54 protein-coding genes and 1 pseudogene (1 of these 55 cut by a window edge) are annotated in these 56,755 nt (G+C 59.7%); 19 read left to right on the forward strand and 36 right to left on the reverse strand.

Annotation, left to right across the window (positions count from 1 at the left end):
- Positions 1-54: 54 nt before the first annotated feature.
- Complete coding sequence (locus HMPREF3153_RS08665) at positions 55-450, reverse strand: hypothetical protein (protein ID WP_070420585.1); 396 nt, start codon at positions 448-450, stop codon at positions 55-57.
- Between the two features lie 286 nt (positions 451-736).
- Here HMPREF3153_RS08665 and lexA point away from each other — a divergent pair, with 286 nt between their 5' ends.
- On the forward strand, positions 737-1,462 hold the full coding sequence (lexA, locus tag HMPREF3153_RS08670) for a transcriptional repressor LexA (RefSeq protein ID WP_046645329.1): 726 nt from the start codon (positions 737-739) through the stop codon (positions 1,460-1,462).
- Positions 1,463-1,770: 308 nt separating this feature from the next.
- Positions 1,771-2,556: a DeoR/GlpR family DNA-binding transcription regulator gene (locus tag HMPREF3153_RS08675; RefSeq protein ID WP_070420586.1), complete on the forward strand. Its 786-nt coding sequence runs from the start codon at positions 1,771-1,773 to the stop codon at positions 2,554-2,556.
- 131 nt (positions 2,557-2,687) lie between these two features.
- Here HMPREF3153_RS08675 and ptsP read toward each other — a convergent pair whose 3' ends face one another.
- The gene (ptsP, locus tag HMPREF3153_RS08680) at positions 2,688-4,379 is read right to left on the reverse strand and encodes a phosphoenolpyruvate--protein phosphotransferase (RefSeq protein ID WP_070420587.1); all 1,692 of its coding nucleotides are present in this window, start codon (positions 4,377-4,379) and stop codon (positions 2,688-2,690) included.
- Positions 4,380-4,582: 203 nt separating this feature from the next.
- Here ptsP and HMPREF3153_RS08685 point away from each other — a divergent pair, with 203 nt between their 5' ends.
- The 3 genes from HMPREF3153_RS08685 to HMPREF3153_RS08695 are packed head-to-tail and all read left to right on the forward strand — an operon-like array spanning position 4,583 to position 8,001.
- Positions 4,583-5,545, forward strand: a complete 963-nt coding sequence (locus tag HMPREF3153_RS08685; protein WP_070420588.1) for a 1-phosphofructokinase family hexose kinase — start codon at positions 4,583-4,585, stop codon at positions 5,543-5,545.
- Positions 5,546-5,580: 35 nt separating this feature from the next.
- Positions 5,581-7,680 (forward strand): PTS fructose transporter subunit IIABC, encoded by a 2,100-nt coding sequence (locus HMPREF3153_RS08690; protein WP_070420589.1) that lies wholly within the window; start codon positions 5,581-5,583, stop codon positions 7,678-7,680.
- 51 nt (positions 7,681-7,731) lie between these two features.
- On the forward strand, positions 7,732-8,001 hold the full coding sequence (locus HMPREF3153_RS08695; protein ID WP_005529038.1) for an HPr family phosphocarrier protein: 270 nt from the start codon (positions 7,732-7,734) through the stop codon (positions 7,999-8,001).
- 100 nt (positions 8,002-8,101) lie between these two features.
- Here HMPREF3153_RS08695 and HMPREF3153_RS08700 read toward each other — a convergent pair whose 3' ends face one another.
- Complete coding sequence (locus tag HMPREF3153_RS08700; RefSeq protein WP_046645324.1) at positions 8,102-9,382, reverse strand: uracil-xanthine permease family protein; 1,281 nt, start codon at positions 9,380-9,382, stop codon at positions 8,102-8,104.
- Positions 9,383-9,412: 30 nt separating this feature from the next.
- Positions 9,413-10,873, reverse strand: a complete 1,461-nt coding sequence (hflX, locus tag HMPREF3153_RS08705; RefSeq protein WP_070420590.1) for a GTPase HflX — start codon at positions 10,871-10,873, stop codon at positions 9,413-9,415.
- Between the two features lie 136 nt (positions 10,874-11,009).
- Between hflX and HMPREF3153_RS08710 the strand changes: the two genes are divergently transcribed.
- Both HMPREF3153_RS08710 and HMPREF3153_RS08715 read left to right on the forward strand, forming a co-directional pair.
- Entirely contained in the window at positions 11,010-11,801 is a 792-nt protein-coding gene (locus HMPREF3153_RS08710; protein WP_070420591.1) for a hypothetical protein, read from the forward strand.
- Between the two features lie 23 nt (positions 11,802-11,824).
- Positions 11,825-12,421, forward strand: coding sequence for a hypothetical protein (locus HMPREF3153_RS08715; protein WP_070420592.1), 597 nt, complete (start codon positions 11,825-11,827; stop codon positions 12,419-12,421).
- Positions 12,422-12,475: 54 nt separating this feature from the next.
- On the opposite strand, the gene dapF is transcribed toward HMPREF3153_RS08715, so the two are convergent.
- Genes dapF through HMPREF3153_RS08730 form a run of 3 tightly spaced genes read right to left on the reverse strand, consistent with a single transcriptional unit; the run spans position 12,476 to position 14,822 of the window.
- Complete coding sequence (gene dapF / locus HMPREF3153_RS08720; protein WP_070420593.1) at positions 12,476-13,306, reverse strand: diaminopimelate epimerase; 831 nt, start codon at positions 13,304-13,306, stop codon at positions 12,476-12,478.
- Positions 13,303-14,205 (reverse strand): tRNA (adenosine(37)-N6)-dimethylallyltransferase MiaA, encoded by a 903-nt coding sequence (gene miaA / locus HMPREF3153_RS08725; RefSeq protein ID WP_070420594.1) that lies wholly within the window; start codon positions 14,203-14,205, stop codon positions 13,303-13,305. Before miaA ends, dapF begins: the two co-directional genes overlap by 4 nt.
- Positions 14,199-14,822: a hypothetical protein gene (locus HMPREF3153_RS08730; RefSeq protein ID WP_070420595.1), complete on the reverse strand. Its 624-nt coding sequence runs from the start codon at positions 14,820-14,822 to the stop codon at positions 14,199-14,201. Before HMPREF3153_RS08730 ends, miaA begins: the two co-directional genes overlap by 7 nt.
- Before the next feature lie 97 nt (positions 14,823-14,919).
- On the opposite strand from HMPREF3153_RS08730, the gene HMPREF3153_RS08735 reads away from it, so the two are divergent.
- The gene (locus HMPREF3153_RS08735) at positions 14,920-16,227 is read left to right on the forward strand and encodes a DUF349 domain-containing protein (RefSeq protein ID WP_070420596.1); all 1,308 of its coding nucleotides are present in this window, start codon (positions 14,920-14,922) and stop codon (positions 16,225-16,227) included.
- Positions 16,228-16,289: 62 nt separating this feature from the next.
- Positions 16,290-17,327: a GNAT family N-acetyltransferase gene (locus tag HMPREF3153_RS08740; protein ID WP_246817180.1), complete on the forward strand. Its 1,038-nt coding sequence runs from the start codon at positions 16,290-16,292 to the stop codon at positions 17,325-17,327.
- Here the strand turns inward: HMPREF3153_RS08740 and HMPREF3153_RS08745 are convergent.
- The 5 genes from HMPREF3153_RS08745 to HMPREF3153_RS08765 form a co-directional block, all read right to left on the reverse strand.
- The gene (locus HMPREF3153_RS08745) at positions 17,324-17,935 is read right to left on the reverse strand and encodes an Rv2732c family membrane protein (protein ID WP_070420598.1); all 612 of its coding nucleotides are present in this window, start codon (positions 17,933-17,935) and stop codon (positions 17,324-17,326) included. The genes HMPREF3153_RS08740 and HMPREF3153_RS08745 overlap by 4 nt on opposite strands.
- 19 nt (positions 17,936-17,954) lie before the next feature.
- A complete protein-coding gene (miaB, locus tag HMPREF3153_RS08750; RefSeq protein WP_083280985.1) occupies positions 17,955-19,490 on the reverse strand; it encodes a tRNA (N6-isopentenyl adenosine(37)-C2)-methylthiotransferase MiaB in 1,536 nt (511 codons plus the stop codon).
- A gap of 47 nt (positions 19,491-19,537) precedes the next feature.
- The gene (gene recX, locus HMPREF3153_RS08755) at positions 19,538-20,137 is read right to left on the reverse strand and encodes a recombination regulator RecX (protein WP_046645316.1); all 600 of its coding nucleotides are present in this window, start codon (positions 20,135-20,137) and stop codon (positions 19,538-19,540) included.
- Positions 20,138-21,271 carry a recombinase RecA gene (gene recA / locus HMPREF3153_RS08760; protein ID WP_046645315.1) on the reverse strand — a complete coding sequence of 378 codons (1,134 nt, stop codon included), beginning with the start codon at positions 21,269-21,271 and terminating at the stop codon, positions 20,138-20,140.
- A gap of 240 nt (positions 21,272-21,511) precedes the next feature.
- The gene (locus tag HMPREF3153_RS08765) at positions 21,512-21,727 is read right to left on the reverse strand and encodes a DUF3046 domain-containing protein (RefSeq protein ID WP_046645314.1); all 216 of its coding nucleotides are present in this window, start codon (positions 21,725-21,727) and stop codon (positions 21,512-21,514) included.
- Between the two features lie 146 nt (positions 21,728-21,873).
- On the opposite strand from HMPREF3153_RS08765, the gene HMPREF3153_RS08770 reads away from it, so the two are divergent.
- From HMPREF3153_RS08770 to HMPREF3153_RS08780, 3 genes are all read left to right on the forward strand, one after another.
- Positions 21,874-22,464, forward strand: a complete 591-nt coding sequence (locus HMPREF3153_RS08770; protein ID WP_005529007.1) for a biotin transporter BioY — start codon at positions 21,874-21,876, stop codon at positions 22,462-22,464.
- Between the two features lie 5 nt (positions 22,465-22,469).
- Positions 22,470-23,162 carry an energy-coupling factor ABC transporter ATP-binding protein gene (locus HMPREF3153_RS08775; RefSeq protein WP_005529005.1) on the forward strand — a complete coding sequence of 231 codons (693 nt, stop codon included), beginning with the start codon at positions 22,470-22,472 and terminating at the stop codon, positions 23,160-23,162.
- Positions 23,163-23,237: 75 nt separating this feature from the next.
- The gene (locus HMPREF3153_RS08780) at positions 23,238-23,852 is read left to right on the forward strand and encodes an energy-coupling factor transporter transmembrane component T family protein (RefSeq protein ID WP_005529003.1); all 615 of its coding nucleotides are present in this window, start codon (positions 23,238-23,240) and stop codon (positions 23,850-23,852) included.
- Positions 23,853-24,003: 151 nt separating this feature from the next.
- Here the strand turns inward: HMPREF3153_RS08780 and HMPREF3153_RS08785 are convergent, their stop codons facing one another.
- The 4 genes from HMPREF3153_RS08785 to pgsA form a co-directional block, all read right to left on the reverse strand.
- A complete protein-coding gene (locus HMPREF3153_RS08785; RefSeq protein WP_005529001.1) occupies positions 24,004-24,864 on the reverse strand; it encodes a PspA/IM30 family protein in 861 nt (286 codons plus the stop codon).
- 141 nt (positions 24,865-25,005) lie between these two features.
- The gene (locus HMPREF3153_RS08790; RefSeq protein ID WP_034656969.1) at positions 25,006-25,377 is read right to left on the reverse strand and encodes a helix-turn-helix domain-containing protein; all 372 of its coding nucleotides are present in this window, start codon (positions 25,375-25,377) and stop codon (positions 25,006-25,008) included.
- Positions 25,378-25,421: 44 nt separating this feature from the next.
- Complete coding sequence (locus HMPREF3153_RS08795; RefSeq protein ID WP_005528999.1) at positions 25,422-25,901, reverse strand: nicotinamide-nucleotide amidohydrolase family protein; 480 nt, start codon at positions 25,899-25,901, stop codon at positions 25,422-25,424.
- Positions 25,901-26,503 carry a CDP-diacylglycerol--glycerol-3-phosphate 3-phosphatidyltransferase gene (gene pgsA / locus HMPREF3153_RS08800; RefSeq protein WP_005528998.1) on the reverse strand — a complete coding sequence of 201 codons (603 nt, stop codon included), beginning with the start codon at positions 26,501-26,503 and terminating at the stop codon, positions 25,901-25,903. The genes HMPREF3153_RS08795 and pgsA overlap by 1 nt, the downstream gene beginning before the upstream one ends.
- A 47-nt stretch (positions 26,504-26,550) precedes the next feature.
- Here pgsA and HMPREF3153_RS08805 point away from each other — a divergent pair, with 47 nt between their 5' ends.
- Positions 26,551-26,844, forward strand: a complete 294-nt coding sequence (locus tag HMPREF3153_RS08805; protein WP_034656833.1) for a YciI family protein — start codon at positions 26,551-26,553, stop codon at positions 26,842-26,844.
- A gap of 108 nt (positions 26,845-26,952) precedes the next feature.
- Here HMPREF3153_RS08805 and HMPREF3153_RS08810 read toward each other — a convergent pair whose 3' ends face one another.
- The 7 genes from HMPREF3153_RS08810 to dapB form a co-directional block, all read right to left on the reverse strand.
- On the reverse strand, positions 26,953-28,071 hold the full coding sequence (locus HMPREF3153_RS08810; RefSeq protein WP_070420599.1) for a TerC family protein: 1,119 nt from the start codon (positions 28,069-28,071) through the stop codon (positions 26,953-26,955).
- 234 nt (positions 28,072-28,305) lie between these two features.
- The gene (locus tag HMPREF3153_RS08815; protein ID WP_083280988.1) at positions 28,306-31,770 is read right to left on the reverse strand and encodes an FtsK/SpoIIIE family DNA translocase; all 3,465 of its coding nucleotides are present in this window, start codon (positions 31,768-31,770) and stop codon (positions 28,306-28,308) included.
- Positions 31,771-31,933: 163 nt separating this feature from the next.
- The gene (locus HMPREF3153_RS08820) at positions 31,934-32,572 is read right to left on the reverse strand and encodes a TIGR03085 family metal-binding protein (protein ID WP_070420600.1); all 639 of its coding nucleotides are present in this window, start codon (positions 32,570-32,572) and stop codon (positions 31,934-31,936) included.
- Positions 32,573-32,635: 63 nt separating this feature from the next.
- Entirely contained in the window at positions 32,636-34,780 is a 2,145-nt protein-coding gene (locus HMPREF3153_RS08825) for a ribonuclease J (RefSeq protein ID WP_083280990.1), read from the reverse strand.
- 2 nt (positions 34,781-34,782) lie between these two features.
- Complete coding sequence (gene dapA, locus HMPREF3153_RS08830; protein ID WP_005528992.1) at positions 34,783-35,691, reverse strand: 4-hydroxy-tetrahydrodipicolinate synthase; 909 nt, start codon at positions 35,689-35,691, stop codon at positions 34,783-34,785.
- A gap of 87 nt (positions 35,692-35,778) precedes the next feature.
- Complete coding sequence (gene thyX / locus HMPREF3153_RS08835) at positions 35,779-36,528, reverse strand: FAD-dependent thymidylate synthase (RefSeq protein ID WP_070420601.1); 750 nt, start codon at positions 36,526-36,528, stop codon at positions 35,779-35,781.
- Between the two features lie 33 nt (positions 36,529-36,561).
- Entirely contained in the window at positions 36,562-37,308 is a 747-nt protein-coding gene (dapB, locus tag HMPREF3153_RS08840) for a 4-hydroxy-tetrahydrodipicolinate reductase (protein ID WP_049063455.1), read from the reverse strand.
- A gap of 168 nt (positions 37,309-37,476) precedes the next feature.
- On the opposite strand from dapB, the pseudogene HMPREF3153_RS12495 reads away from it, so the two are divergent.
- Positions 37,477-37,862: pseudogene (locus HMPREF3153_RS12495) on the forward strand (VOC family protein).
- Between the two features lie 81 nt (positions 37,863-37,943).
- Positions 37,944-38,657 carry an AMIN-like domain-containing (lipo)protein gene (locus tag HMPREF3153_RS08850; RefSeq protein ID WP_049063457.1) on the forward strand — a complete coding sequence of 238 codons (714 nt, stop codon included), beginning with the start codon at positions 37,944-37,946 and terminating at the stop codon, positions 38,655-38,657.
- Between the two features lie 133 nt (positions 38,658-38,790).
- Here the strand turns inward: HMPREF3153_RS08850 and HMPREF3153_RS08855 are convergent, their stop codons facing one another.
- The 4 genes from HMPREF3153_RS08855 to HMPREF3153_RS08870 form a co-directional block, all read right to left on the reverse strand.
- On the reverse strand, positions 38,791-41,031 hold the full coding sequence (locus tag HMPREF3153_RS08855; RefSeq protein ID WP_070420602.1) for a polyribonucleotide nucleotidyltransferase: 2,241 nt from the start codon (positions 41,029-41,031) through the stop codon (positions 38,791-38,793).
- A gap of 265 nt (positions 41,032-41,296) precedes the next feature.
- Positions 41,297-41,566, reverse strand: a complete 270-nt coding sequence (gene rpsO / locus HMPREF3153_RS08860; RefSeq protein ID WP_005528980.1) for a 30S ribosomal protein S15 — start codon at positions 41,564-41,566, stop codon at positions 41,297-41,299.
- 166 nt (positions 41,567-41,732) lie between these two features.
- Positions 41,733-42,665: a nucleoside hydrolase gene (locus HMPREF3153_RS08865; protein ID WP_070420603.1), complete on the reverse strand. Its 933-nt coding sequence runs from the start codon at positions 42,663-42,665 to the stop codon at positions 41,733-41,735.
- Positions 42,666-43,691: a bifunctional riboflavin kinase/FAD synthetase gene (locus tag HMPREF3153_RS08870; RefSeq protein ID WP_070420604.1), complete on the reverse strand. Its 1,026-nt coding sequence runs from the start codon at positions 43,689-43,691 to the stop codon at positions 42,666-42,668.
- A 37-nt stretch (positions 43,692-43,728) separates the two neighbouring features.
- On the opposite strand from HMPREF3153_RS08870, the gene truB reads away from it, so the two are divergent.
- The gene (gene truB, locus HMPREF3153_RS08875) at positions 43,729-44,622 is read left to right on the forward strand and encodes a tRNA pseudouridine(55) synthase TruB (protein ID WP_070420605.1); all 894 of its coding nucleotides are present in this window, start codon (positions 43,729-43,731) and stop codon (positions 44,620-44,622) included.
- 30 nt (positions 44,623-44,652) lie between these two features.
- Here truB and HMPREF3153_RS08880 read toward each other — a convergent pair whose 3' ends face one another.
- From HMPREF3153_RS08880 to rimP, 9 genes are all read right to left on the reverse strand, one after another.
- Entirely contained in the window at positions 44,653-45,321 is a 669-nt protein-coding gene (locus HMPREF3153_RS08880; RefSeq protein WP_070420606.1) for a 4'-phosphopantetheinyl transferase family protein, read from the reverse strand.
- Positions 45,321-46,148: a metallophosphoesterase family protein gene (locus HMPREF3153_RS08885; protein WP_005528975.1), complete on the reverse strand. Its 828-nt coding sequence runs from the start codon at positions 46,146-46,148 to the stop codon at positions 45,321-45,323. The genes HMPREF3153_RS08880 and HMPREF3153_RS08885 overlap by 1 nt, the downstream gene beginning before the upstream one ends.
- Positions 46,149-46,178: 30 nt before the next feature.
- Positions 46,179-47,453 carry an MATE family efflux transporter gene (locus HMPREF3153_RS08890; RefSeq protein ID WP_070420607.1) on the reverse strand — a complete coding sequence of 425 codons (1,275 nt, stop codon included), beginning with the start codon at positions 47,451-47,453 and terminating at the stop codon, positions 46,179-46,181.
- Positions 47,454-47,530: 77 nt separating this feature from the next.
- The gene (locus tag HMPREF3153_RS08895) at positions 47,531-48,523 is read right to left on the reverse strand and encodes a DHH family phosphoesterase (protein ID WP_005528972.1); all 993 of its coding nucleotides are present in this window, start codon (positions 48,521-48,523) and stop codon (positions 47,531-47,533) included.
- A 1-nt stretch (position 48,524) separates the two neighbouring features.
- On the reverse strand, positions 48,525-48,968 hold the full coding sequence (gene rbfA, locus HMPREF3153_RS08900) for a 30S ribosome-binding factor RbfA (protein ID WP_034656829.1): 444 nt from the start codon (positions 48,966-48,968) through the stop codon (positions 48,525-48,527).
- A gap of 222 nt (positions 48,969-49,190) precedes the next feature.
- A complete protein-coding gene (infB, locus tag HMPREF3153_RS08905; protein ID WP_070420608.1) occupies positions 49,191-52,007 on the reverse strand; it encodes a translation initiation factor IF-2 in 2,817 nt (938 codons plus the stop codon).
- A 162-nt stretch (positions 52,008-52,169) separates the two neighbouring features.
- Positions 52,170-52,469 (reverse strand): YlxR family protein, encoded by a 300-nt coding sequence (locus tag HMPREF3153_RS12500; RefSeq protein ID WP_082254289.1) that lies wholly within the window; start codon positions 52,467-52,469, stop codon positions 52,170-52,172.
- Positions 52,470-52,573: 104 nt separating this feature from the next.
- The gene (gene nusA / locus HMPREF3153_RS08910) at positions 52,574-53,590 is read right to left on the reverse strand and encodes a transcription termination factor NusA (protein ID WP_070420609.1); all 1,017 of its coding nucleotides are present in this window, start codon (positions 53,588-53,590) and stop codon (positions 52,574-52,576) included.
- Positions 53,587-54,153, reverse strand: a complete 567-nt coding sequence (rimP, locus tag HMPREF3153_RS08915) for a ribosome maturation factor RimP (protein WP_070420610.1) — start codon at positions 54,151-54,153, stop codon at positions 53,587-53,589. Before rimP ends, nusA begins: the two co-directional genes overlap by 4 nt.
- 50 nt (positions 54,154-54,203) lie before the next feature.
- Here rimP and HMPREF3153_RS08920 point away from each other — a divergent pair, with 50 nt between their 5' ends.
- The 3 genes from HMPREF3153_RS08920 to HMPREF3153_RS08925 all read left to right on the forward strand — a co-directional run.
- Positions 54,204-55,079 (forward strand): hypothetical protein, encoded by an 876-nt coding sequence (locus tag HMPREF3153_RS08920; RefSeq protein ID WP_070420611.1) that lies wholly within the window; start codon positions 54,204-54,206, stop codon positions 55,077-55,079.
- A 70-nt stretch (positions 55,080-55,149) separates the two neighbouring features.
- Complete coding sequence (locus HMPREF3153_RS13045; RefSeq protein WP_223197503.1) at positions 55,150-55,476, forward strand: hypothetical protein; 327 nt, start codon at positions 55,150-55,152, stop codon at positions 55,474-55,476.
- Positions 55,404-56,755, forward strand: partial view of an MMPL family transporter gene (locus HMPREF3153_RS08925; RefSeq protein WP_246817181.1) — the 5' portion only. The gene runs 361 nt beyond the window's last position; the window shows 1,352 of its 1,713 coding nt (coding positions 1-1,352); its start codon is at positions 55,404-55,406; its stop codon lies beyond the right edge, outside the window. The genes HMPREF3153_RS13045 and HMPREF3153_RS08925 overlap by 73 nt, the downstream gene beginning before the upstream one ends.

The following is a 56,755-nucleotide window of genomic DNA, read 5'->3' on the forward strand; positions in this document are numbered from 1 at the left end:
ACTCCGTGACCAAAAACTCCATAGACATCACAAGCAAAGGCTTTACACGGATGGCTAGTTGTTCACGCTGGCTTGCACAACCTGCTGAGTTCCCTGTGACGCAGCGCCCCCATCAGCCGTGAGACCACCAAACACAGTTCCGATGAACACTGCCACGCCGAACACCGCACCAAGAAGATAGTTTCCGCGATTCGAGTTTTCACGCGAATTTTCCACCTCGTGCTGACCAGCATGATCGGTGCGTGGACGACGCTGAGGAACACCGCTGTATGTTCGATTGTCTACACTGAGTGTTCGAACATCACGCACATGTGGACTCCGTGTAGCGCCGTAGCGTGCAGATGCATCAGCATCCCAAACAGACGCCGCTGGCACAACGCTGGCGCGGTACGCACGGGATGAGTTGAAGTAGTTAACCTGCTTGTTGTTGGAGTTGAGCACGATTGCCATAATGTTTCCTTAAGCGTTTTAATTTGACGATTAGTTTGCGGCTACAGCCTATTCAAACGCTACGACACGTTCGAAAATTCCCATCGCCAATTCGTTCGAATTAGTTGCTATGTTCGATTTATAACAGCTTTTCGAAAGTTTGTCCATATCGAAGCGAAAATTCTCGAACATTTGCCCACAACGTGATAGAAATGAAGAGAAGCTTTTCGAAAATTCGAACAGATAGTAGCTAACCACCCCACCCGAGCAGATTCGACGCCATACCTACCCCACCCAAGGAGACCCGATGCCACGCAAACCCGCCAAGAATTCTGGGAAGCCGGACATCAATTCACTCTCTGCGCGCCAGCGCCGCATCCTGGACGTCATCCATGACGCTGTGATGCTGCGCGGCTACCCGCCTAGCATCCGTGAAATCGGCGACGCCGCCGGACTGCAATCCACCTCCTCCGTGGCCTACCAGCTCAAGCAACTCGAGGAGAAAGGCTTCCTGCGTCGCGACCCTAACAAGCCACGAGCCGTAGACGTCCGACACCTCAATAATGAGGAAGACACCAAGAAGCCGGGCCGCAAGACAGGAGCCAAGGCAGACAAACCAGAAACTGGTTCATCTTTGACGCCTGAAGAGGCTTCTGAGGTTGCTTACATTCCAGTTGTTGGCCGTATCGCTGCGGGCTCCCCCATCACGGCTGAAGAAAATATTGACACTTATTTCCCGATGCCAAACGACGTAGTGGGAACCGGTGAGCTATATATGCTGCAGGTTGTCGGGGACTCCATGCGTGATGCCGGTATCCTCAATGGAGACTGGGTCATTATCCGCTCCCAGAATGTCGCTGAAGAGGGCGAATTCGTAGCAGCGCTGCTGGACGGCGACGAGGCAACTGTCAAGGAATTCCACCGCGATTCCTCGGGCATCTGGCTCCTGCCACACAATGACGCCTACTCCCCGATCAAGGGTGACGATGCGGAGATCATGGGCAAGGTTGTTTCCGTCTTCCGCAAGCTTTAGCAGGCGATGTAACATCTTTTCTAGCGGGCATTACCCTCTAATTCCACCCCCTTAAGGGACAGAATTCCACTTCTCGGGTTTTAGCGCCCAAAATCACACATTCCAAAAGTGCAGGCAGTGACTTTAAATTTCACTGCCTGCACTTTTTCTTATATGTGTACACCTTTGGTTTATTCCGATTCGTAGGGTTTTCTGGAAAACTAGGGTTAAGTCAGTTTTATTACTGCGAAAGTACCGCCCCCAACCCCGAGGGCGGAACAGAATACCCAATGCCCCACCCCGTTACGGGCATATTGTTGGAGGACTCTATGTACGCAGAGGAACGTCGCCGCCAGATCGCATCCCTCACTGCTGTTGAGGGACGCGTTAATGTAACTGAGCTTTCCGAGCGGTTCGATGTCACCGCCGAAACCATCAGACGAGATCTCGCCGTCTTGGATAGAGAGGGCGTGGTCCATCGTGTGCATGGCGGCGCAGTGGCGTCCCAGTCTTTCCAAACCGCTGAGTTTACCTTGGACACGCGCCAGCGTTCAGCCACGGGCGCAAAAATCGCCATTGCGCGCGCCGCGATGCAATTCTTGCCTGAAGCCGGTGGCAGCATCTTCCTTGACGCGGGTACGACCACCAACGCTCTTGCCGATCTGATCGGGCAACAGAATGCGGCGGGTCAGTTCTCTATTGTGTCCAATAGCTTGCCCATCGCTTTGTCTCTGGCTAGCAACGGCGTCCCAGATGTGCAGCTTCTTGGCGGTACCGTGCGCGCTATCACCCAGGCAGTAGTGGGTGATACCGCACTGCGAACCATGGCACTCATGCGCGCGGACGTTGCCTTCATCGGCACCAACGCCCTTACATTGGATCATGGACTGTCCACGGCCGATTCCCAAGAGGCCGCCATCAAGACCGCCTTCGTGACCAACGCCCACAAGGTTGTTGTTCTCTGTGACTCTTCCAAGCTCGGGAATGATTACCTAGTTAGCTTCGCATCCATCGCCGACATTGATGTTGTGGTCACCGACGCCGCTGCCCCTGAAAGCTTCGTCGAAGCACTGCGTGAACAAGAGATCGAAGTCGTCATCGCAGCCGAAAAGTAGCTTCCTGCTTAATTACTCCATTCTCAGCTGAGTTTGATCCTCAGCTGAGTTTGTCAGCAGGAGGACAGGGCAGAATCTAAAACGAATCGAAGCCCCCAAAACCATTGGGGGCTTCCTCGTATCTCAGACTCTTAAGCCTTGAACTCTTCCATCAGAGCCAGGGCTGCGGTGCGAGCCTCAGACGGGCCTTCAGCGTTAATAGCAGCTTCAGCCAGCTTCTGACACTGCTCGAGGGTCAGCTCGGAAAGCTGAGCGCCAACGCCTGCGACAGCAGTCGATGCAGCGGAAAGCGAGTTGACACCCAAGCCGGTGAGCACGCAAGCGAGCAGCGGATCAGCTGCAGCCTCGCCACAGACGCCGACCGGAACGTTGTTGTCGCCGCCAACCACGCAGGTGTGCTGGATGAGTCGCAGAACAGCCGGCTGCCACGGATCTGTCAGGTAGGCCAGCTGTGGGGAGAGACGGTCCGCCGCCATCGTGTACTGGGTGAGGTCATTTGTACCGATGGAGACGAAGTCGAGGTGCGGCATAATGGTGTCAGCCATAAGCGCAGCTGCAGGGACCTCAATCATGGCGCCAGCAGTCAGGCCGCGTTCGCGGCACAGACCCGCAAACCACTTTGCCTCAACTGCGGTTGCCACCATTGGAGCCATGACCCACGTTGGGGCATCGTCGCCACGGTCGGCTGCAGCCTGTGCGATTGCATCCAGCTGACGAGTCAGCAAAGACTCATTGTCTCGCGCAATACGCAGGCCGCGAACGCCCAGTGCTGGGTTTTCTTCCGAAGACAAAGTTGCGTAGGAAATTGGCTTATCGGAACCAGCGTCGAGGGTGCGAACAACGACCTTCGACTCGGGGAAAGCGTTGAAGACCTTGGCGTAGATACGCGCCTGCTCGTCCACGGTTGGCTCTTCACTAGCTGAAAGGAAGGACAGCTCTGTGCGGTAGAGGCCAATACCTTCTGCCTGAGAATCGGATGCAATACGCGCTGCGTTGCCGTCAGCAACGTTAGCCAGCAGCTGCACACGGTGACCATCCTTGGTTTGGGCCGGGCCACGCCACTGAGCAACGCGAGCAGCCTTTTCGCGGTACTCCTCCACTGCCTTCAGGGATTCTGCGCGGTCAGCGCCAAGGCTGACGGTGCCGACGGAACCATCAACAAAGAGCAAAGTGCCGGACTCGATGTTGCGCAGATCCGCGCCCACAGCCACGATGCAAGGAATGTCCAGCTGACGAGCGATGATCGCGGTGTGGCTGGTTGGGCCACCGAGCTCAGTAACGAGAGCCTTGATGTGCGCAGTATCGAGCGTTGCGGTGTCTGCCGGTGCCAAATCATCGGCCAACAGGACTGCTTCGCCGCTGACCATCGGCAGACCAGGCTCCTGCTCGCCACGCAGCTGTGCGATAACGCGATCGCGAACGTCCTTCAAGTCAGTGGTGCGCTCAGCCATCACGCCACCGGCAGCCTCAAACATGGTGACAAACTTTTCAGTCGCACTGGCAGTTGCATACTCTGCTGGACGGCCACTGCGGATGCTCTTACGTACTGCCTTGTGCCAGCCGCGGTCCTTAACCATGCCTGCGGTAGCTCCCAGCACTTCAGCGGCCTGCCCCTCAGCCCCTGCTGCACGCTGCTCCAGACGACTTGCAACTACGTCGACAGCTTCGAGGAAGCGGTCGTATTCTCCGTCCCGCTTCTCCTCATCGATCAGCTCACCAGCAGTGGGCAGTTCTGGGCGCGGGCGAACCCACACAGCCTCGGCGTATGCGACACCAGCGACAACGCCGGTGCCCTTGATGGTTGATTGAGATACGTTTTCCATCACACATTTCCTTCAGAAGGGGATTTTGCTCTCATCCTAGAACATCACAAACCGGACAAAAAAGCAACGAATACCACAGTAATTTGATTGACTTTCGGACACATTCGGACAACAATCAAAAGTGAGCAGAAAACTATGCTTGGCCATTGTCCGACGTGTTTTCTCCCAATATACGCAAACTGCAAAAGGGACGAATTTCCACAATGATTCTCACACTGACCCCCAACCCCAGTATTGACGCCACGCTTGCCCTCAACGAGACCATCAATCCTGGTACAGTCCACCGCGCTTCCCAGGTTTCCCAGGTCGCAGGCGGCAAGGGTGTCAATGTCACCCACGCTGTCCATTTGGCCGGAGTAAAAAGCGTCGCCCTTCTGCCCGCGCACAAAGGTGATCATTTCCTCAGCCTGATGGAAGAAGCACACATCCCATTCGACGCCGTCGCAATGCCTGGCACCGTCCGGATCAATACGGCGGTCACCGAACCAAACGGTCGCACCACCAAAATCAATGGTCCAGGACCAGTCCTCGACGAATCCGTGCAGTCAGCACTAACCTCTTCTCTCGGCGCGCTCGCAATCGGCGCCGATTGGGTAGTACTTGCTGGCTCCTTACCTAAGGGCGTTCCTACTGAGTGGTACGCCATGCTTGTCGACGCAATCCGTACCGCAGCGCCCCAGGCCAAGGTTGCGGTGGATACCTCCGATGCCCCGATGGTCGCACTCAGCGAGCGTCTTGAGACCTCTGCGCCGAACCTCATCAAGCCCAATGGCCTGGAACTTGGTCAGCTCACAGGGACCGACGGCGAAGCATTGGAAGCGGCAGCGGAAAAGGGCGACTTCAGCGGAGTCGTGGAAGCTGCTCGAGTCGTCGTAAAACGCGGCATTGGCGAGGTACTCGTAACGCTCGGCGGCGCAGGCGCCGTGCTCGTCACTGCTGATGGTGCATGGGCTGCGACTCCCCCACCAACCAAAGTCGTGTCTACGGTGGGCGCAGGAGACTCCTCCCTTGCTGGCTACATTCTGGCTCGCCGTGCAGGCAAAGACTTCGCAGAATCACTGCGCCAATCGGTGGCTTATGGCTCCGCAGCGGCAGCGCTGCCTGGCACCCAGATTCCGACCCCCGAACAAATCAATATCGACCAAACAATCGTCTCTTCCTTGTAAAGACTGAATTTATTCATTAATCAAAGGAGTGTCTCATGGCATCCGATCTCATCACGACTGACCTAGTCGCGTTGGACGCCGATTTCGGCGATAGCACCGAATCAGTCATCACCAATCTCGCCACTTTGGTCCATGGAACCGGCCGCGCTTCCTCTATCGAGGGCTTGGCACAACCAGCCATTGACCGCGAAGCCAAGGCCGGCACCGGCGTTCCCGGCGGCGTTGCTATTCCGCACTGCCGCTCTGAGGTCGTCACAGAACCAACCCTGGCTTTCGCTCGCCTGAGCCGTGGCGTGGATTTCTCCGGCCCAGACGGCGACGCACAGCTCGTCTTCCTCATCGCCGCACCAGCTGGTGGTGGCAAGGCTCACCTGAAGATTTTGTCCAAGCTAGCTCGAGCTTTGGTCAAGAAGGACTTCTTGGAAGCCCTCCGCTCGGCTCAGAGCAAAGAGGAAATCGTCAAGCTGGTTCTCGACGTAGTCAACGCCGAGAAGCCAAAGAAGCCTGCTGCTGAGGCAGGTGCCGCCGCTGGCGCAGCGGGTGCTGCTGTGGCTTCGGCCGAGCCAGCTACGGCAAAGGCCGGAGCCACCAACATCGTGGCGGTTACCGCGTGCCCTACCGGCATTGCGCACACCTACATGGCTGCCGACGCCCTGACGCAGACAGCCGAGGGGCGCGACGACGTCAACCTCACGGTGGAAACCCAAGGCTCGTCCAACAACACCTCTGTTTCCCAGTCCATCATCGATGCGGCTGATGCCGTCATCTTCGCCACCGACGTGGGAGTTCGTGACCGCGAGCGGTTCGCGGGTAAGCCGGTCATCGAGTCCGGTGTTAAGCGCGCTATTAACGAGCCAGGCGTCATGTTTGACGAGGCAGTTGCCGCTGCCAAGAACCCGAACGCTCGTCGTGTTGCTGGCGAGACGGGCGCGGCGTCGTCAAGCACTGCTGAAGAAGGCGCCTCCCTGGGCTGGGGCAAGCGCATCCAGCAGGCCATCATGACCGGTGTTTCCTACATGGTGCCTTTCGTTGCTGCCGGTGGTTTGCTCCTCGCTTTGGGCTTCCTCTTCGGCGGCTACGACATGGCTAACGGCTGGCAGGCCATCTCTACGAACTACTCGCTGACAAACCTGCCGGGCCACGAGATTGAGGTCGACGGCGCAATGATGACCTTCGACCGCTCCGGATTCCTCCTCTACTTCGGCGCCGTGCTTTTCGCTATTGGTCAAGCCGCGATGGGATTCATCGTCGCGGCACTGTCTGGCTACATTGCCTTCGCGTTCGCTGGCCGTCCTGGTATTGCACCGGGCTTTGCGGGTGGCGCCATCGCAGTCACCCTGGGCGCTGGCTTCATCGGTGGTCTGGTTACCGGCCTCATCGCGGGTCTCGTGTCCATGTGGATTGGCAACTGGAAGGTTCCACGCTGGATCGGCTCCCTCATGCCGGTTGTCATCATCCCGCTGCTGACCTCGCTCATCACCGGCCTGCTCATGTACCTGCTGCTCGGCGCTCCGCTGGCTGCACTCATGGAAGGCCTGCAGAACTGGCTGTCCTCCATGTCCGGCTCCTCTGCAGTGCTGCTGGGTATCATCCTCGGCCTGATGATGTGCTTCGACTTGGGCGGCCCAGTCAACAAGGCTGCATACCTGTTCGCTACTGCGGGTCTTTCCACTGGTGACCAGGCTTCCATGGAAATCATGGCTGCGGTTATGGCTTCCGGTATGGTTCCGCCAATCGCGCTGTCCATCGCCACCTTCGTTCGGAAGAACCTGTTCACCCCCGCTGAGCAGGAAAACGGTAAGTCTGCATGGCTGCTGGGGCTGTCCTTCGTTTCCGAAGGCGCTATCCCGTTCGCTGCTGCTGACCCGCTGCGCGTCATCCCTGCGATGATGCTGGGTGGCGCAACCACTGGCGCTCTCTCGATGGCGATGAACGTTGGCTCCCGCGCTCCGCACGGCGGCATCTTCGTCTTCTTCGCAATCGACCCGGCCTGGGCTTACTTCCTCGCAATCGCTATTGGCGTGGTCGTCTCCGCGGCCGCCGTCATTGCGCTGAAGCAGTTCTGGCCAAACAAGACGGTCGAAGAGGCTGCCGCCAAGGCGGAAGCTGCCAAGACTGCACAGGCCGCTGCATAACGCGTACACTTGTAATCACGAAAACACTTACAGTCGAAAGGACTTATCATCATGGCATCTAAGACCGTCAAGGTTGGATCTTCCGTTGGCCTGCACGCTCGTCCGGCTTCCATCATCGCGGACGCTGCTGAAGCTTACGACGAGGACATCTTCCTGACCCTCGTGGGCAGCGATGACGATGAAGAAACCGACGCCGCTTCCTCCCTGATGATCATGGCTCTGGGCGCAGAGCAGGGTGACGAGGTCACCGTTACCTCCGAGAACGCCGAGGCAGTCGAGAAGATTGCTGGCCTCATCGAGCAGGATCTGGACGCTTCCTAAGGCTCTAGACTCTAGTCTTAAAGACTTAACTCCCGGACTCTTTCAGAAGAGCTCGGGAGTTATTTTTATGCTTAATTCCTGTGCGCCGAGGCAGCTGTACTTAGTACTTCGCTCCCTTGCCCTCACCGAAGGTTTCATAGAGCCGCTTGGCGGCTGGGTAGACCACGATGACGCCGATGGAGCCCCAAGCGATGCCCTCGAGGGAGATGGAGCCGATGTTAAGTGTCAGATTGCCGATGCCGGCGATAAGAGCCACAGCAGCGCAGGTGAGGTTAACCGGGTTGTTGAAGTTAACCTTGTTGTCCATCCAGATGCGCACGCCCAGCATGCCGATAAGGCCGTATAGAACCAGAGTGGCACCGCCCAGCACGCCTGTAGGGATGGTGAAAATCAATGCGCCAAACTTCGGAATGAAGGCCAAACAGATAGCGAAGCTTGCCGCGACCCAATAGGCTGCCGTGGAGTAAACACGAGTAGCGGCCATGACGCCGATGTTCTCAGCGTAAGTCGTGGTACCAGAACCACCGAAGCCGCCGGCGATGGCGGTGCCCAAGCCGTCGGCGATGAGGGCGTCACCAGCAAGGTCATCGAGGTCGCGTTTGGTCATCTCAGACACGGCCTTTACGTGGCCGATGTTTTCCGCAATGAGGACCACCAAGACTGGCAGCGCCACGGCAATCGCAGAGAACTTGAATTCAGGGGTGTGGAACTGCGGAAGACCAATCCATGCCGCCTGGCGAATGGTCTCGGCTGTTCCTTCAGCAAGGTTGCCAGTCACCGCCGCGAAGACCCAGCCAATCACAACGCCGATAAGGATGCCCAAGCGCGCGACCATGCCGCGACCGCCCACGGTCGCAACGATGATCGCCACGAGAGTCACCACGGCCACCAGCGGCTGCGTCTGGAAGTTGCTCGTGGCAGCAGGCGCCAGGTTAAGGCCGATGAGCGCAACAATTGCGCCAGTCACCGCCGGAGGCATCACAGCATCAAGCACGCGGCGTCCCGCAGCCTTCACTACAAAACCGATGAGCACCAGCACCAGACCGGTCACCAGAATGGAACCTGCCTGCGCACCAATGCCGTACTGCTGCGAGGCAGACAGCGGCGCGATGAACGCAAAGGAGGAGCCCAGGTACGAAGGAAGGCGGTTGCGGGTGATCAGCAAGAAGAGAATCGTGCTGATTCCGGAGAACAGCAGCGTGGTGTTGACCGGGAAGCCGGTCAGTGTCGGCACCAGCAGAGTCGCGCCAAACATGGCGACCACGTGCTGCATACCGATACTGATGGTGCGGCCCCAGCTCAGTCGTTCTTCGGGCGCGACAACCGCGCCGGGTTCAATATTTTTACCATCGCCGTGCAGGCGCCAACCAAAAGTACTCACGAGCTTTCATTATTACCCACAAGCACGATTTTAGGAAACTTCCTCCACCACGAACTCCGAAAGCTCACGTGCGATGGACGCAGGAAGGCGGACGTCGACAAGCGTGCCCTCGTTGGTGTACTCCTCGTCGCGCACCGTGCCCTCGGCATGCACGCGAGATACGACGTCGCCGCGGGTAAACGGAACCAGCAGGCGGACGTGGCTGTCGCGAGAGTTAAGGAAGAGCTCAATGCGCGAGGTCAGTTCGTCGATGCCCTCGCCGGTGTGCGCAGAAACATACACCACGTTTTCGTGGTCGAGGACGTGGCGAATCTCTGCCAACACCAGCGGGTCCGCCTGGTCAATCTTGTTGATAACAATGATTTCCGGCGGTGCCTGCTCCCCTGTCTCCTTAACAATGTCGTAGATGACCTTGTTTACGGCCTCAATCTGCTTAATGGGGAAAGGATCGGATCCATCCACCACGTGCAGCATGATGTCCGCCGCCAAGACTTCCTCGAGCGTGGACTTGAAGGCCTCAACCAGCTGCGTGGGCAGGTGGCGCACGAAACCGACGGTATCGGTGAACACCACCTGGCGGCCGTCTGCAAGCTCAGCGCGACGCGTGGTGGGGTCCAGGGTTGCGAACAACGCGTCCTCCACCAGCACGCCCGCTCCAGTCATCGCATTAATCAGCGAGGACTTGCCCGCGTTGGTGTAACCCGCGATGGCAATCTGTGGAATCGTTGAAGACTGACGCTTGGAGCGCTTGACCTCACGCGCCGTCTTCATACCGCGCAATTCCTTGCGCAGGCGAGCCATTTCGGTGCGGATGCGGCGGCGGTCCGACTCGATCTTGGTCTCACCAGGGCCGCGCAGGCCGACGCCGCCGTTGGAGCCAGCTCGGCCACCGGCCTGACGGGACAGGTTGCCGCCCCAACCACGCGTGTGGGTGTACAGGTATTCCAGCTGCGCGAGCGAAACCTGGGCTTTACCCTCTTTGGACTTCGCGTGCTGCGCGAAGATATCGAGAATCAGCATCGTACGGTCAATGACCTTGGTATTGAGCTCGCGCTCCAATGCGGAGAGCTGACCTGGCTGCAGCTCACCGTCACAAATGACGGTATCCGCACCCGTTGCCTCAACAATCTCTTTGAGTTCCTGTACCTTGCCGCGGCCAATGTAAGTACCAGGGTCCGGCTTGTCACGTTTTTGGTAGATAGCCTCAACGACCTCGGCGCCCGCGGTCTCAGCCAGCGCCGCGAGCTCAGCCATGGTGGCCTCGACCTCGGCAACCGTACCTTCGGTCCAAACTCCTACGAGAACGACCTGCTCAAGGCGGAGTTTTCGGTACTCAACCTCGTAGCCGTCGGTGGTGTCTTCGGCGCGAATTGTGGTGGAAACGCGGCGGAAAGAATTACGCTCGGCTAGGTCGAGGTCACCCGTTGTAGGGTCTTGCGGCTGATAGTCGCCAAATGCCTGTGCGAGAAGTTCTTCGTGATTTTCGTTCATGTTCCCTCCATTCTTGCACGTCGTTGGCCTAAACCCCCAATTAGCGCTGAGCAAATATAGTTGCCATCTTTTCTCCGGCTTATTCCTTTAATATTCTTCCGCGGCAGCTTTTGGCCAGCACTAACGGCGGGATACAATGGCCACCATGACCGAGAATCCCACCGCCACTAAGGCCAACGCTGAAATGGAGGCCATCGGCCTCAACTTCGAGCGCTGGCAAGATGCCGTCGAGGCAGCCATCTCCACTAATCTGCTCACAGTCACTGGTGAAATCCGCGACGGCCAGCTCATCCAATTCGCAGACCCTTCAGGCGCCCAGATCAACATCTTGGCCGTAGAGCCGTTTGCCACCTACATCGGTTTCGAGTCTGTAACCCAGGCCTTCGCCCACGTATCCATGGTCAACGACGTTCTCGCCTTCTTGGAGATCCTCGATCCATTCGGCACCGTGCTGGCACAAGCCACCGCCAACCTTGCGCAAGGCCCGCTCCTCGTTGACGAGGAAACCCAGCCCTGGCAGCAGATCGGCCTGACCGCTATGGGCCTCAAGGTCCAGCGCTACGCCACTGCGGAAGCCTACGAGGCCGAGCTCGGAGCATACCCGGCCGCCTTCGAGTCCGAGGGTGCGGAAATCGTTTCCTCCGGCTCCGGTGCCGCGGCCCCTACTCCAGGATGCCGTTTCGCAGCTCGCGTTATGGAATCCTCGTGGCGCCACAACCAACTGACCGGTGAAAAGTTCATGCACTTGGTCATGGACGGTGCTTTCCCGTTCGATCTGTGCCTGCCAGCTTCCTTTGGCGAGCTCCCTGCGAAAGATGAAGTATTAGCCGGAACTGCTATGCTAACTGCTTCAATCGAAATGCCGACCGGTGGCTGCGGCTCCGGCGGCGGTTGCTCCTGCGGCTCCGGCGGCTGCGGCGGACACTAAGTAGCAAAGCAGAAAGGCCAGGTATGGGTTCAGGCAGTCGTCATGCGCTGGCCATCGCCCTCGCGGTGGTGGCTGCCGTTGCGCTCATCGGGACGCTAAAGCTATCTGGTCTTTTTATTGCCCTTTTGGTTGGGGGCGCCATGTGGTTGCTCGCCTCGAGGCGGCCCGATGCATCCGAGCATTCCGCGCTGCGTACCTCCATCGATCTTTCCGCGGACGATATTCGTGACGTGATCGCTGAATACGACGTTTTCTGTAACTCAGAAAGCACCGAATCCATCGCAGATCGCACCATGTACCGTCCAGCGCTGTTGGATCTCGATTGCTTGGATCCCACAATCGAGGCTTTTCACTACGAGCTGGGCGGCGCCAAGCGTTTCCTGCGCCGGCTCGAAACCCGCGTCTACCGCAACGACATCGAGACAGATGAACTCGAATCGCTCCTCAAGGTCACCGATGAGCGAGCCACCGAGCTGCGCGAGACCTGGCTCGCGGCTCGGCGCGCGGCCCATTCGTTGGGCACGAAATATGACCGCCGCCCGCAGGAGAACCGCGAGCTGCGTCGCACTGAGTCCCCTAAGACCCCTGAGGACCCTGAGACTCCTGAGGACAAAGCCTAAAGCTGCGTCAGCCTAAAGCTGTGTCTGCAAAGACTGCAGCTAAACAGCCATGAGCTAGAGAACCGTGGTGCCCTCAGCCACGATGCGCGAAGGCCCAGTAAGACGTGAACCCCCGTCGAAGATCTCTACCTGCACCTGGCCGCCAGGAACATTGACGGTGACGGTTCCGGCGCCCTCGCCGGCGTCGGCAAGCGCGGCTCGTGCCGCGGCCACCGTACCGGTTCCGCAAGACCGGGTCTCCCCCACGCCGCGCTCGAAGACGCGCATGGATACCGTGCCGTCGACAAGCTGTGTCAGCACCTCAACGTTGACGCCATGCGGGAAGAACTCGTGGTCGAACTCCGGCTGCGCGAAAACCATATCCGCCAAAGACTCCGGCGTGAGGCCCGGAATCACTGCGGCCAAGTGCGGGTTGCCCATGTCAACGCCCAAGCCGGCAAAGTTTTCTCCAGCCATCGAGGCAGTGGACACGCCGGTAACCTCCGCAGGGCCCATCTCCACGCTCACCTGCGCATCATGCTCGTCGAAGGAATGCACGGTGACCTGCTTTGCCCCTGCGCGAGTACCGACGACGAAGCTCTCGCTGTCCACCAAACCGCGGGAGCGCACCCAGTGTGCGAAGACGCGCGTGCCATTGCCGCACATCTCAGCCACAGAGCCATCGGCATTGCGGTAATCCATGAACCAGTCCGCAGGGGCAATGCCCTCAGCCAGTGGCTCACCCAGTGCGCCAGCGCGCACCACGCGCAGAAGGCCGTCGCCGCCGATGCCGGCGCGGCGATCGCATAGAACGCGGACCCGCTCTGGGCTTAGTTCTAGAGTGCCCTCGTGATCCTCGATGATGACGAAGTCGTTTTGAGTACCGTGTCCCTTGGCAAATTTCATGCCTCAATAATACGCAGCGCCTGCTGGTAGGTATCACCGACTGCGTCCAGCCAGTTAATGCGCTTGTCACGGTTGAACCAGGCCCGCTGCCGGCGCACATAGCGGCGCGTTCCAGTAATCGTTCGCTCAACGGCCTCTTCCCACGTCAACTCGCCGCGTTGGGCCTGGAATACCTGCGCGTATCCAATTGCGCGGCCCGCCGTGGAATCCTCCACTAAGCCTGCGTCCTGCAGGGCCTCGACCTCTGCCACAAGCCCGCGCTCGAACATGCGCCGACTACGCAGCTCAATGCGTGGATTGAGCCATTCTGCCTCGGTGCGCAGCCCCAGCAACAACGTGTCCCAGCGCGGCGGCGCATCTTTGGGCGGCTGGCTGGCTTTGAAAGGCTTGCCGGTCAGCTCGATGACTTCCAGGGCGCGAACAGTCCGGCGCGGGTCCTTGTCCTCGATGTTCGACGCTGCGGCTGGGTCAATCTCCGCGAGCTCCGCGTGCAGCTTCTCGATGCCGATATCTTTACGCCGCGCCTCATACTTCGCGCGCACTGCCGGATCAGTGGGCGGAAACTGCCAATCATCCACGAGTGCTTGCACATAAAGCATGGAGCCCCCGACCAAGATGGGCGTCTTGCCGCGGGCCATGATGTCCTCGACGTCAGCGATGGTGTCTTGCTGGTAGCGCGCCACGGAAGCCGTCTCTGTCACCTCCCACACATCGAGTTGGTGGTGCGGGATGCCTTTCCGTTCCTCTACGGTGAGCTTGGCAGTGCCGATGTCCATGCCACGGTAGAGCTGCATTGAGTCGACGTTTACTACTTCGCCGTCTAATTCATGGGCCAACTTGACGCCCAGGTCCGATTTACCGGATCCGGTGGGCCCCACGACTGCGATGGGCCTTAGCATTGCCACCCCGCAACGTAGCGCCCTACGCCCAGCGTGGAATCGGCCGCACGCAATTCCGCTTGCGTGGGCCGCAAAGCTGCAAGCTCAGCCCACAAGCGGGTTTCCAGCATGCCCGTCTCCGCCAGCAAAGACTCGTCGCAGTCCACGTCCACGCCGGAGAGCAGGGACTCGCACCACAGGGCGGTATCTGCAGCGCCGTCGACAAGCGCAAGCGGCGCCCGCGCTGTAAGCCCCGCACTGCCATCCACGCACACCATGGTGAGGACGCCGGCACGCGGTGTACCCACGTGGTCGCGGGTGTCGGCGACGCGGTGCTTAACGACGCCGTCCAGCACATACCGCGCCATGATCTCCGGGAGATAGTTTCCCGCACCAAGCTCGACGCTGGGTGCGCCCCATGCCCGCAGTGAGCCGCTGAGGTTAGTATGCCAACGCGGATCGCGCGAACCGACGATGTCCACCTCGATTTCCGCTGCTTCCTCCCCTAATCTTGAGGCCTCCGCAAACTCCACAACCAGTTGGCGAGCAGCGGCAAGAAGGGCCCGGCTGGCGCCATCAGCAGGCGAAAGCTCAGCCGCGAGGGCGGGGGAAGAAGGCATTACCAAAAGATTTAACATTGCTTCCTCATCCTAGTGTAGGAGAAGGTACTGTAAGGGAGAACACTCTAGGCAGCCGTGACGCGCGGCGCGACTTTTCACGAAGGCGGTTTCAACCATGTCGATCCCAACCCCAGGTTCAATGCCCAAGAAGGGTGCTCGTCCAGGCCCTCGTCCTGGTGCGCAGCCGGTGAAGCAGACTCCTCACAATGATCCGGCCAAGTGGGGCCGCGTGGAAGAAGACGGTTCGGTCTACGTCAACGCCCCGGAGGGCGAGCGCAAGATTGGCGAGTGGAAGGCTGGTACCCCGGCCGAGGGCCTGGCTCACTACGGCGCACGTTACGACGATCTCTCTACCGAGATCGAGCTCCTCGAGGCTCGCCTCAAGGCACATCCTGGCGAGGCTGAGTCCATCAAGACCACCGCTGCTGAGCTGCGTGAGACCTTGCCTACCGCTGCGGTTATCGGCGACATTGCGGCACTCGATAAGCGCTTGGGCGCTGTCATCGAGCACTCCGTAACCGCCGGTGAGCAGGCACAGGCAGACAAGGCACGCCGCCGCGAGGAAGGCATCGCTGCCAAAGAGAAGCTGGCCGCCGAGGCAGAAGACATCGCAGAAAACTCCACCGACTGGAAGGCCGCGGGTGACCGTATCCGCGCCATCCTCGAAGAGTGGAAGCAGATCCGCGGCATTGACCGCAAGACTGACGACGCACTCTGGAAGCGCTACTCCCGTGCGCGCGATTCCTTCAACCGCCGCCGCGGCGCCCACTTCGCGGAGCTCGACCGCAACCGTGCCGCCGCACGCAAGCGCAAGGAGGAACTTGTTGAGCGCGCCGTAGCACTTCAGGACTCCACGGAATGGGGTCAGACCGCTCGCGCTTACCGCGACCTCATGACCGAGTGGAAGGCAGCCGGCCGCGCACCGCGCGAGGCTGATGACAAGCTCTGGGCGCAGTTCCGCGCCGCACAAGACCACTTCTTCTCTGCACGCAACGCTGTCAATGACGAGCGCGACAAAGAGTTCGCCGCCAACGCTGCGGCCAAGGACGCACTCATCGCTGAGTACGATTCCCAGATCGATCCTTCCAAGTCCATCGAGACTGCCAAGGCAAAGCTGCGTGAGCTGCAGGAAAAGTGGGAGGAGATTGGCTACGTTCCGCGTAACCAGGTCCGCGAGTACGAGGCAAAGATCGAGGTACTCGAAAAGCGCGTCGCTGAGGCCGAGGACTCCGAGTGGCGCCGCACTGATCCAGAAGCACAGGCACGCGTAGCCCAGTTCCAGTCCAAGGTTGATGACTTGACGGCTCAGGCTGCAGCAGCCGAGGCCAAGGGCAATGCCAAGAAGGCCGAGGACCTGCGCGCACAGGCTGCGCAGTGGCAGGAATTCGCCGACGCAGCTGCCGCTGCAGTCAACGACAAGTAACGGTCACCTGCAAGTAATTGCTCGTTCAGATCGTACCCGGCCGCGGGGAGCCCGCCGACTGCGTGCGCAGTTTCATCTTCGATGCGAACCTTTACGCACAGGAGGCCTCCGGCGATCCCGCGGCCTCTTCCGCGCCTTCGCGGGTGGTACAGCGCCTACAAGGTTCCACCGAATCTGTCACCTACTTGTTTGGACTGACTGAGGACACCCCGCTGGAGGTCGGTGAGCTAGGCTTTCCCACTATTCCAGCGGTAGAGCCCAGCCCGGAGCTCGACTTTGACGGCTTTATCCATATCTCCCTTCCGTTGCTCGAGGAGACCCAGAATGCCGAGATCGAATGCGTGCTCGGCGCTGATTACCTGCCCCTGCCGGGCGAAGAACTTGAGCCCGAGGCACTGGCCGTAACGCGTCAGCTCGCCGAACACGCAATGGCCTTGGCCCGCCAGTTTGGTCGCAGTGTGGCGCAAATCGGCATGCTCTACCCAGCTGAAGCGGACTACTCTTACGATCCTTTTTCCACCGCTTACACGGAGCTGGGATTCCAGCCCAAGCATTCAGAACACCAGATGTTCATTGAGTTCCCCGACTCCCCTGCCCGGCCTTTCCCGGTGGCGGGCCGCAGCTTCCACGTGTTCGCGGACTATGACATCCCAGAGCATCACCTCGACGACATCTTGGACCTTCTAACGGTCGCATCCACGGATGCGGTCTACGGGGATCTCAACACGGAGCCTATTAATTGGACACGGGAGCGCTTGGCCGAAGCCCACTCCCGCCTGCGGGCGCGCAAGTCACACACGCTTCTCATCGCAGTGGAGGAAGAAGGCCGTATCGTGGCGCTCACCGAGTTGGCGCGCCATCACGACGCAGATCCCGAGGTATGCGAGTGGACACTCACGGTCACTGCGCGCGATAGGCGACGCGCGGGACTAGCCATGTCAGCGAAGCTGCATGCACTGCACGAGGTGTCTCAGTGGTGGCCTGATACCCGGCGTGCTTATTGCTCGGTAGCCGACGCCGATCCGGCCATGATCCGCATCTACCAGCACCTTGGCGCGGAGGTCATCTCTACCTCGTCGGCGTGGGAGCTCAAGCTTTAGGACTTCTTGTAACGCTGCGCTGCTTGGCGACGTCGGTCGTCGATAAGCAGCGGGTTCTCCTCCGGCGGGAGGGTGGTTGCTGCCTCGGTTTGCAGGATTCCCACCTGGTCCAGCTTGCTGGCTTCGCGGCGGGCCTTCTCAGCAGCTGCGACCTGCTCTGGGCTGCGCTTGAACGCCACTTGGCAGTATGCAAGAAAGGCGATGAGGCTCGCGAGGGTTCCTACCCACATGCCGATGGAAGGGCTATCAGCGGTGGAACCGCGGAACCAGAAGCTCCACAGGTTAATGAAGAAGGAAATGGTCACCATCATCCACGCGGCGAGCGCAAAGTTGGTGCGACGTGTGGCCACAGTCAGGGTGGTCAGCACGCCAATGCCCGCGAGGGAGAACCATGCAGAGACAGTTTCCATGATGGAGATCCGCACGCCGTCATCCGTGGTGCCCAGTTGCAGCGCTTCCCAGCCATGCGCCGGGCCGGCATAGGGCAGAACCAAGTACGCAACCCACACCACGATAGCGATGATGAGAGTGACCTTGTGGTTTCCCAGTTCCATCTTCTTGGCAGCCGCGCGTTCGGCGGCGTGGGCTTGTTCGTACTGATTACTCATGGTGGTCTAGCGTACTCCTCTAGCAGCCGCAGGCGTCATCTTGCTGGCGCGCAGGCTTGCCAATCCGCGGCAGTCCCAGGCCCACACCAATCGGCGCGGTGGTGGGTGTCTGACCGGCTGCGGACATATCGCCCGCCTTGGTGCGGCGGTGCGAGGTTACGCCGGAGTCAGCCACGAGGAAGAAGGAACCAGCATCGGTCACGGTGGTGTGAACAACGTCGCCAGGGCGGATGTCCGCGGTGATGTCGGTGCGGGTGCCAGCGGCGTCGACAAGCACGGGCGCAAAGTGCACCAGGCGCCCATCGCGGGAGCGGCCCGTCAGGCGGTGGGTCTCCCCTGCCTTGCGGCCTCCCTCGGCCTGGACCAGCAGCTCAGCGTCGGTGCCGATGAGCTTGGCGTTTTCTTCAGCCTGAATGGAATCCTGCAGGGCAACCAGACGCTCGAAGCGCTCTTGCACGATGTGCTTGGGTACCTGCTGCTCCATCTCGGCAGCCGGAGTGCCCGGGCGCGGCGAGTACTGGAAAGTGAAGGCGGAGGCGAAACGCGCGCGCTTGACGACGTCCATGGTGGCCTCGAAGTCCTCTTCGGTCTCGCCCGGGAAGCCGACGATGATGTCGGTGGTGATCGCCGCGTGTGGCATTTTTTCGCGCACTTCGTCGAGGATGGCCAAGAACTTCTTAGAACGGTAGGAACGGCGCATCTCTTTCAGGATGCGATCGGAGCCAGACTGCAAAGGCATGTGCAGCTGCGGACACACGGCCGGGGTCTCAGCCATGGCGTCGATGACGTCAGAGGTGAACTCAGCTGGGTGCGGCGAGGTAAAGCGCAGGCGCTCGAGGCCCTCAATCTTGCCTACCTCGCGCAGCAGCTTGGAAAAGGCGAACTTGTCACGCGGCAGATCTGGGTCAGCGAAGTTCACTCCATAGGCATTGACGTTCTGTCCAAGGAGCGTGACCTCGGAAACACCCTGGTCAACCAGGGCTTGAACCTCAGCGAGGATGTCACCTGGGCGGCGATCCTCTTCTTTACCGCGGAGGGAAGGAACGATGCAGAAGGTACAAGTGTTGTTGCAGCCCACGGACACGGATACCCAGCCGGCGTAGGCGGACTCGCGCTTGGCCGGGAGCACGGACGGGAAGGCCTCTAGGGAATCGACGATTTCCACCTGCGCCTCGTCGTTGTGACGAGCGCGCTCGAGCAGCGTGGGAAGTGCTGCCATGTTGTGGGTACCGAAGACTGCATCGACCCACGGTGCGTTGTCGAGGACGGTATCTTTGTCTTTCTGTGCCAAACAACCGCCCACGGCGATCTGCATGCCAGGGTGGTTTTCCTTGGTCTTCTTCAACGCGCCCAACGTGCCGTACAGGCGCTTATCGGCGTTCTCACGCACCGCGCAGGTATTGAAGACGATGAGGTCTGGTTCAGCCTCGCCAGCCGCGGTGTAGCCGGCCTCCTCCAGCAAGCCGGAGATGCGCTCGGAGTCGTGCACGTTCATCTGGCAGCCAAAAGTGCGCACTTCGTAGGTGCGTGGCGCCTCGGTCTGGGTATTGCTCACGTCGGGTCATTGTATCGGCCGAAGCAGCCAACTCATAAAACCCGGTTTTATTCTTGTTCTAGCTCTTCGATGCGCGCGTCAAGGGCAGCAATGGCAATGCTCATAGACATTCCTTGATTAAATCCGCGGCGCGCCAGCACACCGACGATGCGGCGCAGATACTTGTCACGCTCACCGCGGTCTGCTGGTACGGACTTGATCGAGCGGGCTTTCTTTTCCGCCAAGGCTTGAGCGATGGACTCCTCTGAGTCCTGCGTGACCTGTTTCAAGGCTTCCGCGCGCTCGGCCTGGGACACTCCTTTTTCTTGGAGCTCGCGGTCTAGAGCTCGCGCTGATTTTCCACGGCGCTCATGGCGCTGGCGCACCCATTCCTTGGCGAAGGCTGAGTCATTAACCAGCCCAACGTTGGTTAAATCATCGAGGACCATCTCCACGACCTCTTGGTCGAACTCCAACCCAATGAGACGATCGGAGAGTTCCTTTCGCGAACGCGCACGCTGATCGAGCAGCAGCAGCGCGCGCGAGCGCACCTTGGCTTTGGCTTCTTCTTCCTGGACATCAAAAAGCCCGCCTCCAGTGGCGCCGGATTCATAATCTTCCAGCGCCCGGCGTAGCTTCTCGAGCTTCTCTGGGGCGGGCTTGTTCATTTATTCGTCGTCAAAGTCGACGTTTGGCACCAAGTCCACTGCCTCATCAGTTAGCGGATCATCCGCACCTGGCACGTCCATTGGAATGTCTTCGTCGGTAGCTGCACCAGAGCCGATCCCCAACTTGTTGAAGATCTTTTTCTCGATCTCGTCAGCGAGGTCCTTGTTTTCCTTCAAGAAGTTACGAGCCTTCTCCTTACCCTGACCGAGCTGGTCACCTTCATAGGTAAACCAGGAACCGGACTTCTTGATGAAGCCATGTTCCACGCCCAAATCGATAATGGAGGACTCCCTAGAAATGCCCTCGCCGTACATGATGTCGAACTCGGCAATCTTGAATGGTGGGGAGACTTTGTTCTTCACGATCTTGATCTTGGTGCGGTTACCAATTGCATCCTGGCCGTCCTTCAGGGTCTGAATGCGGCGGATGTCGCAACGGACAGACGCGTAGAACTTCAGTGCCTTACCACCGGTGGTGGTCTCCGGCGAACCGAACATGACACCAATCTTCTCGCGCAGCTGGTTAATGAAGATTGCGGTAGTGCCGGAGTTATAAAGCGCACCGGTCATCTTGCGCAAAGCCTGGGACATGAGACGAGCTTGGAGACCCACATGGGAGTCACCCATCTCGCCCTCAATTTCTGCCTTCGGGGTCAGCGCTGCCACGGAGTCAATAACGATGATGTCAATAGCGCCGGAACGAACAAGCATGTCCGCGATTTCCAGCGCCTGCTCACCAGTATCCGGCTGGGAGACCAAGAGGTTGTCGGTGTCTACGCCCAGCAGACGGGCGTATTCCGGATCCAATGCGTGCTCCGCATCGATAAAGGCGGCAATGCCGCCGTCCTTCTGTGCAGAAGCAATGGCGTGCAACGCAACAGTTGTCTTACCGGAAGACTCAGGACCGTAAATCTCAACGATACGGCCGCGCGGGAAACCACCGATACCCAGAGCAATATCGATCGCGGTATTACCGGAGGAGATCGCCTGGATTGGCGGGCGTTCGTCATCACCCAGACGCATGACTGCGCCTTTACCAAAATCCTTCTCAATCATCGCCATTGCGGCGTCAAGAGCCTTTTGGCGGTCATCACCTTTAGCTGCCGCGGCAGTGGACTTCTTCTTGGTTGCCATTTATTTCCCTAACTTTGATTATTAACGCAGAATGATTCACGCGCCGATGAGCGCGAGTTCTTCTTTTTAGACTGTTATTGCGCAACATTGGTTCCGCCGACAGACAAAAGCTATCGAATCAGCCTGACATCCCCCACAACAATACACACACAGATGTTCGAATTTCCACCCAAAATCAGCGTGTCTGTTCTATTTTCAGGCCATAAAGGTTTCAACGCGTTCGAAAGGCCGAGCTAACGATTACAAGGTTGGATAGTCGACCCCAAGGCGCCTTCCTTCGGGAACGTCAAAGTCATCGCACAATCCGTCCCACACGTCGCCCGGGTCAACTCCTCGCTCGATTAGCTCGTCAGCGGTCTCACCATATTTTGCTAGTACGTGGGAATGGCTAATCCACTTCCCCTCGGACTCGCCGAACTCGTCGACAACCAGTTGGTGATATTCCGTCAATCGCATGCCAGCCATCCTACAGGGCGGCCTTGCACACCCTCCCTAGGACAAGTCCCCCATCTAGGGCATAGAGCGCCGCCGAAACCCCACGTTGAACGCTGTTCAAAACTGCCGGTTTCCTGCTTCGTTGGCAAACGTGTAATCTCCCCACCATGAAAAAGAACTCTGTCGCGACTGACATCGCATACGTTGCAGTCTTTACCGCTCTCATCATCGTTTTTGCGTTCGTTTCCATTCCAAGTCCTGTCTCCGGTGTTCCCATCGTTATCCAGAACGCCGTCATCACCCTGGCGGGTCTAGTTCTTGGCGGTCGCCGCGGATTCTTCGTGGGCCTGCTGTTTATCCTTCTCGGCCTCGTAGGCCTTCCGGTCCTTGCTGGCGGACGTAGCGTCATCAGCGCCCTGCCTGGCCCAACCGTTGGCTACATCGTGGGCTACCTCATCTCCCCTGCCATCGGCGGCGCTGTGGCTTACCGTGCACCGCGCAACAAGACAGGCCTTGCCATCATGATTACCGTCGCCGGCTTTGTCAGCTTGCTCGTTCAGTACGCTTGCGGCACCGTCGGCCTGGCGCTGCGCGCGGGCATGGGCTGGGGAGAAGCTGCCCTGGCACAGATCCCATTCCTCGGCCCAGATGCGCTCAAGCTGGTGATCATGATCATCATCGCCATCGGTGTGCACTCAGCTTTCCCTGATCTCATGGGCCGCAAGCCTGTGACAAAGAAGGCTGAATCCGCGGCTTAAGCACTATGCCAACAATCGAATTTCAAGGGGTCTGCGTCTCTTTCGAGGACAAGGAGATCCTTTCTGATATCAACCTGACCCTCAGTGAGCAGCGCATTGGAATCATCGGTGCCAACGGTGGGGGCAAGTCCACGCTGACGCGTCTCATCAATGGTTTGGGTGAGCCAACTACGGGCACAGTGCTTGTCGACTCCGTCGATGTAGCGAAGAGCGGCAAAGAAGTCCGCCGCAAAGTGGGTTTCGTATTCTCCGATGCAGAGAACCAAATCGTGATGCCAAATGTGCGTGACGACGTCGCCTTTTCCTTGCGTCGCATGAAACTAGCTAAGGAAGAAAAGAAGGCGCGTGTCGACGCCGCCCTCGAGAGATTCGGGCTCTCACATCTAGCGGAGCAATCACCACACACGCTGTCAGGTGGTCAGAAACAATTGCTTGCGCTGGCGGCTGTACTAGTCATGGACCCGTCGCTCATCATCGCCGACGAGCCGACAACCTTGCTCGACCTACGCAACCGTGACCGCATCCGGCGTGAGTTCGCGGCACTTGAGCAACAGCTCATCGTGGTCACCCACGACCTCGAATTCATCAATGACTTCGACCGCGTCATCTGCATCAATGACCACAAGATCGCTGCCGACGGCGCACCCGAGGAGGTCATTACCTTCTACCGCAAACTCATGGCCTCACGGCCGCGCTAAAGAAGTCAGCTTAAAAGAACCGACCCACTCAGCAATCGCCCCAACCAAAACTCTTTGTGAAGTAGGAAGCCAGCCGTGCCGAAAAACATCCCCCTTGGCTATTACGTTGATGCCGACACCATCATCCACCGGTGTCCGACGTGGGTGAAGTTTGTGGTTCTCATTACATTCATTGTGGTCACCACACTGTGGGCTAAATCCATTCCCACCGCGATCGGCGCCGCCGCGATAGCAGTGGCTTACTACCCCATTGCACGTATCCCTATCAGTGTGGCATGGGGCCAACTTTTGCCGCCTCTTTATCTCTTGCTGGCCCTAGCCGCGTTTCAGTGGTGGCAAAAGGACTTTGTCACCGCAGTGGTGATGTTTTTTAGTGTCTATGCCTCAATCATCGCGGCCGTTTTGCTGACCTTGACTACCAAGGTTTCAGACATGATGGAGTCTTTCGAGCGGGCACTACAGCCTTTCGCGAAACTCGGACTGCCGGTAGAAAACCTCAGCCTTGCCATGTCGCTGACAATCCGTCTGTTGCCGCTAATGCTCGGCACAGTCAATGAAGTCCTCGACGCCCGCAAAGCACGCGGCGCCGGCACGTCACTGCTCGCCTTCGGTACACCGGTGGTCATCCGCTCTATCCGCCGCGCCCAGGCCATGGGTGAGGCCCTGCAAGCCCGCGGCGTCGGCGATTAGCGCTAGCAAGAGTAGCTCCATGAATTTGGAACCCGAGTTTCAGTCCCCAGAAACTCACTACATGCAGGAAGGGCCTCACCCGGCGGATGCCAAGGGTGAGGCCCTTCCTATGCTCGAGGCTATCGGCTACTTTCGTAGCGTCAATTAAGGCTTACTCGCCGCGCAACTCGCGGAGACGAGCCTGGACAGCATCATCAGCTGCAGCATTTGGCTGAGCTGCCTTGTCAGCAGCGGAACCAGCAGTGCGGTTGCCCTCGATTGCCTGCTGGGGGTTGCCCTCCACAGCCTTGGTGGTGTTCATTTCAGCACGAATCTGCTCGAGACGGGAGTGGCCTGCGAGCTGAACGCCAGCCTGCTCAATCTCGTGCATGCGATTAGAAACGGAGTTCTCGGCGAGCTCAGCCTGGCCCAATGCCTTGGTGTAGCGGCGCTCAATCTTGTCACGCACAGAATCCAGCGAAGGGGAGTTGCCGTTCGCGGTCAGCTCGTTCATGGAGTTAAGCGACTCGGAGACCTTCTCCTGCATCTTGGCCTGCTCAAGCTGAGACAGCAGCTTGGAGCGCTCGTTGACCTTCTCACGCAGAGCCATGCCGTTGCGCTCGACAGCCTTCTTAGCCTGCTCAGCCTGCTGAAGTGCCTGATCGTGAAGCTTCTTGGTGTCCTCTACAGACTGCTCAGCAGTAACGAGCTGTGCAGCGAAAGCCTCCGCAGCGTTCTCGTACTCGGTGGCCTTGGTTGCGTCACCTGCAGCACGAGCTTTATCAGCGAGCTCTAGAGCCTGGCGGGTATTGCCCTGCAGCTTCTCAATTTCGCTCAGGCGACGGTTAAGCTGCATCTCCAGCTGACGCTGGTTACCAATGACAGCAGCTGCCTGCTGCGAAAGCTCCTGGTGCTGACGCTGTGCTTCCTCGATAGCCTGCTCGATCTGAACCTTCGGATCAGCATTTTCTTCGATCTTGGAATCGAAGAGTGCCATCAAGTACTTCCATGCCTTTACGAATGGATTCGCCATTGTATTCTGGGGCCTTCCTAATTAGCTTTCAGAATTTTCTGAAAAAGTATTTCTCCGGTTCTCTATACTAGCGAAGCCCGCGCCTCACTGCGTTGCCTAGGGCATAAAGTTCGCTGTGGAGCGCGGGCTATTAAAAGCTAGTTAGAGCTCAGATGCTGCAGGGGCAGTCGACGCCAGTTCCTCATCCATCGACGGCAGTGCCATGTAGCCCGCTGCCTCAATGAGAACGTCAGCAACGCTTACCTCGAGTGCATGGCAGACAGATGCCAGAAGCTCTGAAGATACTTCCTTGCGTCCACGCTCTAGCTCGGAGAGGTAACCCGGGGATACACGGGCCACGCCGGCGAGCTCGCGGAGAGTCACGCCCTTGTCAGCGCGGAAGGCGCGGAGCGTGAGCCCCAAAGCCTCACGAAGGAGCGGTTCCGGAGCGCGTTTAGGGGTTTCGACGGCACCCGGTACCCGCGCCTGGGTGGCGTTTAAAGGCTTTTCAAGAAGTGCTGTTGTAGTGTTCATCATCCTGTATAACGTGCTAAGTCAGCACTTTGTTCCCGACAGTGCTAATTTTCTTCCAAAGTTGATAGAAGCAGGCTCAATGCTGCGGCTACAGCACCCGTTCGAATCTCGTCGCGCGAGCCAGAAAGGTGCTCCGTCTGAATCGCCGTTGGTTCAACGCTGGGACCCACAATCCCTACGAATACCGTGCCCGCGGGTTTGCCCTCCTGAGTATCAGGGCCTGCGACACCAGTTAGCGAGACCGCCCAATCCGCGCCAGTCTCACGGGCGGCAGCCACGGCCATCTCCTGCGCCGTCGACGCGGAAACCACGCCCCGTTCCTCCAGCTGCTCCAGAGGAACGTGCAAGAAATGGGACTTTACCTCGGTTGCGTAGGTAACCAATCCCCCGCGCAACACTGCAGAGGCGCCGGGCACGGTGGCCACGGTGGCCGCGGCTAGGCCAGCAGTCAGAGACTCGCAAAACGCCACGGTTTCCCGGCGCCGCTTGAGCGTTTCAACTACTTGGCTAGCCAGAGAATCCATTAGCAATTCTGCTTCCTACCGTCAATGAGGTACTGCACACCGGTGACCACGGTGACCACAACTGCCGCCAGCATGACCACAAAGGTAGGGATATCCATCCAGCTCGGTAGCGGGCACAGGTACATGGCAACGGCGATGGTTTGGAGAACAGTCTTTAGCTTGCCACCCTTAGATGCCGGGACCACCTTGCCCTGGCGCAGCAAAGCCATGCGCCACAAGGTAATGCCGAACTCGCGCACCAGGATAACCACCGTCACCCACACAGGCAGCACACCGATGATATTGAGACAGACGAATGCAGCCGTCATCAGTGCTTTATCTGCGATGGGGTCAGCAATCTTGCCAAAGTTTGTAATCAGACCGCGGGAACGAGCAATGTCGCCGTCCAGCTTGTCCGTGATCATCAAAGCCACAAATAGGCCAAACGCCCACCACTCATGGTCCGCCAGGACAAGCCATGCAAAGACTGGGATAAAAAGAATTCGCAAGCTGGTCAAGACGTTGGGCAGATTCCAGTTGGAAACGTTGGGATTTACATCCGACGCCGCTGCTGCCTTTTGCTGAGCTTGAGAATCATTCACGGGACTAATCCTACCTGCCATGTTGAAGCTCCTGCGGCTGACTCCCCCAACTCCCTAAGATGAGGGGCATGAAGTACATTGCAACACTCTACGAATATGACCCTGAAAATCCGGCCATCGCTGATAACCGTCCGGCGCACCGCGAATTCATCAACGGCCTCAATGCCGAAGGCAAGATTCTTGGCTCAGGACCATTCCCAGATGCCAAGGGCGGCGCGTTGATTATCCTCCAGTTCACGGATGAGACGGCCACCATCGAAGACGCTGCCGCAACCATGGACAACGATCCTTTCTTTACATCCGGCGCAGTCACCGCCCGCGACTTCCGCGAGTGGAATCCAGTCATCAACTCGTTTAGCTAGTAGCTAGTAAGCGCCCAACCTCGATAAATGCTAAGACCCGGAGAGGAATGCACAGTGTTTCTCTCCGGGCCTTTATGATGCGGCGTAAACGCCTCTTAAACTTGTGGTTTAAGGCAATTCTGACTGCGGTAGGTCCGCAGCTTTGCCTACAAACTCGCCGCTCTTGGTGCGAACTATCTTGTTACCCTCTTCGTCCCAATCATAGTGGTTGTGAGATATCGAGATACCACCCTGGGCCTCATCGCGCTTGCTCTTCAAAACAGAGGCGGCAACGGTCACCGCGAGGACGCCCACGATAACCAGCAGGGACATCAAGGTCGGGATCTCTGGAATGCCACTGACGTTTTCGCCGCCATTCACGAACGGCAGGTTGTTTTCGTGCAGCGCGTGGAAGAGGAGTTTCACGCCGATGAAGCCCAAGATGATGCCCAGGCCATAAGGCAGGTAGACCAGACGCTCCAAGAGGCCATCAATCAGGAAGAACATCTGGCGCAGGCCCATCAAGGCAAACGCGTTAGTAGTAAAGACCAGGAACGGTTCTGAAGTAATGCCGTAGATAGCCGGGATGGAGTCAAACGCGAACATAACGTCGATGAGGCCAATAGCGGTCAATGCCACGAACAGTGGCGTCAGAGCCAGCTTGCCCTTCTTCGGGCCGGATTCCTCGCGGTGGGTGAGCTTGTCACCGTGGTAGCGCGGCGTCACGTGGATGACCTTGCGCAGCCACTTGATGACGAGCATGTCGTTGGGGTCCGTCTCCTCAGCGTCGCGGATCTCATCGATGATGAGTTTGACTGCGGTGTAGATAAGGAAGATTGCGAACAGATAGAACACGTCGGACCACGCCTGGATGATCGCAGCACCGAGCATGATGAAGATGAGGCGGAATAGCAGCGCCAACACGATGCCGATCAACAGCACCTTCTGCTGGAAGCGGCGAGGAATCTTGAACGAGCCCATAATCAGTGCGAACACGAAGAGGTTGTCCACGCTCAAGGCCTGCTCAGTCACCCAGCCTGTGTAGAACTGAATGGCGTGCTCGTGATCCCACAGCACCCAGACGATTCCACCGAAGATGACGGCGAGGCCCATATAAAACAGGGTCCAGGAGCCGGATTCCTTGATGGAAGGCTCGTGCGGGGATCGCACGTGGCTGTAGAAATCAAAGATGAAAAATCCGAGAATGACGACGATGGTGATCGCCCAGATCCACAATGGGACATGCATATATAAATATCCTCCGGTCGGGTTACGAAATTGACCGGAGGTCTCCCCCACCCGCTCGACGCGGGCCAGCGAGACCGGGAACCCTGGTATAAATCCGAGCTGCCGTGTTGACGATCATCGCTGTGGAGCGGGGTACTCCCCTCCAAGACTCGTCCTATATTACACAAAAGAAAATGCCCTACCGCATTTAAATCGGTAGGGCATTAAAGCACCAGCACAACTGGAGTCCAGTTCTTAGAACGCCCCAGAAGATGGGTTGTAGGTGGCCTGCACGGTGCGTGTGTCGTCGGAGGACGCGGCGTCGTCAAGCGCTGCGTCGCCACCGTCAGCAGACTGCGCCATCTCATCCTGGATTTCCTTCGGGGCTTCAGCCGGATCCGCGCCCTTAATCATCCAGATTATGGTGTCGAGTTCTTCCGGCTTGACCAGAACCTCACGTGCCTTCGAGCCCTCGGAAGGACCCACGACGCCGCGGGATTCCATCAAGTCCATCAGGCGACCAGCCTTAGCAAAGCCGATACGGAGCTTGCGCTGGAGCATCGACGTCGAACCCAACTGGGAGGTAACCACAAGTTCGACGGCCTCAAGCAGATCATCCAGGTCTTTTCCGATGTCCTCGTCGATTTCCTTCTTCGCCTCGGACTTCTTTTCTTCCGTGACGCCTTCAGTGTAGTTCGGCTGGCCTTGTGCCTTCGCGGCATCGACGACAGCCTGAACCTCTTCGTCAGAAACGAACGCGCCCTGCATACGCACCGGGCGTCCGCCTTGCGGGATGAACAGACCGTCGCCCATACCGATGAGCTTCTCAGCGCCACCCTGGTCCAAAATGACGCGGGAGTCAGTCAGCGACGAGGTAGCAAAGGCGAGGCGGGATGGAACGTTGGTCTTGATCAGACCGGTCACGACGTCCACGGAAGGGCGCTGGGTTGCCAGGACCAGGTGGATACCCGCCGCACGTGCCTTCTGAGTAATGCGGACGATGGACTCCTCGATTTCCTTCGGGGCGGTCATCATGAGGTCGGCCAACTCGTCCACCACGCACACGATGTATGGGTACGGGCGCATCTCACGCTGGGAGCCGGCAGGTGCCTGGTGCTCGCCGGAGATGACCTTGCGGTTGTAATCCTCAATCTTGCGCACGCGGGCGGACTGCATGTCCATGTAGCGCTGCTCCATCTCCTCGACCAGCCACTGGAGGGCGGCTGCCGCCTTCTTCGGCTGTGTGATGATCGGGGTGATGAGGTGCGGAATGCCTTCGTACGGAGTGAGCTCCACCATCTTCGGGTCGACGAGGATGAGGCGCACCTCCTCCGGGGTCGCGCGGGTGAGCAACGAGACGAGCATGGAGTTCACGAATGCGGACTTACCGGAACCGGTAGCACCCGCCACCAAAAGGTGTGGCATCTTCTTCACGGAGAAGGACGAGTATTCACCCTCAATGTCCTTGCCCAAGCCGATGAGCATTGGATCGTCGGAACCAACGATGGCCGGGGAATCAAGCACGTCGCGCAGACGCACCATCTCTCGGTCTGCGTTCGGCACCTCGATGCCCACTGCGGACTTGCCCGGGATCGGGGTCAGCAGACGCAGGTTGTCCGTGGCCACGGCGTAGGCCAGGTTGGACTGCAGGTTCGTAATCTTGGAGACCTTGACGCCTGGTCCAAGCTCGATTTCGTAGCGAGTAACTGTTGGGCCACGGCTAAAGCCGGTGACCTGGGCGTCGACCTTGAACTCCTCGAAGACATCAGTGATGGCCTCGATGATGCGGTCGTTGGCCTCGGTACGCGCCTTGGCAGGCTTGCCCGGGGTCAGCAGGTCAGTGGTCGGCACGTCGTAGTCGGATTCGCTAGCCACACCAGGGGCAGGTGCCGGGGCCGGTGCAGCAGAAGCCGCCTGTGCGGGTTGCGCCTGTGGTGCGGACTGCTGGGACTGCGTTGCTGGCTCTACGACGGACTTGCCGGTCGTGGCATCGCGCCCGGATCGCTGTTGGAACAGGCGCACTGCCTCAGCGTGTGCCGAGGAGACCACGTCTGCTGCGGAGTCGAGAGCAGCGCTTGGCGACGCCGCTCCTGCCGCAGCACCCGCAGCCGCGCCAGCGGCAGCACCGGCGGCACCGCCGATTGCGGCACCGGCTGCGTCGGCAGATTCCTGGGAGGTACGGCGCGGGGTTGCCGAGCGCGGAGACGCTGGGAGCACGGTGGTTGACTCCTCGTCGCGGACTACTGGAATCTCATCGGTGTCGTCGACGCTGCGCGGGATAGTTGAATTGAATTCTGGGCGGCCATGCTGCACTGGGTGCGCCGGCGTGGCCGGTTGTGAGATAACCTCGGTCGGCTGCCCCGCATCATCGAGCAGCGCGGACTGCTCGGCGCGCGCTGCAGTAGCTGCGGCGTCCTCATCAGCGTCCTGCATCGGCGCTTGAGCGGAGTCGAAGGAGACCGTTGCGTTTGCGTCTGCCGGGTAGTTATCCATCGGCGTCGACAGGCGGCGTGGGCGCTGGCGGCGTGCGCGGCGCGGCTGCTGCGCCTGGCGTTCCTCACGCGGTGCGCGTTCACGCCCCTCGGCGATGTCCTCGATATCGTCATTGACGTGACCATAGGCGTCGTCGTGGAGCTCCTCGTCGTAGTCCTCGTAGCGTCCGTCCTTGCGTTCGCGCAAGCCGGCCATGAGGTCGTTGAAGACCGCCGAGATGTAGTCGAAGGCCTCGCGCAGGGTGATACCCGTGATGTTCAGGGCACCGTAAATGATCAACAGGAACAGCAATGGAACCGCAACATAAGCAGAGAACGCCGCCTCGAGCAGCTGGCCCACGACAAAACCGATGGCGCCGCCGGCGTCACCTGCAGCATTGTTTGACCACGACAGAGCAGGCAGTCCAGCAAAGATGTGGATGAGGCCCAGCATGCACACGATGATGAGGGTGGTACCGCCCACGACGCGTGGCTTGAGGTGACCGGCCACGCCGGATACCCCCATCATGAGCGCCATGGCGAGGGCCACCAGCGCCACTGGTAGCACGTACGCACCTGCGCCGATGACGTAGCGCACCGCATTGGTGAGGTAGGCACCGATGACGCCCACGATGTCGAACCACACCGCACACGCGAGGACAATCGCGATGCCAATCAGGGTCAGCGCAACCGCATCCGGATTGGAAATCTGGATGGTGCGTTCCTGCCGGGCGACGCGGCCCTCAGGATCGACAGAGCGATCCAGCGCAGTCTCAGGATTATTCGCGACGTCCTCGCCCCGACCTTTGCCATTGTCCTTGGCGCGGGTTACCTTGCTCTTCTTGGTTTTGCCCCGAGTAGAAATTTCCTCCGGCTCCCTTACATCATCGTAATCTTCAGTGTCATAGTCGCCGTAGATATCGCGATCATCCGCACCGCCGTCACTCGGTCGCAGGTTGTTCATTCCACGGCCGACGCCGCGTGCCATATCGCCCATGCCTCGCGCTGTGGCGCCAAAAACCGCGCTTAGCCCACGACCGACAGCACGAAATGCGCTGCCGGTCCTCTCGGAAGAGGTCTCAGCAGCGCGGTTTGCGGAAGTCAGCGTGAGATGCTCGGAGTTTCTCCGGCTCGAGGACTTACCTGTACCGGTACGGCCAGACGGCCGCGATCGGTTCGCAGGGCGGGCGCTTCCCTTTGAGGAGCGGCCACGGTGCGAGGCGCGTGACGGTGCGTTTTTGACAGACATATCCGCCACTCTAGTAGCCCTTGCACCACTATTCACATACGCCACACTAGTTTCGGGTGGATATTTTCCTTAGTGAATAAGGCTTCTACACGCTTTTGCATCCTCAATGGGCAGCAAATCGCTATTTGCTGCGCTTATTCTAGTCTAAGGGCTTGACGCAAAGTTAGAGGCCGGATCGGACGATAGCATTGTTATCGCCCTCAATCTTGACGTCACTGGCGTCACGGCCGTAGGTCCACAGAACCAGTTCGGAGACTGGGCCCAGGACGCGGACGACGTCGTCCCCGCGCTCAGCCACCTTCTTACTATCGCCCACGACGATGCGAGCAAGGCCCTCCGGGTACAAGACAACCGGCTTCGCGGACTTGCTCAACATGCGGGGAGCCAACATTTTCAACCCCTTGTGGAGTTCCTTCTCCACTGCCTTTGAAAAGCCGCGCGGCTCGGTCATACCGTTGGCACGGCGAATGTCCTCATGGTGGATGAAGTGCTCAGTGAAGTTTGCCAGTGAATCAACGTAGCGCATTGGGTTCGTCTTCTTCGCTCCCCTCCCCCAAGCATCAACCAGCTCATCGAAGTCACGCGCTGCTGCTTTCTGCATCGCCGACTCAAGGCGCTTTTGCAGCTGCGGGATGAACATCCCAGCGGCCGCGTCAGGGCGGTTTTCCCTTACCCACAAGTGCGCGGCAAGGTCGCGAGTGGTCCAGCCTTCGCACAGCGTAGGGGCATCCGGACCGAGTTTATGGAACAGCGCCACCATCTTGACGCGCTCAGCAGAAGAAAACGACATGTGCCCCAGCATAGACTGCCGGGGCACATGTCGTTTGAGAGGTTTAGCCTAAAGCTCCTAAAGCTACTGCCTCATTTAAAGAGACTCGCGGGAAGCCTCTACCTCTTCGTCATCAGCCAAGAGCGGACCAGAGTTTGTCGGGATGATGGTCGGCAAGATGACTGGCTCGCGCTTGTACTTGGAATCCATGAGCTTGGATACCTTGCGGCGCAGCTTCTGCACCATGCGGTAGGTATCGTTCTCGCCCTCAGCGGCGAGATCGTTCATCGTGGACTCAACCAACTTGGCAACCTCCGGCACGATGCCGCGGTCATCGTCAGAGAAACCAGTGGTGGATACAGCCGGATGCTCAAGCAGCCGGGACGTGCGGTTATCAATCACACAGGTGATGGAAACGACGCCGCCAGAGCCGAGGTTGGTGCGGTCTGCCAGGGTATCTGCGTCGACGTCACCCATGGAGACGCCATCGACGTAGAGGTTACCCACGGTAATCTGGCCAACAACCTCTGCACGGCCGTTGCGCAGATCAACGACAACGCCGTTCTGTGCCAGAACCACGCGGTCGCGGTCAACGCCAGTGGAGACTGCCAGTTCCTTGTTTGCACGCAGGTGACGCCACTCGCCGTGGACCGGCATAACGTTCTTCGGACGCGCAGCGTTGTACAGGAAGAGCAGCTCGCCGCCGTAGCCGTGGCCGGAGGCGTGAACCTTGGCTTCCTTGTTGGTGATAACTTCAGCACCAATCTGGGAGAGCATGTTCATGACACCGTAAACGGCCTCTTCGTTGCCCGGAATCAGGGACGAGGAGAAGATGATGAGGTCGCCGTCGCGGACGGTGATCTGACGGTGCTCACGGCGTGCCATGCGTGACAACGCAGCCATTGGCTCGCCCTGGGTACCGGTGGTGATGAGCAAGACCTTGTGCGGTGCCATCTTGGCAGCCTCGTCGATCGGGATGATGGTTCCGCGCGGAACCTTCAGGAAGCCCATCTTCTCGGCGATTTCCATGTTGCGCATCATCGAGCGGCCGTTGAAGGCAACCTTGCGGCCAGCATAAACGGCGGCGTCGATAGCTGCCTGTACACGGTACACGTTGGACGCGAAGGTTGCGATGATGACGCGCTGCTTAGCATTGGACACCAGGCGGCGGAAGGTAGCCGGGATATCTCCCTCGGATGCGGAAACGCCCGGGATGTTCGCGTTGGTGGATTCGCAGAGCATCAGGTCGACGCCCTCATCACCGTAGCGAGATAGCGCCGGAAGGTCGGTCGGACGGTTATCCAGCGGGGTCTGGTCCAGCTTGATGTCACCGGTGTGGATGATATTGCCAGCCGGGGTGCCCAGCATGATGCCCAGTGCATCCGGAACGGAGTGGTTAACTGCCCAAAAACGGCAGCGGAACGAACCGTAGTTCACATCCGACTTCTCGTTGACCTCAACGAACTTCGGCTTCTGGCGGTGCTCCTTACACTTCGCCGCAATCAGCGCGATGGTAAAGCGCGATGCCACGATTGGAATATCCGGGCGCAGCTTCAGCAGCCACGGGATAGCACCAATGTGGTCCTCGTGAGCGTGGGTGACAACGAGTGCCTTGACCTTGTGAATCTTCTTCTCGATCGGGCCAAAGTCCGGCAGGATCAGGTCGACGCCCGGCTCGCCAGAGGACGGGAAGAGCACGCCGCAGTCGATGATGAGCAGCTCATCCTGGTACTCGAAGACGGTCATGTTACGGCCAATTTCGGAGATACCGCCCAGAGCGTAGATGCGCAGGGCATCCTTCGGCTGCTTTGGTGGTTCCGGCAGACGCTTAGTCAGATCCGCGCCCTGCATCGACTTCGGCACGTTGCGGCGACCGCGGTTGTTGTTACGGTGGCCGCGGCCACCGTTGTTGCCGTTGCCATTGTTCTCATTACCGCCATTGTTTCCGTTGCCGCCGCGACCGCGACCACGGCCGCCACGGGAGCCACGGGAACGGGAGCGACGGTTGTTGCCGCCCTCGTTGTTGCCCGATTTATCGGAATTGTTGCTACCGTTGTTGCCGTTGCCAGAGGACTGGCCATCGGAGGTGTTCTTGGAATTGTTCTCACCGGATTCCGTGCGCGCCGAATTGGTCGGTGCCTGAAAAACCGGCGAAGCCGCCTCGTTCGAGGCGGTCTCAGTTTCCGCTGGTGGGCCCGCCTTGCGGGTAACCTTGCGGGAACGGTTACGGGGTTCAGTCATTCTTAAAGGACTCCAGCCTTTTCCATATCACGGCGAAGCTCCTCGATCTCCTGCGCGGAGGCCGCGACAACTGGGAGACGAGGGTCGCCGACTTCGATGCCCTGCAGACGCAGGGCAGCCTTTGCGAGTGTTGCTCCTCCCAGACGCGCTTGCGCCTGGATGAGCGGGGTCAAAGTTTGTGCATTGATCTCCCTTGCGCGTGCAAGGTCGCCTTCTTCGAAGGCAACAAGGAGATCCGCGAGAGCACGCGGAGCTGCGTGGCCGACGACCGAAATGACGCCGGAGGCGCCCAAGGTCAGCCAAGGCAGGTTCAGCGGATCATCGCCGGAGTACCAAGCCAAGCCGGTCTCCTGAATAAGCGGTGCGGCCGCGCCAAGGTCGCCTTTAGCGTCCTTGACAGCCTTGATGTTCGGCAATTCCGCAAGGCGGCGGATGGTCTCCGTCGCAATTGGAATGCCCGAGCGGCCAGGAATGTCATAGAGGCAGATCGGAAGATCGGTTGCCTCGGCAATTGCTGCGAAGTGGGCGTACACACCTTCTTGAGAAGGCTTGGAGTAGTAAGGAGCCACAACGAGCAGGCTGTCTGCACCCGCTTCTGCGGAAGCCTTGGCCAACTCGATGGACACTGCGGTGTTGTTGGTACCTGCACCTGCGCAGAGCTTTGCGCGGTCCCCTACTTCTTCCTTGACGGCCTTGAGCAGCTCTAGCTTCTCATCCAGCGTTGTCGTCGGCGATTCACCCGTGGTACCAGCCAGGATGAGGGAATCTACGCCGTTGTCAACGAGGTGAGCTGCTAGACGACGCCCCGCGGCTACATCGAGTTTGCCATCGCGGTCAAACGGGGTGACCATGGCTACTCCGACGCGGCCGAAGGTTTCTACGCCTGTCTTTGCTGTCATACCTGTGCTCATAGCCGTCAAGATTACCCGCTTCCCGCGAAAATTTGTTCATCGGGGTCGCGTGGCGGAACAAGCTATGGCCACCGCCACGGACTTGAACTAGGCGTATGGGCTCGATGCCATTTCGGTGCCGTCGGCAAGCTGGGTGATGTGGAAGTCATCGAATACCACCGGCGACTGCTCGCGCAACAGCTTGAGGCAGGCAATCGCTAGCTCACGCATCTCGGTGTCCGCTTGCTCGGTGGCACGCGCGCCGATGAAATGGCGCCAAGCCCGGTAGTTTCCGGTAACCACGATGCGGCTTTCCGTCAGGTTGGGCAGCACGGCGCGCGCCGCTTGCCGCGCCTGCTTCTTGCGCAGTAGTGCGTTGGGCTCATCTTCCAGCTTGCCCTCCAGCGCGCTGAGCAGCTCGTTATAGACAAAACGCGTCTCATCCACTGCCTGCATGGTAAGCCGCGTCAGCTGCTCGTCTTCAGCAATGAGCTTGGGCAGTACCACCTGTGTTTCCTCCGGATGCACGTAGCGTTGCGAAAGCTGCGAGAAGGAGAAATGGCGGTGGCGCACCAACTCGTGGCTGGCAGAGCGCGACAGGCCGCGGATATACAGCGTGGCCGTGGCGTGCTCCAGCAATGCGTCGTGGCCGACCTCCAGAATATGCCGTAGATAGGCCGAGTTCTCCGCGGTGCGCGGATTCGGCTTATCGAAGGACTCGTAGCAAGCCCGGCCGGCAAATTCGACGAGAGCCTCGCCATCGGAGGCTGCCTGTTCCCTCTCCCACTCGATGCCCCGCGGCGGGTGGAACTGCGTTGCCGCGATGAGCTGGACGTCCAGTTCGCTAATGCGTGCCATATTTAGTGCCTTATGTCTCCCCGATAGTCCGACTTATAGGCCCAAGTACTTCTCAAGACCCACGGTCAGCCCTGGGTGCTCTGCAATCTGGCGAACGCCAACCAGCACGCCCGGGGTGAAGGAAGAACGATCATAGGAATCCTGGCGGATGGTCAAGGACTGCCCCTGGGCGCCGAAGATGACTTCCTCGTGGGCAACCATGCCGCGGGTACGCACGGCATGGACTGGGACACCGTCGACGTCGGCGCCGCGTGCGCCTTCGAGAGACTGCTCGGTAGCGTCCGGCATCTCCCCTAGTCCTGCTTCCTTGCGGGCTGCCGCAATGCCCTGCGCGGTGTGGATGGCGGTGCCAGAAGGCGCATCCAGCTTGGTTGGGTGGTGGTACTCCACGACCTCGGCGGTCTCGAAGTACTTCGCAGCCTGTGCTGCGAAAACCATGGTCAGCACGGCGGAGATAGCAAAGTTTGGTGCAATCAGGACGTTGCCGGCGCCATCTTGCTTGGTCCACTCCTCGACCTGTGCCAGGCGGTCTGCGTCGAAACCGGTGGTGCCCACGACGCAGTGAATGCCGTTGCCAATGCAGAACTCGAGGTTTGCCATCACCGAAGACGGCTGGGTGAAGTCAACGATAACCTCGGCGTGGTTATCCACCAGCACCTGCAGGTCAGTATCGCGGTCAACCTCAGCGACCAGCTCGAGGTCATCTGCCGCATCAACGCCTTCTACAATCGCCTGGCCCACGCGGCCCTTCGCACCCAAGACGCCAACTTTGATAGCCATAAATGCTCCTTTGCCCTGTTCAATGTTCGATGTTCGATCTTCGATATTCAATCTAAATTTACATACGTATAAGCACGCTACATCTAGCGCAGGCCTTATTGCCTGCCCCAACGCCGACCAGTCTAACGCGCCAGTTGGCAACGCAGACTTTGTGCCATGCGCATCTAGATTGCTTCCGTGCTTGTCGACGACGTCGCTCGCGCCCACGATTTCTACGTCAACACCTTGGGATTCAAGGTTAAAGACGATGTCACCCACGGCGACTTCCGTTGGCTCACTGTCACCAACGCCTCCGGTCCAGCCGAAGACAGCGGCATCGAACTCCTGCTAGAGCCCAAGGGCCATCCAGCAGCAGCTCCTTTTACTGAGGAACTCAAAAAGACGGTATTCCGTTTACCCAGTTCCTGTCTGAGGACGTGCAGGCCGAGTACGAAAAGCTCAGCGCAAAGGGCGTTGACTTCACCATGGAACCAACCGACGTCGGCCCTTCTATCATCGCCATTTTCGATGACACCGTGGGCAACCTCATCCAAATGGTGCAACTCAAGCTTTAGCGTCGATGCATCTGGCGGGCAGTGCAGGAATGATTTAAAGATTGTGCACAAGCGTGAGCCCGTTTTCTTAGACTGGTCAGCATGATGCCTCTCAAACTCTCTGCGCCTTCCTATTCGCTTTCTCATCGCCGCCGCCTGTACGTTGTGGCCGCCACCTTAACCACGGCCACGCTTACGCTTTCCGCCTGCACCGGCAGTGCCTCCAACGACAACAGCCACAGCGCGCCGCTATCTACCGTGGCGCCTTCTGAGACTACGCCGCCGACGAGCAGTCAAACGTTAGAGGAAACCACAAACCCGCAGCCGACAAGCACCGAACAGAAATCAGATGGGCTTCCAGAGGGCTTCTTAGGCACTCCAGATACGGCAGACATCGACTTCGACGGAACCTCTGAAGGCGAACTAATCCCAACCACTATGCGTGCTGGTAGCCATCAAGGCTACGACCGCGTTGTCATAGAGTTCGCGGGCGCCGGCATTCCGCGGTGGTGGGCACACTACACCGAGTCCACAAGCGCACCAGGGTCGGGGTTCCCCGTGCCCTACTCCGGCAATATCGCTCTCGAAATAGGCCTCGAAAGCACACCGTGGCCCGTTAGCCAAGAGCTCCGAGACGCAATGCTCAAGCCCCATGCCCAAACGCCTGGCGCGGGTGTCGTGCGCAGCGTGGAATTTGTCAGCGCATTCGAGGCCCAGTCTCACTTCGTTATTGGGCTCGATAAGAAAGTGCCCTATTCCATCACGTACTTGGACGGTCCACCTCGCATTGTCATTGACTTCCTCAACAACTCTTAAGGCTTGTCCCTAGCCACCGATGACGCTAGAGACAAGGAAAGGCGCCCTCGCTAGCAGCCGGCATAGTTGCGACCGCCAAGCGAGGGCGCCGTTGTGAGACAGCCGCATCACACGGCTAGTCGGGAGGGTGCGACTAGTCTTCCTCGACTGGAACCAAGGAGATCTTGCCGCGGTTGTCGATGTCTGCGATTTCCACCTGGATCTTATCGCCGACGTTGACGACGTCCTCGACCTTCTCGATGCGCTCGTCGCCGCCGAGCTTCGAGATGTGGATGAGGCCATCGCGGCCTGGGGTCAGGGAGACAAACGCGCCGAAGGCTACGGTCTTAACGACGGTGCCTAGGAAGCGCTCGCCAACCTTTGGCAGCTGCGGGTTAGCAATAGAGTTAACCTTCTCGATTGCAGCGTCGGCAGCCTCACCGGTAGCGGCGGAGATGTAGACGGTGCCGTCTTCCTCGATAGAGACCTCAGCGCCGGTCTCCTCAGTAATCGAGTTAATGGTCTTACCCTTCGGGCCGATGAGCTCGCCGATCTTGTTGACCGGAATCTTCACAGAAGTGATCTTCGGAGCCAGGCCAGACATCTCGTCTGGGCCTTCGATGACCTCAGCCATGGTGTCCAGGATGGTGGCGCGGGCGTCGCGAGCCTGCTCCAGGGCCTGTGCCAAGACCTTGGACGGGATGCCGTCCAGCTTGGTGTCCAGCTGCAGAGCAGTGATGTACTCGGAGGTACCTGCGACCTTGAAGTCCATGTCACCGAAAGCGTCCTCAGCACCGAGGATGTCAGTCAGAGCGACGAACTTCTCCTTGCCGTCTACCTCGCCGGAGACAAGACCCATTGCGATACCTGCAACCGGTGCCTTCAGTGGAACGCCAGCGTTGTACAGGGACAGGGTCGATGCGCAAACTGAGCCCATGGAGGTAGAACCGTTGGAGCCGAGCGCCTCAGAGACCTGACGGATGGCGTACGGGAAGTCCTCACGGGAAGGAATAACCGGAAGCAGTGCGCGCTCAGCGAGTGCACCGTGGCCGATTTCGCGGCGCTTCGGGGAGCCAACGCGGCCGGTCTCACCCGTGGAATACGGCGGGAAGTTGTAGTGGTGCATGTAGCGCTTGCCCGTGACCGGGGTCAGGGAATCGATCTGCTGCTCCATCTTGAGCATGTCCAGGGTGGTAACGCCCAGGATCTGGGTCTCGCCGCGCTCGAACAGGGAGGAACCGTGGGCGCGTGGGATGAGGTCAACCTCAACGCCCAGGTCACGGATGTCGGTGACGCCACGGCCGTCGATGCGGAAGCCCTCGGTGAGGATCTTCTTACGCACGATTGCCTTCATCACGGCGTTGTAAGCAGCACGGATCTGCTTGGAAGCGTCCTCTTCTTCGAACTTCTCAAGGAGGTCAGCCTCGACCTGCTCCATGTACTCGTTCGTTGCGTCGTCGCGGTCCTGCTTGCCGGGGATGGTCAGCAGCTTCTCCAGCTTCTTAGAGGCAGCCTTCTCAACTGCGGCGAAGATGTCATCGGTGTACGGCGGGAAGAGCGGGAACTCCTGGGTTTCCTTAGCAGCGCGCGCAGCCAGACCTGCCTGAGCCTCGCACAGGGTCTTGATGAACGGCTTCGCTGCCTCAAGGCCCTCAGCGACAGTGGACTCCTGCGGAGCCGGTGCACCTTCCTTGATGCGCTCAGCAACGTTGATGCCTGCGCCAGCCTCGACCATCATGATGGCAACGTCTTCCTTGTTGCCCTTCTTTACGATGCGGCCGGCAACGACCATCTCGAACAGTGCGCGCTCGTGCTGCTCGTGGTTCGGGAATGCAACCCACTGGCCCTTCGGGTGCTTGTCATCAGCGATGAGTGCCATGCGCACGCCGCCGACAGCGCCGGAAACCGGCAGGCCAGACAGCTGCGTGGAAGCAGAAGCGCCGTTGATGGCGATGACGTCGTAGTACTCCTCCGGCGCCATAGAAAGCACGGTAACAACGACCTGTACCTCATTGCGCAGACCCTTGACAAAGGTCGGGCGCAGTGGACGGTCAATCAGGCGGCAGGCCAGGATGGCCTCGGTGGAGGGACGGCCCTCACGGCGGAAGAAGGAGCCCGGAATCTTTCCGGCTGCGTACATACGCTCCTCGACGTCCACGGTCAGTGGGAAGAAGTCAAAACCTTCACGTGGCTGGTTGGAGGCAGTGGTGGTGGACAGGAGCATGGTGTCCTCGTCCAGGTAAGTGGTGACAGAGCCGCCCGCCTGACGAGCCAGCAGGCCAGTCTCGAAACGGATGGTGCGGGTGCCAAAATCGCCATTGTCAAGGGTGGCGATTGCTTCGGTGATACCGAATTCTTCATCAATGTTGAACTCAACGGCGTTCTTAGCGCTCATTAAAGTCTTTCTCCTTTGGAGGTTTCTTTGGCGATCATCGGTGCCGCCTTCTCAAAAATTTGTCTATGACAACGTTGCACAATTCTAGCAGATACCCTGCATGTTTGCCGCGTTTGCCCAGCAAAGCGCTTCCCTTTTCGACTCCAGCCCAACCACCAGCGGCCCTAGAGTCCGCCGCCCACGTAAACCAGACGAGAAATCCAAAACGCAAAAAATCCTCAGTCCAGCGAACGGACTGAGGATTTGTCTCTACCTTGGGGCGCTCTTAGCGGCGCAGGCCCAGGCGGGAGATGAGGTCACGGTAACGATCGATGTCGTTAGCTGCGAGGTACTTCAGCAGGCCACGGCGACGACCAACCATCAGCAGCAGACCACGACGGGAGTGGTGATCGTGCTTGTGGAACTTCAGGTGCTCGGTCAGGGTGTTGATACGGGAGGTCAGCAGAGCGATCTGTGCCTCTGGGGAGCCGGTGTCGGTCTCGTGCAGGCCGTACTCCTTGAGGATCTCTGCCTTCTTCTCGGTGCTCAAAGCCATGTTGGATTTCTCCTATTGTATTTCAGTCCGCATGAAATTCTAAGCGCCTTTAACTGCTGCGGACCGCAGTCACAAAGCCAAGCGATAACTCTAACAGCTTTTCTACCTCAAACCCAAACTTCGGCTTCTTGGCACAATGCGCAGAAGACATGTCACTTGCTGCACGTTAATGCTGTTGCAGGAGCGAATTGAGCTTGTCCATCAGCTCAGCCGCAAAGCGCGGGGCATCCACCTCTACTGCCACGTGGGCAGCCTTGTGTGGTTCTTTCATCCTGGCAACGTCGCCGATGGTGCGGCCCGGGGTCGTGCCCGTAGTTTCGCAGGCCAGGTTGGTGTCGAAGCAGGTGACCAGGCTAGGGTCTGCCGCCACGGCCACCGCGAGCGGATCGTGCAGGCCACAACCGCCCAGGTCCGGTTCGATGGCGGCGTAGGCGCGGATGTAATAGTCGAGCATGTCCGCATAAACGCGTCCGGCCCGCGTACCAAGCCCACGCCACTGCCTGGTCTCCGCAGCGGTCAGAAGCGTTTGCAACGTGACATCCAAGCCCACCATCGTCACGTCGCGGGCGGTACGGAAGAGGAAGTCCGTGGCGGCGGGGTCCTGTGCCACATTGGCCTCAGACCAGGTGGTGACGTTTCCGGGCACGGTCAGCGCCCCGCCCATCATGACGATGCGAGTATCAGAAAGTACGGGTTCAGCTTTCAGCGCCGCCGCAATCGTGGTCGAAGGCCCAGTCGGGATAATCACCAGGTCTTCGCCATATTCACGCGCCGCCCGGCACAAAAACTCCACTGCAGATTCTTCCTGTACCTGCCCGCGCGGCGGCGGAAGCAGGACGTCGCCAATGCCATTGCGGCCATGGATGAATGCGGAAATTGGCTTGACCTGGAACCCCGCTGGCTGCTCACCGGCAAAGACCGGGACGTCGCCAGCCCCGAGCAGCTCCAGCAGCACCAAGGTATTACGCACGCCGAGCTCCACCGGCACGTTGCCATAAGTCACCGTCACGCCGATGAGCTCAAGGTCAGGATGCGCCAGCGCATAGGCCAGCGCCAGGGCATCGTCGATCCCGGTATCGAGATCCAGAATGACCTTCATTTAGCCCTCCTGCAGGAAGTACTCGTCCTTCTCCCAGCCACAAGCCTTGGCATCTGCGGCTAAGACCTCACGTGCCTTGGCCACATCTGCCGCCATCGCGCCCAGCAGCTCTTCTACCGAGTTGAACTTCACCATGTCGCGCAGATGATCCACGAACTTCACGGTGGCCACGTGCCCATATAGATCGGCATCGCGATCCAGCACGAAGGACTCGATGGAACGCTCTTCGTCGCCGAAAGTCGGGTTCGTGCCCACAGAGATCGCCGCCGCATAAGCCATGCCGTGGTCCATGTTGCCCTCAACGGGCGCCTCAGCCGGCTCCAGGATGAACCAGCCCGCATAGACGCCATCGGCCGGAATCGCCACGCTGTCCGGGAAGTACTGATTGGCGGTAGGAAAACCGAGCTCCTTGCCGCCGCGTCCGGCGCCACGCACCACCGGGCCCGTCACCGAAAAGTGCCGGCCCAGCGCCCAATTGGCCTTGGCAATCTCGCCCGCCGCCAGGTTGGCGCGGATGTTTGTGGAGCAGATTCGCACCCCGGCGTCGTCAAGCAGCGGCACCACGTCGACACTAAAGCCATGGGTTTTACCGAACTCCACCATCGCGTCCGCCGTGCCGCTCGCGCCCGCACCGAACGTGAAATTCTCCCCCACGACCACGTGACGCGCATGCAGCTTTCCCACAATCAGGTCTTCGACGTAGTGCTGCGGAGTCGTGCCCACGAGCTCCTTGGTGAAGTCGATGACGAGCACCGCATCGATGCCCATCTCTTCCGCCAGCTGCAGGCGCCGCTCAAACGTCACCACGGACAGCGGCGCGCGCTCCGGGAGGAAGACCGCGACCGGGTGCGGATCAAAAGTCACCATCACCGTGCGCATGTGCTCCGCACGCGCAAAGCTCACCGCATTATTAATGAGCTGCTGATGGCCGCGGTGTACGCCGTCAAAGACGCCGATGGTCACCGCAGTCGGGCCAAAGTCACCGGGGATGCTGTCGATTCCGTACCAAATATCCACGGCCACCATGCTAATGCACGGCGAGGCGTGGAATAGACTGCAGGGCATGACTGATGCGCTCGCAAATTCTGGCCTGGTGGTAGTGGACAAGCCGCAAGGCATGACCTCACACGATGTGGTGGGCCGCCTCCGCCGCATATTTCACACCCGCAAGGTGGGCCACGCAGGCACCCTCGACCCGATGGCCACCGGCGTTTTGGTGGTCGGTTTGGAACGCGGCACCAAGTTCCTCGCGCACATGGTCGCGTCAACCAAGTCCTACGACGCCACTATTCGCCTTGGCATGGCGACGCATACTGACGACGCCGAGGGCGAGCGCACCTGGGGCAAGCCTGCAAGCGAACTCGATATGGAGCAGGTCAATAAAGAGGTCGCTGCTCTCACCGGTGACATCATGCAGCGCCCCGCCGCGGTCTCTGCAATCAAGATCGACGGAAAGCGCGCCCACGAGCGTGTGCGCGAGGGCGAAGAGGTAGAAATCCCCGCCCGCCCGGTTACGGTCAGCCGCTTCGACATCCTCGCCCACCGCATCGAAGGTGAGTACCTGGACCTCGACGTCACCGTTGATTGCTCGTCTGGCACCTATATCCGCTCCCTCGCTCGCGACTTAGGTGAGGCGCTCGGCGTGGGCGGCCACCTCACCGCTCTGCGCCGCACAGAGGTAGGGCCATTTACGCTTGATGACGCCCGGACCCTCGACGAGCTCGCTGATGCTCCGGCGCTTTCGCTCTCCCTCGACGAGGCGCTCGCCCGCTCCTACCCTGTCCTTCAGGTCACCGAAGACGAGGCAAAGGCGCTTGCCATGGGCAAATGGCTCGAGCCGCGCGGGCTAAAGGGCACCTATGCGGCGGTAGATCCTGATGGTCACTCGATTGCGCTCATCAAGGAAAAGGGCAAGCGCCTGGCCACGGTCTTCGTGGCGCGGCCGTCGACGCTTTAGGCCCGTGGGTGGGCTATTGAGAGCCCGCCACTAAAAGCCCACCGCGGGCACCACCGTGGAAACGATGACGAAGCCATCGCGGATCATCCAACGGCCGCTAATCAGCGGTACGGGGGTCGGCCGGGCCAAGATATAGGAGATCAAGGTGCCGTCGAGGCGCAAGTCGATCTCTGCTTGGTCGAAGTCCAGCCAGCGATGTGTCATGGGAAACCACGCTTTGTACGTGGCTTCCTTGGCGCAGAACAATAAGCGATCGGGGCAGCTAATCCCGGCGTCGGCAAGCCGCGTTAACTGCGTCATCTCCCCTGCGCGCGCAATCATGGTCAGCACGTGATCGGGCAATGGCTCGGCAGGTTCGGCATCCAGGCCCATGGAGCGCACGTGTTTACTCGGAGCCGCCACTGCCGCGCGCAGGCCCTCTGTATGCGTCATAGAACCGGTATAGCCGTGCGGCCACAGCGGCATGCCCCGCTCGCCGCGCATGATGGGCTCCTGACTTTCACAGCCCAGCTCCTGCAAAGCACGATGCGCACACCAGCGGGCGTCTCCGAATTCCGCCTTGCGCACGTCAACTGCCTGGGAGACCAAGGATTGCTCCTGCGGGTCCAGCTGCGTGTAATTCATCAGATCCGTAATCGCAGCGTCGGTGCGCACGTAACAGTAGCGGGCGGTATCTGGGAACAGGTTTGGTTCCAGCATTAGCGCACCTCCTCTAGCGCCGAGGACGCAGACTCATCACTGTGTAGGACCGGATAAGGCCACTGCTGGAGATGGCCGTGCGCCTCCCACTCGCGGGGATAGCCCAGTGAGACCTCGATGTGGTCTACCCCATCGACGTTGATGCAGCCGGGCAGATGCAGGTGACCGTAGATGACCGCCTGCGCGTTATAGCGCCGCGCCCACGAGCGGGTATGGCGAGTGCCGCACCACAGGGCGATTTCCGGCCACGCCATGCGCAGCGTGGGTTCTTGAACCAGCGGCCAGTGATTGACCAACACCGTAGGTCCACTTACCCGGGAAAGGCGCTTGATGGAATAGGCAAGGCGATCCCAGCACCAGGCGCGAATGTCGACGAAGGGAGCGATGGCGAAGTCATCGGTCATGACAATCTGGTGTTCACGGGCACGCTCTAAGGCGCCCTCGACGGTAGTGCCGGGTGGGCGGAAGCTGTAATCATAAAGGGTAAACAGCGGCACAATGGTCACCCCACCGAAGACGGGATATGGGTCCTCCGGAGTCACTACGCCGATTTCGCGGCAGCCCTCCACCAGCTCGTCATACTTGGCGCGGCCCTGGCACCTATCTTGGGAACGCGAGAAGAGCTCGTGGTTTCCCGGCACCCAGATCACCTTGGCATAACGCCGCGAAAGCTTGGTGAGGATGCGCAGTACGAGTTCGGTGCGCTCGGCCACGTCACCGGCCACGATGAGCCAATCGGCAGGATCTTCCGGGTAAAGCTCATCGATGCGGCTGGAATTAGCGCGCACTGCCGCGTGGAGATCTGACACCGCCCATAAGGTCGCCATGGCGTGCTCCTTTCTTCTTTCCTCTTCAGGTTAGACCACAGCCCAGCGCATCGAGCGGAAGCGATAGACCACGCCGAGGAAACGGATGGAAACAAACAACGCAAGACCGCACCACACGCCGGGAAGGCCCGCTCCCAAGGCGTAGGCCGCCCACACACCGGGCAGGAATCCGCAAAGCACCGAAACGATGGTCAGTGTGCGCAGGAAGGCGGCATCGCTGGCGCCGAGCAGGACGCCGTCGAGTGCAAAGACCACTCCTCCCAGAACCACCATGGCAATCATGATGAGCCACGGCACACGGATGACCTCGAGCACCGCTGCATCGGTGGTAAAAAGCACAGGAATGATACCGATGCCCAGGGCTAGGACTGCGCCGAGCCCGAGAGCAAAGGCCGTGGAGTAGAAAGTGACCTTGGTTCCGACGCTGCGCGCATGCTTGGCCGAGCCCGCGCCGAGCGCCGCGCCGGTCAACGCCTGGGCGGCGATGGCCAGAGAATCCAGCACGAGCGACAGGAAGTTCCACAGCTGAATCATGATCTGGTGCGCGGCAAGCTGGGCCGTACCGAAGCGGGAAGCCACGGCGGCGGCCGAAAGAAAGGCCACCTGGAAGCTGGCAGAGCGCACGATGAGATCGCGGCCCAACACGAGCTGGCGCTTGACGACGCCCCACTGCAGCCGCCAAGAGCCCACGTGCTCACGGTGAAGTTCCCACAGGAAGAGCGAGGCCATGATCGCCATGCCCAGCACCGTGGCCCAGGCGGAGCCGGCAAGGCCCCACTGGTGGACAAAGAGCGGCACCGCGATGGCGCCGGGGATGAGGCCGGCCAGGGTAAAGATCAGCGGCTTTACTGTGTTTTGAACGCCGCGCATCCAACCGTTGCCTGCCATCTCGATGAGATTGAGCGGGATAGCGAAGGCGGCGATGCGCAGCCACAGCGCGGTGTCCTGGGCGGTCTCAGGGTTGCCGGTCAGCCACTGGGCAAAGTGGCCGGCACCGATCCACATGATGACGGCCAGGGACATGCCCACGCCAAGGGCTACGTAGGTTGCCTGCACGCCCTCGGCTACGGCTTCGTTCTTCTTGCCCGCGCCGAAAAGCCGCGAGGCGCGCGCCGTGGTGCCATAGGAAAGGAAGGTCAGCTGGGTTGTCACCATCGTATGGATGGTGGCAGCAGCGCCGAGTGCCGCGAGTTGGTGCGCGCCGAGGCGGCCCACCACTGCGGTATCGAGCAGTAGGTACAACGGCATGGCAGCCAACACGCCCAGCGCCGGAAATGCGAGGCGAAATACCTCACCAGCGCTCACGCGGGTGACTGCCTTACCTAGCTTCGAAGTATCTTCTGCTTCTGCCGAAGCATTGTCCTGTTCGCGCCGCGTGATGGTTACTCCCCTACAGCATTTTCTTCGTCGTAAGCGGCAAGTGCGTCGACGAGATGAGCAATGATTTCTTCTGGCTTGCCCAGGGCCGTATAACCGGCCGCCGGGATGTGCCCGCCGCCGTCGAACATGAGCGCCACCTGCGCGCAGTTAACGGTGGAAGAACGCAGCGACACCGCCCAGACTCCCGCGCGTTGCTCCTTGAACACCACGCCCATGTCGGTGCCTTTGAGCGCGCGCACGAAGTCCACCATGGATTCCACGGCGGAATCGGAGTGCGACTGTACTTCCTCAACGGGCACAATAAGCGTGCCGAGGCGGTGCTCGCCGGCTTCGATGATGCGCAGACCAGACAGCACGCGGCCGACCATCTGCACGTCGTCGGCAGTATTGGAGTCCATCAGATCCACTGCGATCTGCTTGGTATCGAGCCCGTAGAACATCAGGCGGGCAGCGATGTCGTGCATGGCTGGCCGGCCCCAGCGGAAGCTGCCGGTGTCGGTGACCAGACCGGCATAGAGGCAATGCGCAATCCCGCGATCGATCTGCACGGAGAGCATATCGAGGACGTCGAGAAGCACCACAGTGGTGGACTCGCACTCCGGATCAATCAGGTTGATGGAACCGAAACCGCGGTTCGATGCGTGGTGGTCGATGCACAGAACGCGGCCGGTGCCCGCCATCTTCTCCAACTCCCGCATGAGAGCTCCGGTGCGGTCGATGGAACCGCAGTCCACCGTGACATAAAGGTCATAGCCTTTGGGCAGGGTGTTAACGAGCTCAATCTCGTCGGCGGCAGGGATGGTGAAGAGATTGTTCGAAATCGGGTGTTCCTGGCCGATGACGGTGCGGGTCTGCTTGCCTCGCTGGCGCAACGCCAGGTTCAACGCGGCGGCAGAGCCGATAGCATCCGCATCGGGGCGCAGGTGCGTAATGATGCAGATGCTGCTCGCTTCTATCAAGGCGTCGGCGGCGCTTTGATAATCAGTGCGGCGCACCCTAGGCCTCTTCCCGAGCGGAATCCTTGTATGGGTTCGCGTCTCCAGCGGGCTTCGCGTTGGCCTTCAGTTTGGCAAGCTCCGCATCGCGGGCGCGGGCGCGCGCCAGCAAATCCTCCATGTGGGCGGAAGCCTCCGGAACGGTATCGACCTCGAAGGCGAGCGTCGGGGTAAAGCGCACGGAGAGCTGATCGCCCACAATCTTGCGCAGTTGGCCCTTCGCGCGATTGAGTGCCTCTGCTGCCTTGTCAAAATCCGGCTCGGAGTCGATGTCCTTGCCGCGCACGGTGTAGTAAACGGTGGCATCGTGGAGATCACCCGTGACGCGAGTATCGGTGATGGTCACCATCTCGAGGCGACGGTCCTTGATCTCGCGTTCGATGGCACTCGCCACGATTTCCTGAATACGCTTAGCCATTCGTGCAGCACGCGCGTGGTCAACCATGGTGCAACTCCTTCTCCGTCGAACTAGCGATCTCTACCAAGATCTATAAAACCGTGTTCATCTTACATTACTCCGCATCCATGTCCTGCAGCAGAAACAAAAGGATCAGTGTGAAAGGTCGCTGAAGGAGTTACGAAAAGACCCGGCGACAGCTAATAAAATCGCCAGGGCTTCCCCCTCATCGGGGAAACACCTGGCGATTCTATTTACTCCGCTTGCGGACTAGGTACGCGGAACCTCGACCTCTTCGTAGGCCTGGATCTGGTCGCCCACCTGGATGTCCGGGTAGGACAGGACCATACCGCACTCGTAGCCGGCGTTGATCTCGTTTGCGTCGTCCTTTTCGTGGCGCAGGGACTCGATCTTGGCGTCGGAAGTGATGACGTTGCCATCGCGAACGAGGCGGACCTTGCCGTTGCGCTTGACCTTGCCCTCGGTAACCATGCAGCCCGCGATGGTGCCGACGGCGGAGGACTTGAACAGCGCGCGGATCTCCGCAGCGCCTGTGTCGCGCTCCTCGTAGATTGGCTTAAGCATGCCCTTGAGAGCAGCCTCGACCTCTTCGATGGCGCGGTAGATAACCGTGTAGTAGCGGATATCTACGCCCTCGGCGTTAGCTTCCTCAGTTGCCTTACCCTCAGCGCGAACGTTGAAGGCGATGATGATGGCGTCGGAAGCCGCTGCCAAGGAGACGTTGGTCTGGGTTACAGCACCGACGCCACGGTCGATGATGTTGAGCTGTACCTCGTCGTCGATCTCGATGTCCAACAACGCATCTTCCAGGGCTTCCACCGAACCGGCGTTGTCGCCCTTGAGGATGAGGTTGAGGGTCGAGGTCTCCTTGAGAACTGCATCCAGATCCTCGAGAGAGACGCGCTTGCGAGCCTTTGCCTGCAAAGCGGAACGCTTGCGAGCATCACGCTGTGCAGCAATCTGGCGGGCCACGCGGTCGTCTTCGACCACAAGGAGGTTGTCGCCAGCGCCTGGCACACCGTTGAGGCCCTGGACCTGAACCGGACGGGACGGACCTGCCTCTTCGACGTCGTTGCCGAACTCGTCGAGCATGCGGCGGACACGGCCGTGAGCGTCACCGACGACGATGGAGTCACCAACGCGGAGGGTACCGCGCTGAACGATGACAGTGGCAACTGGACCACGACCACGATCGAGGTGAGCCTCGATGGCTACGCCCTGTGCGTCCATCTCTGGGTTAGCAGTCAGCTCGAGAGCTGCATCGGCAGTCAGGATAACTGCCTCCAACAGACCATCGATGTTGATGTTCTGCTTTGCAGAGATGTCGACGAACATGGTATCGCCGCCGTACTCCTCCGGAACCAGTCCATACTCGGTGAGCTGGCCACGGATCTTGTCCGGGGATGCCTCCGGCTTATCGATCTTGTTAACAGCAACCACGACTGGGATGTCCGCAGCCTTGGCGTGGTTAATAGCCTCAACGGTCTGCGGCATGACGCCGTCGTCCGCTGCGACAACCAAGATTGCCAAGTCGGTGGACTTTGCACCACGCGCACGCATAGCGGTAAACGCCTCGTGACCCGGGGTATCCAGGAAAGTGATGGTGCGCTCGCCATCTTCCAGTTCAACGGTGGTCTGGTATGCACCGATGCCCTGGGTGATGCCGCCGGCCTCGCCCTCGCGCTCGTTGGTCTTACGGATGGAGTCCAAAAGGCGGGTCTTACCGTGGTCAACGTGACCCATGACGGTAACGACTGGAGGACGCTTCTCGAGCGCCTCTTCGCCGCCCTCGTCCTCACCGAACTGCAGGTCGAAGGACTCGAGCAGCTCACGGTCCTCGTCTTCTGGGGAGACGACCTGGACGTCGTAGTGAATCTCAGCCCCCAGCAGCTGCAGGGTTTCCTCGGAAACGGAGGCGGTTGCGGTAACCATCTCACCGAGGTTAAACAGAGCCTGTACCAATGCTGCTGGATCTGCACCAATCTTCTCAGCGAAGTCAGCCAAAGATGCACCTCGGCGCAGACGTACGGTCTGCCCCTTGCCGTCAGGCAGACGTACGCCACCTACCTCATGCTTCTGCTGCTCTTCGAACTCATGACGTTTCTGACGCTTGGACTTCTTGCCCCTGCGTGGTGCGCCACCTGGACGGCCGAATGCACCAGCGGTGCCGCCGCGACGACCGCCGCGACCGCCACCACGGAAGCCACCCGGGCCGCCCTGGCCTGGTCCACCCTGGCCACGCCCACCGCGGCCACGGCCACCGTTGGAGGACTTGGACGGCATGGCTGCCGGGTTCGGATGCGAAGGCATCATGGCCGGCGATGGACGACGGCCGCCGCCCTGTCCCTGGCCTTGACGCTGGTTGCCTTCACCCTGGCCGGAGCGTCCGCCGCCCTTGCCACCACGGTTATCGCCTGGCTTGCCGCCAGGACGTGGGCCCTTGGAACCGCCCGGACGAGGTCCTGGACGGTCGCCACCGGCACCGCCAGTGGAGAACGGGTTGTTGGCCACGCGGCGGGTACCGCCTGGCTTCGGCATCGGACGAGGCATGGAGTTACCCGGAGTCGGGCGCTCGCCACCCGGCTTCGGTGCTGACTTAGCCTCTGCGTTTGTCTGGGACTTCTGTGGAGCCTTCGGAGCCGACTTCGATGCGCCCGGCTTCGGACCTGGCTTAGCTGCAGAAGCGGCAGGCTTCTGGGAAGCCTCGGCCTTTGCAGCCGGTGCCTCTTCCTTAGGTGCGGACTTTGCAGCACCGGACTTGGCAGCTGCTGGCTTCGGCGCACCTGGCTTTGGTGCAGACGCCGCTGCGCCTGGCTTTGCGGAGGTCTTAGCTGCAGGCTTTGCGGCCTTGTCAGCCGCTGCCGCCTTGGCAGGCTGATCGCCGGATGGCTTCTCTCCGCCGGACTGCGCCTCATAGTGGGCGCGCATCTTCTTCACCACTGGGGGTTCAATGGTTGAAGATGCGGTTTTAACGAATTCGCCCTGCTCCTTGAGCGTGGCGAGTAGTTCCTTGCTGGTTACACCGAGCTGCTTTGCGAGCTCGTGAACACGTAGCTTTCCGGGCACTTGTCTCCTTGTGATTGTGACTAGGAGCCAAGGCCGTTGTGGCCTGACCCCTAGTTAATGGCTATGGACTTTCATCGCTGATGCTTCATCGTTGTGTGCTCATCAGTGTTCGGTCTTCCTTTAACTCTGGCTCATGGAAGCGCGATGCCTCCACGAATGCACCTAGGTTGCGCCGACTTTCGCCTGCGTTTCCAGGTACTCACGTACGTGACCTGTATCCACGTCAGTGGATAACCGAAGCGCGCGTCGAAAGGCTCGGGTGCGCTCCGCCAGCTCTAATGCAGTGAGATCCGGGGTAATCCAAGCTCCCCTTCCGGGAAGCCGGCGAAGTGGATCTGCCACGACACGGCGGCCAGTGGGATCGGCGCTATCAACGACAACCCGCAGTAGCTGCGTGTCAGGAAAGCGACGGCGCGTAGCGATGCACGTACGGAGCCTTGTGTGTGGTTGTCGAGGTGACATCCAACTCCCTACATAAACGATCGCTTGAAAAACGCCCCAGCTTTTCTGCATGTGGGCCGCTATCTAGCTTACGCGAAAATGCGGCAGATCCTTAATTAGGTCTTTTAGTCCTGTGCAGCGTCCGAGTGGATGTCGATCTTCCAACCGGTCAGGCGCGCGGCCAGGCGCGCGTTCTGGCCTTCTTTACCGATGGCCAAAGACAGCTGATAGTCCGGCACGGTTACGCGTGCGACCTGCGCATCTGGGTCAACGACCTCGACGCGAACCACCTTCGACGGCGCCAAAGAATTGCCAACGTAAACCGCAGGATCCTCGTTGTAGTCAATGATGTCAATCTTCTCGCCACCAAGTTCGCGCATGATGTTGTTGACGCGCTCGCCACGTGGACCAATGCAGGCCCCCTTGGCGTTAAGCCCTTTGGCATGGCCGATGACGGACACCTTCGAACGGTGGCCAGCCTCGCGGGCAATAGCAACGAGTTCCACGGCGCCGTCGCCCACCTCAGGGATTTCAAGCTCGAACAGGCCGCGCACCAACTCCGGGTGGGTACGCGACAAAGTGATCTGCACCTGTGCCCCGTTGCGGGTCACGCCGACAACGTAAGCCTTGATGCGGTCACCGTGCTCAAGCTTTTCACCTGGTAGCTGCTCAGCTGGCAGCAGGATGGCATCCTGCGAATCCAGCTCGGTACCCAGCTGAACCACAACCACGCCACGCTCGTTGGCGCGCACGTCACGCTGCACGATGCCAGATACAACACGGCCGGTCAGCTCGGAGTAGGACTCGTAAGTTACCTCAGCCTCTGCCTCACGCAGCTTGCGGATGATTGCCTCGCGCACGGCCTGGGCGCCGACGCGGCTGAAGTTTTCTGGAGTGTCATCATATTCGCTGATGACCTCGCCGGTCTCCGGATCAGACTCGGTGACGATGACGGTGACCGCACCGGTGTCTGTATCGATATCAACGCGGGACTTGGTTCCCTCGGACTTACCCGCAGCCGACTGCTCGCGGTAATCCAGGTACGAATACAACAAGGCACCCGCGATTGCTTCAAGCAGGTCCTTTACTTGGATGCCACGCTCAGACTCAATCGTACGGAGTGCCTCTAGATCAATATTCACTTTTCATCCTCTCGGGTTGCCGAGTTCTGCTCGGCGTATTCAAACGTCTGTTGCGCTGCCTCCTGCTCAGCAGCAGAAGGTTTAGCAAACTCAATTTCTACCACCGCGCGGGCAATATTTTCCAATCGCTCGATGCGAAAGTACACGTCCTTCTTCACCGCTGTGATGAGCGCTACGAAAGAAGCGTCGTCGGAAAGTGCGCCAATGCGCGCCACTTCGCTCTTGCCTGGGGTCAGCTCGAAAGCGACCAGACGCCCACGGTTGCGGCGCCAATGACGGGGCGCGGTCAGTGGCAGATCGACGCCAGGCGTGGAGACCTCCAGGGTGTATCCGGCACCGAAGTTCAGATCACCGGACTCCTCCTTGGCGTCGAAGAATTCAGAAATCTGGTTGGAGACTTCCTCCAAAACGTCCGAGCTTGGGCGCTGGTCGCCGTCGATTCGGATAATAACCTGGGACTTCTTACCAGCCTTGGTGGTCTTTACGTCCTCCACATCGAGTCCGCGGGGCTCCAGCAGTGGCTGGAGTAGTTCAGTAAGTTGTGCTGCATCTGGAAAAGCCATGCGTTCTAGCCTAACTGCTGCGCCCAGCTGTTGCGTGTAAGGTCTTTTGAGTGAATCACCGCGCCTTGACCCCCGTCGCAACCCTCACCGCACTTGCAGCACTCGTGCCCGCGTTGAGCGGGTGCCAGGCCGTGGACTCCGTCGTGGATTACTTTGGTCCTCGGCCCGACGAGACTCTAATAGCCCTCGCCCGCAGCGCGGACAATGATGCCCAGAATCTTGCCGATGTCGACGCCAATGCTTCATCCCTGCGCACTGACCAGGCCGACGCACTTTACGCGGAGGTGAAACGTCTGTGCGGCCTCAATAGCGAAGGTAACGCTCCCCGCTCGTGCACGGTAGAGCGCACGACTGACGCGCCGCTTTCCGACGTCGATGTGGCTAAAACCCTCAACGAAGCTGCGCATCGCACCCGTGACGCGTTGAGCGAAGTCAGCTCTGAGTCCCGCGCATTAGTGACTAACCAGGCCATTGTTTTGGATGCCTGGGACGGCGCCGAGTTGCCCGCGATCCCGGAGCTCGAGGCAGCAGATCTGGAAAGCGCTACCAGCTTGTTGAACTGGGAATACGAGCAAGTCTTCGGCCTCGACTTCGCGCGTAGCTATGCATCACCGGAGATAGAAGCAGACATCGACAACCGTTTGTCGCTGCACGAAAAGCGCATTGAGGTCCTGCAAGGCGCAATCGGGGAAGTCGCTAAGGTTCCGCAACCGGCGGTGGCTTATCAACCGACGGCAGTTGCTGGCGTCGCTCTTCCCACCGACGCTTCTTCGGCCCAGAGCTACGTGGACAAATTGGGGTGGAATGACACTCTGAAGTGGGAGGATGCCGCTTCGAAGGCCGCCGCCCCCACCGCCGAAGGCGAGGAGCGCGTGGCATGGCGCAACTGGCTCATCGCCGTCGCCGCTCAATCACGCGGTCTCTAGAGCATCCAAGCACCCTGTCAGCGCGCTATCTTTTAACCCCGTACATTGGGTAGCTCGTAAAGTGGCGTAAGTGAATTCTCAAAAGATGCGCCACTTTCGGTGGCTAGCGCTCGTCCTCGTCATCCTCGCTATCGGGGCTATCGGCCTGGGCGGCCTCGACCAACCTGAGTCCTCGACTGCCTCGCTGCCCAAGGACATGGACTCCACCACGGTTGCCCAGCTACAGGAGGAGATCTCCAAGCAGGAATCCGAAGGCGAGTCGGCACAAGCTGCCATCGTCTTTTTGATTCGGATAAGCCACTCGATGTCAATGCCCTGCGTGGTGTGGCAAAGGAGCTCGGCGGCCCGCTCATCCCGAGCGAGGATGGGCAGTCTGCCATCGTCCCGGTTCAGGTAGAGGCGGGTACGTCTACCGAGAATGCTGACAAGGTCACGCAGCTGCGCGAGGACGCCGCTGCCGATCTTCCAGAGGGCGTGACCTCCCAGGTCACCGGCCCTGCTGCAATCAAGGCGGACCTCGCGAGCGTCTTCCAAGGCGCCAACTTTATGCTTCTGGCAGTAACCGCGGGCATTGTGGCGGTGCTCCTCATTGTTACGTACCGCTCCCCTGTTCTGTGGCTGCTTCCGCTGCTTGTCATCGGTGTCGCTGACCGTGTGGCCGCGACTGTCTACACTTACGTTCTTGACGCATTCGGCGTGACGTGGAACGAGTCCACCTCGGGCATCTTGTCCGTGCTTGTTTTCGGCGCGGGCACCAACTACGCACTACTGCTTATCTCCCGCTATCGCGACGAACTGACCTCTACCTCGGACCGCTACGCGGCCATGGCGCGCGCATGGGTACCGACGCTGAAAACCGTTTCGGCCTCGGCAGGAACCGTGGTGCTGGGCGTTCTCTGCCTCTTGCTTTCCCTCATCCCAACCACGCAGGGGCTCGGTGCGGCCGCTGCTGTGGGCGTCTTCGTGGCTTGGTTGTTCGCTATGTTCGCCCTGCCTGGCGTTCTGGTTGCTTTTGGCCGCTGGATCTTCTGGCCACGCCGTCCGCGGCAAGGCGATACTCCGGATCACAAGCTGTGGGACAAGATTGGCGGACTCGCGGCCAAGGCTCCGAAGCGTATTGCTGCGGTGTCACTGCTCATCCTGGCTATCTGCTCCATCGGTTACTTCCAGACCTCGACGGGTCTTACGCAGTCGGACCAGTTCATCGATACCCCTGAATCCATCAGCGCCGGCGAGGCCCTCGAGGAGGCCTTCCCTGACCAGTCCTCTACCCCGCCGCTCGTAGCAACCCAGGATCCGGCTGGCACCACCAGGGACATCGAGGCAATGGGTGCTACTGCGCAGGAGCAAGGCAGCGCTAAGGGATGGAGCCTCCTGCAGGTCTCCGGCGCGGACTTCCTACAGCTGCGTGAGAAGTTCGGCGACCACCAAGGTGAGCGCGCCGATGGCGCCGTGCTCGTAGGCGGTACCGATGCGCAGCTGGTTGATGAGGAATCAGCCGCGGAGCGGGACCGCAAGATTATCTTCCCGCTGGTCTTGGCCCTCATCTTTGGCGCTCTCGTGATCATGCTGCGTTCTTTCCTGGCACCGGTCATCATGGTCGCTTCCGTGTTGCTGACCAACGTGGCGGCCATCGGCCTGGGTTGGTGGATCTCCCACTACCTGCTGAGCTTCGA

It is taken from the genome of Corynebacterium sp. HMSC06C06 (assembly GCF_001807295.1).
In the GTDB taxonomy this organism is placed as follows: domain Bacteria; phylum Actinomycetota; class Actinomycetes; order Mycobacteriales; family Mycobacteriaceae; genus Corynebacterium; species Corynebacterium striatum.

Bases quoted from the DNA above. Each gene is read 5' to 3' on its own strand.
- HMPREF3153_RS08690 (WP_070420589.1), top strand. From the start codon at position 5,581: ATGGCATCCGATCTCATCACGACTGACCTAGTCGCGTTGGACGCCGAT.
- HMPREF3153_RS12500 (WP_082254289.1), bottom strand. From the start codon at position 52,469: ATGTCACCTCGACAACCACACACAAGGCTCCGTACGTGCATCGCTACG.
- thyX (WP_070420601.1), bottom strand. From the start codon at position 36,528: ATGGCACGCATTAGCGAACTGGACGTCCAGCTCATCGCGGCAACGCAG.
- HMPREF3153_RS08850 (WP_049063457.1), top strand. From the start codon at position 37,944: ATGATGCCTCTCAAACTCTCTGCGCCTTCCTATTCGCTTTCTCATCGC.
- HMPREF3153_RS08825 (WP_083280990.1), bottom strand. From the start codon at position 34,780: ATGACTGAACCCCGTAACCGTTCCCGCAAGGTTACCCGCAAGGCGGGC.
- HMPREF3153_RS08880 (WP_070420606.1), bottom strand. From the start codon at position 45,321: ATGCTGGAACCAAACCTGTTCCCAGATACCGCCCGCTACTGTTACGTG.
- miaA (WP_070420594.1), bottom strand. From the start codon at position 14,205: ATGCTAAGGCCCATCGCAGTCGTGGGGCCCACCGGATCCGGTAAATCG.
- HMPREF3153_RS08810 (WP_070420599.1), bottom strand. From the start codon at position 28,071: ATGCATGTCCCATTGTGGATCTGGGCGATCACCATCGTCGTCATTCTC.
- HMPREF3153_RS08735 (WP_070420596.1), top strand. From the start codon at position 14,920: ATGTCGATCCCAACCCCAGGTTCAATGCCCAAGAAGGGTGCTCGTCCA.
- HMPREF3153_RS08805 (WP_034656833.1), top strand. From the start codon at position 26,551: ATGAAGTACATTGCAACACTCTACGAATATGACCCTGAAAATCCGGCC.
- lexA (WP_046645329.1), top strand. From the start codon at position 737: ATGCCACGCAAACCCGCCAAGAATTCTGGGAAGCCGGACATCAATTCA.
- HMPREF3153_RS08745 (WP_070420598.1), bottom strand. From the start codon at position 17,935: ATGAGTAATCAGTACGAACAAGCCCACGCCGCCGAACGCGCGGCTGCC.
- HMPREF3153_RS08865 (WP_070420603.1), bottom strand. From the start codon at position 42,665: ATGAAGGTCATTCTGGATCTCGATACCGGGATCGACGATGCCCTGGCG.
- HMPREF3153_RS08820 (WP_070420600.1), bottom strand. From the start codon at position 32,572: ATGCTGGGGCACATGTCGTTTTCTTCTGCTGAGCGCGTCAAGATGGTG.
- recA (WP_046645315.1), bottom strand. From the start codon at position 21,271: ATGGCAACCAAGAAGAAGTCCACTGCCGCGGCAGCTAAAGGTGATGAC.
- HMPREF3153_RS08715 (WP_070420592.1), top strand. From the start codon at position 11,825: ATGGGTTCAGGCAGTCGTCATGCGCTGGCCATCGCCCTCGCGGTGGTG.
- HMPREF3153_RS08785 (WP_005529001.1), bottom strand. From the start codon at position 24,864: ATGGCGAATCCATTCGTAAAGGCATGGAAGTACTTGATGGCACTCTTC.
- HMPREF3153_RS08695 (WP_005529038.1), top strand. From the start codon at position 7,732: ATGGCATCTAAGACCGTCAAGGTTGGATCTTCCGTTGGCCTGCACGCT.
- hflX (WP_070420590.1), bottom strand. From the start codon at position 10,873: ATGAACGAAAATCACGAAGAACTTCTCGCACAGGCATTTGGCGACTAT.
- HMPREF3153_RS08765 (WP_046645314.1), bottom strand. From the start codon at position 21,727: ATGCGATTGACGGAATATCACCAACTGGTTGTCGACGAGTTCGGCGAG.
- dapA (WP_005528992.1), bottom strand. From the start codon at position 35,691: ATGAGCACAGGTATGACAGCAAAGACAGGCGTAGAAACCTTCGGCCGC.
- rbfA (WP_034656829.1), bottom strand. From the start codon at position 48,968: ATGGTTGACCACGCGCGTGCTGCACGAATGGCTAAGCGTATTCAGGAA.
- HMPREF3153_RS08685 (WP_070420588.1), top strand. From the start codon at position 4,583: ATGATTCTCACACTGACCCCCAACCCCAGTATTGACGCCACGCTTGCC.
- truB (WP_070420605.1), top strand. From the start codon at position 43,729: ATGACTGATGCGCTCGCAAATTCTGGCCTGGTGGTAGTGGACAAGCCG.
- HMPREF3153_RS08815 (WP_083280988.1), bottom strand. From the start codon at position 31,770: ATGTCTGTCAAAAACGCACCGTCACGCGCCTCGCACCGTGGCCGCTCC.
- HMPREF3153_RS08770 (WP_005529007.1), top strand. From the start codon at position 21,874: ATGAAAAAGAACTCTGTCGCGACTGACATCGCATACGTTGCAGTCTTT.
- rpsO (WP_005528980.1), bottom strand. From the start codon at position 41,566: ATGGCTTTGAGCACCGAGAAGAAGGCAGAGATCCTCAAGGAGTACGGC.
- dapB (WP_049063455.1), bottom strand. From the start codon at position 37,308: ATGGCTATCAAAGTTGGCGTCTTGGGTGCGAAGGGCCGCGTGGGCCAG.
- rimP (WP_070420610.1), bottom strand. From the start codon at position 54,153: ATGGCTTTTCCAGATGCAGCACAACTTACTGAACTACTCCAGCCACTG.
- ptsP (WP_070420587.1), bottom strand. From the start codon at position 4,379: ATGGAAAACGTATCTCAATCAACCATCAAGGGCACCGGCGTTGTCGCT.
- HMPREF3153_RS08775 (WP_005529005.1), top strand. From the start codon at position 22,470: ATGCCAACAATCGAATTTCAAGGGGTCTGCGTCTCTTTCGAGGACAAG.
- HMPREF3153_RS08730 (WP_070420595.1), bottom strand. From the start codon at position 14,822: ATGTTAAATCTTTTGGTAATGCCTTCTTCCCCCGCCCTCGCGGCTGAG.
- HMPREF3153_RS08870 (WP_070420604.1), bottom strand. From the start codon at position 43,691: ATGGTGGCCGTGGATATTTGGTACGGAATCGACAGCATCCCCGGTGAC.
- HMPREF3153_RS08885 (WP_005528975.1), bottom strand. From the start codon at position 46,148: ATGGCGACCTTATGGGCGGTGTCAGATCTCCACGCGGCAGTGCGCGCT.
- dapF (WP_070420593.1), bottom strand. From the start codon at position 13,306: ATGAAATTTGCCAAGGGACACGGTACTCAAAACGACTTCGTCATCATC.
- recX (WP_046645316.1), bottom strand. From the start codon at position 20,137: ATGAACAAGCCCGCCCCAGAGAAGCTCGAGAAGCTACGCCGGGCGCTG.
- pgsA (WP_005528998.1), bottom strand. From the start codon at position 26,503: ATGGCAGGTAGGATTAGTCCCGTGAATGATTCTCAAGCTCAGCAAAAG.
- HMPREF3153_RS08790 (WP_034656969.1), bottom strand. From the start codon at position 25,377: ATGAACACTACAACAGCACTTCTTGAAAAGCCTTTAAACGCCACCCAG.
- HMPREF3153_RS08675 (WP_070420586.1), top strand. From the start codon at position 1,771: ATGTACGCAGAGGAACGTCGCCGCCAGATCGCATCCCTCACTGCTGTT.
- HMPREF3153_RS08710 (WP_070420591.1), top strand. From the start codon at position 11,010: ATGGCCACCATGACCGAGAATCCCACCGCCACTAAGGCCAACGCTGAA.
- HMPREF3153_RS08665 (WP_070420585.1), bottom strand. From the start codon at position 450: ATGGCAATCGTGCTCAACTCCAACAACAAGCAGGTTAACTACTTCAAC.
- HMPREF3153_RS08855 (WP_070420602.1), bottom strand. From the start codon at position 41,031: ATGAGCGCTAAGAACGCCGTTGAGTTCAACATTGATGAAGAATTCGGT.
- HMPREF3153_RS08795 (WP_005528999.1), bottom strand. From the start codon at position 25,901: ATGGATTCTCTGGCTAGCCAAGTAGTTGAAACGCTCAAGCGGCGCCGG.